The sequence below is a fragment of the Caballeronia temeraria genome (assembly GCF_001544795.2).
Lineage (GTDB): Bacteria > Pseudomonadota > Gammaproteobacteria > Burkholderiales > Burkholderiaceae > Caballeronia > Caballeronia temeraria.
In genome coordinates this window covers 396,065-453,098 of sequence record NZ_FCOI02000001.1, presented here as the reverse complement: position 1 = coordinate 453,098, position 57,034 = coordinate 396,065, and the positions used below count along the sequence as shown (strand labels likewise).

51 protein-coding genes, 1 tRNA gene and 1 riboswitch (2 of these 53 cut by a window edge) are annotated in these 57,034 nt (G+C 64.7%); of the genes, 20 read left to right on the top strand and 32 right to left on the bottom strand.

The features are described 5' to 3' along the window. The 3 genes from kdpB to kdpF form a co-directional block, all read right to left on the bottom strand. Positions 1–14, bottom strand: partial view of a potassium-transporting ATPase subunit KdpB gene (gene kdpB / locus AWB76_RS02110; protein ID WP_061158556.1) — the 5' portion only. Its footprint begins 2,044 nt before the window's first position; only the first 14 of its 2,058 coding nucleotides appear in the window; its start codon is at positions 12–14; the stop codon falls past the left edge of the window. Positions 15–100: 86 nt separating this feature from the next. Then, a complete protein-coding gene (gene kdpA / locus AWB76_RS02105) occupies positions 101–1,885 on the bottom strand; it encodes a potassium-transporting ATPase subunit KdpA (RefSeq protein ID WP_061158448.1) in 1,785 nt (594 codons plus the stop codon). Continuing rightward, complete coding sequence (kdpF, locus tag AWB76_RS02100; RefSeq protein ID WP_040049727.1) at positions 1,882–1,977, bottom strand: K(+)-transporting ATPase subunit F; 96 nt, start codon at positions 1,975–1,977, stop codon at positions 1,882–1,884. The genes kdpA and kdpF overlap by 4 nt, the downstream gene beginning before the upstream one ends. Positions 1,978–2,279: 302 nt before the next feature. On the opposite strand from kdpF, the gene xth reads away from it, so the two are divergent. Further along, positions 2,280–3,062 carry an exodeoxyribonuclease III gene (gene xth / locus AWB76_RS02095; RefSeq protein ID WP_061158447.1) on the top strand — a complete coding sequence of 261 codons (783 nt, stop codon included), beginning with the start codon at positions 2,280–2,282 and terminating at the stop codon, positions 3,060–3,062. Between the two features lie 15 nt (positions 3,063–3,077). Here xth and ntrC read toward each other — a convergent pair whose 3' ends face one another. From ntrC to glnA, 3 genes are all read right to left on the bottom strand, one after another. Further along, complete coding sequence (gene ntrC / locus AWB76_RS02090; protein ID WP_061158446.1) at positions 3,078–4,568, bottom strand: nitrogen regulation protein NR(I); 1,491 nt, start codon at positions 4,566–4,568, stop codon at positions 3,078–3,080. A gap of 100 nt (positions 4,569–4,668) precedes the next feature. Next, positions 4,669–5,811, bottom strand: a complete 1,143-nt coding sequence (gene glnL / locus AWB76_RS02085) for a nitrogen regulation protein NR(II) (RefSeq protein WP_061158445.1) — start codon at positions 5,809–5,811, stop codon at positions 4,669–4,671. A 165-nt stretch (positions 5,812–5,976) separates the two neighbouring features. Then, a complete protein-coding gene (glnA, locus tag AWB76_RS02080) occupies positions 5,977–7,392 on the bottom strand; it encodes a type I glutamate--ammonia ligase (RefSeq protein ID WP_061158444.1) in 1,416 nt (471 codons plus the stop codon). Positions 7,393–7,744: 352 nt separating this feature from the next. On the opposite strand from glnA, the gene AWB76_RS02075 reads away from it, so the two are divergent. Continuing rightward, on the top strand, positions 7,745–8,209 hold the full coding sequence (locus AWB76_RS02075; protein WP_061158443.1) for a rhodanese-like domain-containing protein: 465 nt from the start codon (positions 7,745–7,747) through the stop codon (positions 8,207–8,209). A gap of 9 nt (positions 8,210–8,218) precedes the next feature. On the opposite strand, the gene AWB76_RS02070 is transcribed toward AWB76_RS02075, so the two are convergent. The 6 genes from AWB76_RS02070 to hrpA form a co-directional block, all read right to left on the bottom strand. Continuing rightward, positions 8,219–8,914, bottom strand: a complete 696-nt coding sequence (locus AWB76_RS02070) for a copper homeostasis protein CutC (protein WP_061158442.1) — start codon at positions 8,912–8,914, stop codon at positions 8,219–8,221. Beyond that, on the bottom strand, positions 8,911–9,729 hold the full coding sequence (locus tag AWB76_RS02065; RefSeq protein ID WP_061158441.1) for a competence/damage-inducible protein A: 819 nt from the start codon (positions 9,727–9,729) through the stop codon (positions 8,911–8,913). Before AWB76_RS02065 ends, AWB76_RS02070 begins: the two co-directional genes overlap by 4 nt. 16 nt (positions 9,730–9,745) lie before the next feature. Further along, positions 9,746–10,597 (bottom strand): EI24 domain-containing protein, encoded by an 852-nt coding sequence (locus tag AWB76_RS02060; RefSeq protein ID WP_061158440.1) that lies wholly within the window; start codon positions 10,595–10,597, stop codon positions 9,746–9,748. Positions 10,598–10,676: 79 nt separating this feature from the next. After that, positions 10,677–11,696, bottom strand: a complete 1,020-nt coding sequence (locus AWB76_RS02055) for a sterol desaturase family protein (protein ID WP_061158439.1) — start codon at positions 11,694–11,696, stop codon at positions 10,677–10,679. A gap of 83 nt (positions 11,697–11,779) precedes the next feature. Beyond that, the gene (locus tag AWB76_RS02050; RefSeq protein WP_061158438.1) at positions 11,780–12,793 is read right to left on the bottom strand and encodes a YVTN family beta-propeller repeat protein; all 1,014 of its coding nucleotides are present in this window, start codon (positions 12,791–12,793) and stop codon (positions 11,780–11,782) included. Positions 12,794–12,909: 116 nt separating this feature from the next. Beyond that, positions 12,910–17,316 (bottom strand): ATP-dependent RNA helicase HrpA, encoded by a 4,407-nt coding sequence (gene hrpA, locus AWB76_RS02045; protein WP_244173196.1) that lies wholly within the window; start codon positions 17,314–17,316, stop codon positions 12,910–12,912. A 22-nt stretch (positions 17,317–17,338) separates the two neighbouring features. Between hrpA and argA the strand changes: the two genes are divergently transcribed. The 3 genes from argA to proP all read left to right on the top strand — a co-directional run bounded on the left by argA (position 17,339) and on the right by proP (position 21,195). Then, a complete protein-coding gene (argA, locus tag AWB76_RS02040) occupies positions 17,339–18,709 on the top strand; it encodes an amino-acid N-acetyltransferase (RefSeq protein WP_061158437.1) in 1,371 nt (456 codons plus the stop codon). 55 nt (positions 18,710–18,764) lie between these two features. Then, the gene (locus AWB76_RS02035; RefSeq protein ID WP_061134749.1) at positions 18,765–19,037 is read left to right on the top strand and encodes an oxidative damage protection protein; all 273 of its coding nucleotides are present in this window, start codon (positions 18,765–18,767) and stop codon (positions 19,035–19,037) included. A 682-nt stretch (positions 19,038–19,719) separates the two neighbouring features. Beyond that, the gene (gene proP / locus AWB76_RS02030) at positions 19,720–21,195 is read left to right on the top strand and encodes a glycine betaine/L-proline transporter ProP (RefSeq protein ID WP_061158436.1); all 1,476 of its coding nucleotides are present in this window, start codon (positions 19,720–19,722) and stop codon (positions 21,193–21,195) included. Positions 21,196–21,256: 61 nt separating this feature from the next. Here proP and AWB76_RS02025 read toward each other — a convergent pair whose 3' ends face one another. Next, a complete protein-coding gene (locus AWB76_RS02025; RefSeq protein ID WP_061158435.1) occupies positions 21,257–21,709 on the bottom strand; it encodes a metallophosphoesterase family protein in 453 nt (150 codons plus the stop codon). After that, complete coding sequence (locus AWB76_RS02020) at positions 21,709–22,293, bottom strand: TMEM175 family protein (RefSeq protein ID WP_061158434.1); 585 nt, start codon at positions 22,291–22,293, stop codon at positions 21,709–21,711. The genes AWB76_RS02025 and AWB76_RS02020 overlap by 1 nt, the downstream gene beginning before the upstream one ends. 128 nt (positions 22,294–22,421) lie before the next feature. On the opposite strand from AWB76_RS02020, the gene AWB76_RS02015 reads away from it, so the two are divergent. Then, a tRNA-Leu gene (locus tag AWB76_RS02015) sits at positions 22,422–22,506 on the top strand. Positions 22,507–22,568: 62 nt separating this feature from the next. Here the strand turns inward: AWB76_RS02015 and AWB76_RS02010 are convergent. Beyond that, entirely contained in the window at positions 22,569–22,781 is a 213-nt protein-coding gene (locus AWB76_RS02010) for a hypothetical protein (protein ID WP_061158433.1), read from the bottom strand. Positions 22,782–22,892: 111 nt separating this feature from the next. Next, positions 22,893–23,177, bottom strand: coding sequence for a hypothetical protein (locus tag AWB76_RS02005; protein WP_061158554.1), 285 nt, complete (start codon positions 23,175–23,177; stop codon positions 22,893–22,895). Between the two features lie 200 nt (positions 23,178–23,377). On the opposite strand from AWB76_RS02005, the gene AWB76_RS02000 reads away from it, so the two are divergent. Both AWB76_RS02000 and AWB76_RS01995 read left to right on the top strand, forming a co-directional pair. Beyond that, positions 23,378–23,734, top strand: a complete 357-nt coding sequence (locus AWB76_RS02000; protein WP_061158432.1) for a hypothetical protein — start codon at positions 23,378–23,380, stop codon at positions 23,732–23,734. 35 nt (positions 23,735–23,769) lie between these two features. Then, the gene (locus tag AWB76_RS01995; RefSeq protein WP_061158431.1) at positions 23,770–24,570 is read left to right on the top strand and encodes a phosphodiesterase; all 801 of its coding nucleotides are present in this window, start codon (positions 23,770–23,772) and stop codon (positions 24,568–24,570) included. 15 nt (positions 24,571–24,585) lie between these two features. Here the strand turns inward: AWB76_RS01995 and AWB76_RS01990 are convergent, their stop codons facing one another. The 5 genes from AWB76_RS01990 to AWB76_RS38840 all read right to left on the bottom strand — a co-directional run bounded on the left by AWB76_RS01990 (position 24,586) and on the right by AWB76_RS38840 (position 26,969). After that, positions 24,586–25,026, bottom strand: a complete 441-nt coding sequence (locus AWB76_RS01990) for a response regulator (protein WP_244173195.1) — start codon at positions 25,024–25,026, stop codon at positions 24,586–24,588. A gap of 47 nt (positions 25,027–25,073) precedes the next feature. Beyond that, complete coding sequence (locus tag AWB76_RS01985; RefSeq protein WP_061158429.1) at positions 25,074–25,706, bottom strand: response regulator; 633 nt, start codon at positions 25,704–25,706, stop codon at positions 25,074–25,076. Between the two features lie 99 nt (positions 25,707–25,805). Continuing rightward, positions 25,806–26,381, bottom strand: coding sequence for a ferritin-like domain-containing protein (locus AWB76_RS01980; protein WP_061158428.1), 576 nt, complete (start codon positions 26,379–26,381; stop codon positions 25,806–25,808). Between the two features lie 196 nt (positions 26,382–26,577). Next, positions 26,578–26,739, bottom strand: coding sequence for a DUF1328 family protein (locus tag AWB76_RS38760; RefSeq protein WP_008350559.1), 162 nt, complete (start codon positions 26,737–26,739; stop codon positions 26,578–26,580). Positions 26,740–26,792: 53 nt separating this feature from the next. Then, positions 26,793–26,969 (bottom strand): DUF1328 domain-containing protein, encoded by a 177-nt coding sequence (locus tag AWB76_RS38840; RefSeq protein ID WP_074171271.1) that lies wholly within the window; start codon positions 26,967–26,969, stop codon positions 26,793–26,795. Between the two features lie 149 nt (positions 26,970–27,118). On the opposite strand from AWB76_RS38840, the gene AWB76_RS01975 reads away from it, so the two are divergent. Beyond that, on the top strand, positions 27,119–28,624 hold the full coding sequence (locus tag AWB76_RS01975; protein ID WP_061158553.1) for a sensor histidine kinase: 1,506 nt from the start codon (positions 27,119–27,121) through the stop codon (positions 28,622–28,624). 188 nt (positions 28,625–28,812) lie between these two features. Beyond that, positions 28,813–28,947 carry an entericidin A/B family lipoprotein gene (locus tag AWB76_RS01970; RefSeq protein WP_016344885.1) on the top strand — a complete coding sequence of 45 codons (135 nt, stop codon included), beginning with the start codon at positions 28,813–28,815 and terminating at the stop codon, positions 28,945–28,947. A gap of 192 nt (positions 28,948–29,139) precedes the next feature. Here AWB76_RS01970 and AWB76_RS01965 read toward each other — a convergent pair whose 3' ends face one another. The 3 genes from AWB76_RS01965 to AWB76_RS01955 all read right to left on the bottom strand — a co-directional run bounded on the left by AWB76_RS01965 (position 29,140) and on the right by AWB76_RS01955 (position 31,880). Further along, the gene (locus tag AWB76_RS01965) at positions 29,140–29,922 is read right to left on the bottom strand and encodes a DUF4397 domain-containing protein (protein WP_061158427.1); all 783 of its coding nucleotides are present in this window, start codon (positions 29,920–29,922) and stop codon (positions 29,140–29,142) included. Positions 29,923–30,371: 449 nt separating this feature from the next. Beyond that, entirely contained in the window at positions 30,372–30,788 is a 417-nt protein-coding gene (locus AWB76_RS41980) for a glycosyltransferase family protein (RefSeq protein WP_061158426.1), read from the bottom strand. A 153-nt stretch (positions 30,789–30,941) separates the two neighbouring features. Further along, entirely contained in the window at positions 30,942–31,880 is a 939-nt protein-coding gene (locus AWB76_RS01955) for an EamA family transporter (RefSeq protein WP_061158425.1), read from the bottom strand. 220 nt (positions 31,881–32,100) lie between these two features. Next, a riboswitch (TPP riboswitch) is annotated at positions 32,101–32,242 on the top strand. A 148-nt stretch (positions 32,243–32,390) separates the two neighbouring features. Here AWB76_RS01955 and thiC point away from each other — a divergent pair. The 7 genes from thiC to AWB76_RS01925 all read left to right on the top strand — a co-directional run bounded on the left by thiC (position 32,391) and on the right by AWB76_RS01925 (position 39,409). Further along, positions 32,391–34,322: a phosphomethylpyrimidine synthase ThiC gene (gene thiC, locus AWB76_RS01950; RefSeq protein ID WP_061158424.1), complete on the top strand. Its 1,932-nt coding sequence runs from the start codon at positions 32,391–32,393 to the stop codon at positions 34,320–34,322. A 288-nt stretch (positions 34,323–34,610) separates the two neighbouring features. Then, positions 34,611–34,790, top strand: coding sequence for a YMGG-like glycine zipper-containing protein (locus AWB76_RS01945; protein WP_374729905.1), 180 nt, complete (start codon positions 34,611–34,613; stop codon positions 34,788–34,790). 341 nt (positions 34,791–35,131) lie between these two features. Then, on the top strand, positions 35,132–35,494 hold the full coding sequence (locus tag AWB76_RS01940; protein ID WP_244173194.1) for a hypothetical protein: 363 nt from the start codon (positions 35,132–35,134) through the stop codon (positions 35,492–35,494). A 250-nt stretch (positions 35,495–35,744) separates the two neighbouring features. Continuing rightward, the gene (locus AWB76_RS42630; RefSeq protein WP_279616382.1) at positions 35,745–35,873 is read left to right on the top strand and encodes a hypothetical protein; all 129 of its coding nucleotides are present in this window, start codon (positions 35,745–35,747) and stop codon (positions 35,871–35,873) included. A gap of 240 nt (positions 35,874–36,113) precedes the next feature. Beyond that, positions 36,114–37,715, top strand: a complete 1,602-nt coding sequence (locus tag AWB76_RS01935) for an L-lactate permease (protein WP_061158421.1) — start codon at positions 36,114–36,116, stop codon at positions 37,713–37,715. Between the two features lie 111 nt (positions 37,716–37,826). Next, the gene (locus AWB76_RS01930; RefSeq protein WP_061158420.1) at positions 37,827–38,765 is read left to right on the top strand and encodes a DMT family transporter; all 939 of its coding nucleotides are present in this window, start codon (positions 37,827–37,829) and stop codon (positions 38,763–38,765) included. Between the two features lie 116 nt (positions 38,766–38,881). Beyond that, positions 38,882–39,409, top strand: coding sequence for a hypothetical protein (locus AWB76_RS01925; RefSeq protein ID WP_061158419.1), 528 nt, complete (start codon positions 38,882–38,884; stop codon positions 39,407–39,409). 1 nt (position 39,410) lies between these two features. Here AWB76_RS01925 and arfB read toward each other — a convergent pair whose 3' ends face one another. The 4 genes from arfB to recC all read right to left on the bottom strand — a co-directional run bounded on the left by arfB (position 39,411) and on the right by recC (position 48,932). Next, a complete protein-coding gene (arfB, locus tag AWB76_RS01920) occupies positions 39,411–39,824 on the bottom strand; it encodes an alternative ribosome rescue aminoacyl-tRNA hydrolase ArfB (protein WP_061158552.1) in 414 nt (137 codons plus the stop codon). A 62-nt stretch (positions 39,825–39,886) separates the two neighbouring features. After that, on the bottom strand, positions 39,887–41,836 hold the full coding sequence (recD, locus tag AWB76_RS01915) for an exodeoxyribonuclease V subunit alpha (RefSeq protein ID WP_061158418.1): 1,950 nt from the start codon (positions 41,834–41,836) through the stop codon (positions 39,887–39,889). Continuing rightward, the gene (gene recB, locus AWB76_RS01910; RefSeq protein WP_061158417.1) at positions 41,833–45,537 is read right to left on the bottom strand and encodes an exodeoxyribonuclease V subunit beta; all 3,705 of its coding nucleotides are present in this window, start codon (positions 45,535–45,537) and stop codon (positions 41,833–41,835) included. The genes recD and recB overlap by 4 nt, the downstream gene beginning before the upstream one ends. Continuing rightward, the gene (recC, locus tag AWB76_RS01905; RefSeq protein WP_061158416.1) at positions 45,534–48,932 is read right to left on the bottom strand and encodes an exodeoxyribonuclease V subunit gamma; all 3,399 of its coding nucleotides are present in this window, start codon (positions 48,930–48,932) and stop codon (positions 45,534–45,536) included. Before recC ends, recB begins: the two co-directional genes overlap by 4 nt. A gap of 205 nt (positions 48,933–49,137) precedes the next feature. On the opposite strand from recC, the gene AWB76_RS01900 reads away from it, so the two are divergent. Continuing rightward, positions 49,138–51,684 carry an FUSC family protein gene (locus AWB76_RS01900; protein WP_061158415.1) on the top strand — a complete coding sequence of 849 codons (2,547 nt, stop codon included), beginning with the start codon at positions 49,138–49,140 and terminating at the stop codon, positions 51,682–51,684. 34 nt (positions 51,685–51,718) lie between these two features. Here AWB76_RS01900 and AWB76_RS01895 read toward each other — a convergent pair whose 3' ends face one another. Together AWB76_RS01895 and AWB76_RS01890 are read right to left on the bottom strand one after the other, a co-directional pair. Beyond that, complete coding sequence (locus AWB76_RS01895) at positions 51,719–51,940, bottom strand: hypothetical protein (RefSeq protein WP_061158414.1); 222 nt, start codon at positions 51,938–51,940, stop codon at positions 51,719–51,721. Between the two features lie 358 nt (positions 51,941–52,298). After that, positions 52,299–52,772 (bottom strand): Lrp/AsnC family transcriptional regulator, encoded by a 474-nt coding sequence (locus tag AWB76_RS01890; protein WP_061158413.1) that lies wholly within the window; start codon positions 52,770–52,772, stop codon positions 52,299–52,301. A 127-nt stretch (positions 52,773–52,899) separates the two neighbouring features. Here AWB76_RS01890 and AWB76_RS01885 point away from each other — a divergent pair, with 127 nt between their 5' ends. Continuing rightward, entirely contained in the window at positions 52,900–53,499 is a 600-nt protein-coding gene (locus AWB76_RS01885) for a cysteine dioxygenase family protein (RefSeq protein WP_082864339.1), read from the top strand. 19 nt (positions 53,500–53,518) lie between these two features. Here AWB76_RS01885 and AWB76_RS01880 read toward each other — a convergent pair whose 3' ends face one another. Together AWB76_RS01880 and AWB76_RS01875 are read right to left on the bottom strand one after the other, a co-directional pair. Next, positions 53,519–56,194, bottom strand: coding sequence for a mechanosensitive ion channel family protein (locus AWB76_RS01880; protein ID WP_061158412.1), 2,676 nt, complete (start codon positions 56,192–56,194; stop codon positions 53,519–53,521). Between the two features lie 126 nt (positions 56,195–56,320). Next, the gene (locus AWB76_RS01875; RefSeq protein ID WP_061158411.1) at positions 56,321–56,794 is read right to left on the bottom strand and encodes a BCAL1086 family glycoprotein; all 474 of its coding nucleotides are present in this window, start codon (positions 56,792–56,794) and stop codon (positions 56,321–56,323) included. A gap of 177 nt (positions 56,795–56,971) precedes the next feature. On the opposite strand from AWB76_RS01875, the gene AWB76_RS01870 reads away from it, so the two are divergent. Then, positions 56,972–57,034: the 5' portion of a DJ-1/PfpI family protein gene (locus AWB76_RS01870; RefSeq protein WP_061158410.1), read on the top strand. Its footprint extends 519 nt past the window's final position; only the first 63 of its 582 coding nucleotides appear in the window; the start codon lies at positions 56,972–56,974; its stop codon lies beyond the right edge, outside the window.

The window sequence follows — 57,034 nt, the reverse complement described above, 5'->3', positions numbered from 1 at the left end:
GCCGGGTCGAACATCGAGCGTACCGCCGTGCGCGCCTGCCCGAGATTCTCCGGGCGATGCAGCGGCGTTTGATTCGATTGAGTCATGCTGTCCTCGGAATTCAATGACCTGCGATCATGGTGAGATGCTCGACGATGGGACCGAGCGCGAGCGCAGGCACATACGTCAACGCGCCGACGAGCAGGAGCGTGCCGATCAGCAGCACCACGAAAAGCGGACCGTGCGTCGGCAGCGTGCCCGCCGTCACGGCGAGACGCTTTTTCGCCGCGAGCGAGCCCGCGATCGCGAGCACCGGCACGATCGAGCCGAAGCGGCCGAACCACATCGCGATGCCGAGCATCGAGTTATAGAACGGCGTGTTCACCGAAAGGCCCGCGAACGCGCTGCCATTGTTGTTGGCGGCGGAACTGAACGCGTAGAGGATTTCGGAAAAGCCGTGCGCGCCCGGATTCGCGATGCCCGCGGTGCCCGCCGTTGTGAGCACGGCGATCGAGGTGCCCGCGAGCACGATCAACGGCGTGAGCAGAATCGCGACGGACACCATCTTCATCTCGAACGACTCGATCTTCTTGCCGACATACTCCGGCGTTCGTCCGATCATCAGACCCGCGACGAACACCGCGAGCAGCGCGAAGACGAGCATCCCGTAGAGACCCGAGCCGACGCCGCCGAAGATCACTTCGCCGAGCTGGATGAGGAGCATCGGCACAAGGCCGCCGAGCGGCGTCAGCGAGTCGTGCATGCTGGTGACCGCGCCGCATGATGCCGCCGTCGTCGCGACCGTGAAGATGCCCGATTGCGCGATGCCGAAGCGCGTTTCCTTGCCTTCCATGTTGCCGCCCGCCTGAGACGCCGACGCTTGTGTGTCGACATGCAGCGACGCAAAGAGCGGATTGCCCGCCTGCTCAGCCGAAATCTCGCCGATACACGCGGCCGCGAACGCGATGGTCATCGCGGCGAGCACGGCGTAGCCCTGACGTTTGTCGCCGACCATGCGCCCGAACACCACGCACAGCGCCGCGGGGATGATCAGCATCGCGAGCATCTGCATGAAGTTCGAGAACGGCGTCGGGTTCTCGTACGGATGCGCCGAGTTGGCGTTGAAGAAACCGCCGCCGTTGGTGCCGAGCATCTTGATCGCTTCCTGCGAAGCGACCGGGCCCATCGGCAGCGTCTGCTTGTCGGCCTTGAGCGTCTGCGTGACGGACTTGCCTTGCGCATCGGTCGATTGCGTCTGATAGGTCGTGACCTGAAGCGTCGGCACATCCTGATACGCCTTGAAGTTCTGGATCGCGCCCTGGCTCACGAAGACGAGCGCGAAAACGACCGCGAGCGGCGCGAGGATATACAGCGTCGCGCGCGTCAGATCGACCCAGAAATTGCCGATGGTCTGCGCGCTATGCCGCTTGAAGCCACGAATCAGCGCGACGACGACCGCGATGCCCGTCGCCGCCGACAGGAAGTTCTGCACGGTGAGGCCGAGCATCTGCGCGAGATAGCCGAGCGTGCTTTCGCCGCCGTAGTCCTGCCAGTTCGTGTTGGTGACGAAGCTGACGGCGGTGTTGAACGCGGCATCGGGCGTCATGCCGGCCATGCCTTGCGGATTGGCGGGCAGCACGCCTTGCAGACGCAAGAGCGCGTACAGCACGAATGCGCCGAACACGTTGAAGAGCAGCACGGCGAGCGCGTAGTGCTTCCAGGACATTTCGGCATCGGGATCGACGCCGGCGATGCGGTACAGCATCGCTTCGATCGGCCGCCCGATCTTGCGCACGACGACGGACGAACCGTCGAGCACATTGGCCATGTAGCGCCCGAGCGGAATCGCGAGCGCGATCAGCACGACGATGAACGTCGCCGTCTGCATGAAGGTATTCGCGTTCATTCGAGATCCTCCGCACGCAAGAGCGCGTACACGAGGTACACGAGAAGCAGCAGCGTCGAGGCTGCCGCGAGCCACATCATCCAGGCGTTCATGAGCGGCCTCCCGGCACGCGGCGGCGCAAGATCTCGCAGCCCTTCGTGAGCGCCACGCAAAGCCCCCAGAAAAGGACGATGCCAGCGAGGTAAAGCAGGTCCATTGTCGTGTTCTCCCCTTGTGCGGTTCAGGACAGGGTGGAGATTAAGGAAATGGACGTAAAGGGCGGGATAAGAGTGGGAGGCGGGGTGTAAAAATCGTGTAAAGACGGCGAGGGGGCGCGACGCGAACCTATGCACCCCGCTCCGCTAGAATCGAGCCTTCAGCGCACGGCCGCGCTTTACGAAGAAGACAGGCATTCATGAAAATCGCCACCTGGAACGTCAACTCCCTCAAAGTCCGCCAGCAGCACGTCATCGACTGGCTCGCGCTCTCGGGCGTCGACGTGCTGTGCCTTCAGGAGCTGAAACTCCCCGACGAGAAATTCCCCCGCGCCGAGCTCGAAGCTGCCGGCTACAAAAGCTGGTTCGCGGGACAGAAGACATATAACGGCGTCGGCATCCTGGTACGTGCCGATGCGGGCTTCGACGTGGATGAAATCAGCGTCGTGCGCAACATCCCCGGTTTCGAGGATTTGCAGCAGCGCGTGATCGCCGCGACTATCGACGGTGTGCGCATCATCTCCGCGTATTTCCCGAACGGACAGGCGCCCGGCTCCGAGAAATTCGCCTACAAGATGCGCTGGCTGGATGCGCTGCGCGAATGGCTGCGCGAAGACATGGCGCGTCACCCGCAGCTCGCGCTACTGGGCGATTACAACATCGCACCGGAAGATCGCGACGTGCACGATCCGAAAGCATGGGAAGGCCAGAACCTCGTGTCGCCCGAAGAGCGCGCGCATTTCACGCAGCTCGTCGAACTCGGCCTGACTGATGCCTTCCGCAAGTTCGAGCAGCCCGAAAAACTCTTCACGTGGTGGGATTACCGGATGATGGCGTTTCGCCGCAACGCGGGGCTGCGCATCGACCATATCCTGCTGTCGGCGGAACTGGCCGCGCGCTGCACGGCATGCGAAGTCGACAAGGCGCCGCGCAAGTGGGACCAGCCGTCGGATCACGCGCCCGTAATCGCGACGTTCGGCTGATCCCGTTCGGAACGCTCACGCGTCGATATGCAGTTCCTGTATCTTGCGCGTGATCGTATTGCGGCCGATGCCCAGGCGCTCCGCCGCTTCCACCTTGCGTCCGCGCGTGAAGTCGAGCGCCTCGCGGATCACCGCGGCTTCGAAGCGGCGCGCGAGTTCGTCCATCACGTCGGCGGAATTTTCGCGCAAGAGACGCGCGACTTCGGTACGCAAGCCGTTTTCCCACACGCTCGCCGCGACGCCCACAGGCGCCGCCGCAATCTGCGCGGACGCGACGCCGTTCGCGGCGGCCGGAATCGCCGCGACCGTGCCATCCGTCGATACGGCGAGACTTTCCGCGCTGACGTCCTGACGCGGCGTGAGATCGGGAGGCAGATCCTTGCGCTCGATCACCTGCGCGGGCGCCATCACCGTGAGCCAGTTGCACAGGTTCTCCAGCTGACGCACGTTGCCCGGAAACGGCAGCGACGCGAGATACGCGAGCGCATCGTCCGATACGCGCTTGGGCTCGACGCCCAGATCGCGCGCACTCTTCTGCAGGAAGTGCCGCGTGAGCAACGGAATGTCCTCGCTGCGCTCGCGCAACGCAGGCAGACGCAGGCGAATCACGTTCAGCCGGTGATACAAGTCCTCGCGAAACAGACCTTGCCGCACGCGCGATTCGAGATTCTGATGCGTCGCCGCGATCACGCGCACGTTCGCCTTGAGCGGATTGTGCCCGCCCACGCGATAAAACTGCCCGTCCGACAGCACGCGCAACAGTCGCGTCTGCAGATCGAACGGCATGTCGCCGATTTCATCGAGAAACAGCGTGCCGTTCTCGGCCTGCTCGAAGCGGCCCTGGCGCATCGCCTGCGCGCCGGTGAACGCGCCGCGCTCGTGGCCGAACAGTTCGGACTCCAGCAGATCCTTCGGAATCGCCGCAGTATTCAACGCGATGAACGGTCCGGTCGCGCGTGGGCTATGTCGGTGCAAAGCGCGCGCGACAAGCTCCTTTCCGGTGCCTGATTCGCCCGTGATGAGCACGGTCGCCGCCGAATGCGACAGGCGGCCGATCGCGCGGAACATGTCCTGCATCGCCGGCGCCTGGCCGAGCATCTCGGGCGTCTCGGTCACGCGATCGTCGTAGGCCGCTTCGCCGCGCATGCTTTCGTCGACGGCGCGGCGGATCAGCTCGACGGCCTTGTCGACATCGAACGGCTTGGCGAGATATTCGAACGCGCCGCCCTGAAACGCGGCCACGGCGCTGTCGAGATCCGAGAACGCCGTCATGATGATGACCGGCAGGCCCGGCAAGCGGTCCCGCACGGTTTGCAGCAATTCGAGCCCGGAGCCGCCCGGCATGCGGATGTCCGAGACGAGCACTTGCGGGCTCTCTCCTTCGAGCGCGGCGAGCGCGTCGCGCACGCCGGAGAAGCTGCGCGTCGTGAAGTTTTCTCGTGCGAGCGCCTTTTCCAGCACCCAGCGGATGGATTGGTCGTCGTCTACTATCCAGATCGGCTTCATATCGTTCGGCGAGAAGTCTTCGTATGGTTCGGTGTGAGCCCGTCGAAACGGTCAGGCGTCAAAGCAGGATGCACTACGTTCCTTGGCGTGAAGTCGCTGGTCAACTCTCGAACGGCAACAGGATGGCGAATTCGGTGCAGCCGGGCCGGCTCTCCACTTCGATCAGGCCATCGTGCTGATGCACGAACGACTGCGCGAGCGTGAGGCCGAGTCCGCTGCCGTCTTCTCTGCCCGAAACGAGCGGGAAGAAGATCCGGTCGCGGATTTCGCTGGGGATGCCCGGACCGTTGTCAGTGATATGCAAGTCCAATGCCAGTTTGTGCAGCTTCTTGCCGATCGTCACCTTGCGCGCGATGCGCGTGCGCAGCTCGATCTTCGCGTCGCCTTGTGAAATGCGTTCCTTCAGCGCTTCGGCCGCGTTGCGCACGATATTCAACAACGCCTGGATCAACTGTTCCTTGTCGCCGCGCAAGTCGGGCACGCTTACGTCGTAATCTCGCTCGATGTTGAGGCCGCGCGGAAACTCCGCGAGGATCACCGCGCGCACGCGCTCGCAGACTTCGTGGATGTTCACATCGCCGACGATATGCGGATGCCGGTGCGGCTCCAGCAAACGATCGACGAGCGTCTGCAAGCGATCCGACTCCTTGATGATCACCTGCGTGTATTCGCGCAGTTCGTCGCGTTCGCGCGCGCCCAGCTCGAATTCGAGCAACTGCGCCGCGCCGCGAATGCCGCCGAGCGGATTCTTGATTTCGTGCGCGAGATTGCGGATGAGCTGCTTGTTGACCGCGGTGAGATCGTGGAGCCGCTCCTCGCGATCCGTGCGCAAGTGACGCTCGTTCTCGAAGAGCTCGAGCAGCACGTAATCGGGCGCCGCTTCGAGATAACCGACGATCGCATGCACATGCACCGGTTCGCGGTTCTGCCGCTCGAGCACGGCATCGAGCCGCGTCGCGTTGAAGCGGTTCTCCGCGATCGATGCGATCGTGGTCGCGAGCTCGTCCGCGTTGGCGAAAAGCTCCGGCCAGTTCATCTGTGTCAACTGCTTGCGCGACATCTCCAGCATGGCTTCCGCCGATGGGTTCGCGTAGGCGATCCTGAGATTGCGCATGTCCAGCACGAGGACGTTCGTGGGCAACGCTTCGAAACCCGGCAGCAGTCCGCTCGCCGCCAGTTGCGTGTCGTCGGAGAGCGCGTCGGCGTGGCCTTTGCGCGCCTTGATCAGATTCTTGAGCACCATCGAGCAGTCAATGAGGTCGTTCGTGACACCGATCTTCTTCTCGTTTCATGACACTGAGCAGCGATTAAAAAAGGGACGGCGCGCCGTCCCTTTTGTTCACTGCGTAGCACACGTCGCGCGCTTCATCGAACTGCTCATGACAAAACGCGCTTCGATCACGCTGCTTTACAGCGAGTAGTACATCTCGAACTCGATCGGATGCACCGCCTGACGATAACGCTGCAGCTCGTTCGTCTTCAGTTCGATGTAGGCGTCGAGCATCGAATCCGTGAACACGCCGCCGCGCGTCAGGAACTCGCGATCCGCGTCGAGCGCGTCGAGTGCCTCGTCGAGGCCCGCGCACACGGTCGGGATCTTCTTGTCTTCTTCCGGCGGCAGGTCGTACAGATTCTTGTCCGCGGCTTCGCCCGGATGAATCTTGTTCTGCACGCCGTCGAGACCCGCCATCATCAGCGCGGAGAAGCACAGGTACGGGTTCGCCAGCGGATCCGGGAAGCGCGTTTCGATACGGCGGCCCTTCGGATTGCTCACGTGCGGAATACGGATCGACGCCGAACGGTTGCGAGCCGAGTAAGCCAGCTTCACCGGCGCTTCGAAGTGCGGCACGAGGCGCTTGTACGAGTTCGTGCCCGGGTTCGTGATCGCGTTCAGCGCGCGCGCATGCTTGATGATGCCGCCGATGTAGAACAGCGCGAATTCCGACAGGCCCGCGTAGCCATTGCCCGCGAACAGGTTCTGACCGTCCTTCCAGATCGACTGGTGAACGTGCATGCCCGAACCGTTGTCGCCCACGATCGGCTTCGGCATGAACGTCGCCGTCTTGCCGTACGTGTGCGCCACGTTATGGATGATGTACTTCATCTGCTGCAGCCAGTCCGCGCGCTGAACCAGCGTCGAGAACTTGGTGCCGATTTCGTTCTGGCCCTGGCCCGCCACTTCGTGGTGGTGCACTTCGACCGGAATGCCGATCTGTTCGAGCAGCAGACACATTTCCGAGCGGATGTCCTGGAACGTGTCGACCGGTGCGACCGGGAAGTAGCCGCCCTTCGTGCCCGGACGGTGGCCGGTGTTGCCGCCTTCGAATTCCTTCGCCGACGACCACGGTGCTTCTTCCGAGCCGATCTTCACGAACGTGCCCGACTGGTCCGTGTTCCACTGCACCGAGTCGAAAATGAAGAATTCCGGCTCCGGACCGAAGTAGGCGGTGTCGCCCAGGCCCGAGCTCTTGAGATAGGCTTCCGCGCGTCGCGCGAGCGAACGGGGGTCGCGCTCGTAGCCCTTGCCGTCGGCGGGCTCGACCACGTCGCAGGTCAGAACGAGCGTCGACTCTTCATAGAACGGGTCGATGAACGCGGTGTCCGCATCCGGCACGAGCAGCATGTCCGACGCTTCGATGCCCTTCCAGCCGGCGATGGACGAACCGTCGAAAGCGTGGCCGCTTTCAAATTTGTCTTCGTCGAATGCCGAAACCGGCACGGAAACGTGTTGTTCTTTGCCGCGCGTGTCGGTGAAGCGGAAGTCGACGAACTTGACGTCCTCGTCCTTGACGAGTTGCATGACGTCGGCCACGGATTTACTCATTACCTATCTCCTGATTAACAAAAGTCGGCGAATCGCTTCGCCGCCCCGACCAATCCTGTACATCAATTCAATCGAGGATGGAAAAGCAGCTTCCGTGCCAAGCGCACCATCTTTGCGCTTAAGCGCTTGAAGCAGCGCGCGTTTTTGGGTGAAACCACTTCGCTTGCGATAGGCGGCGTCTGCCCTGCCGCTTGTTCAACCAGCACCATTTCGGTGCGCTCACATCGATCCAGTATGACTAAAGCACTTTTTCAGTGCGCATGTAATCTCATGCACCAAATCAGCGCACCCGATGCTCGCCTCACGCGCCACGCTAGAATGATTCTTTGCGCTTAACGGAGACCGATACGCCATGAGCACGCTCGAACAACTGTATAGCCAGGCCGGCAAACGTGCCGCCGACAACAACTTGACCTACGCCGGCGCGTTCGCGCCCGCCGAAGCATTCGAACTGCTGCAACTCGACCCGCGCGCCTGTCTCATCGATGTTCGCACGCGCGCCGAGCTGGACTGGGTCGGCCGCCCTGCCGTCGATGGCGCGCAGTACGCGCACATCGAATGGACTCGCTACCCCGGCTCAGTGCCGAACGCCGAGTTTATCGAACAATTGCGGCAGGTCGCCACCCCGGATACGCCGGTCGTGTTTTTGTGCCGCAGCGCCGCGCGCTCGAAGCTCGCGGCAGTCGCGGCGCAGAAGGAAGGATATGCGCAAGCCTACGACCTGCTCGAAGGCTTCGAAGGCGACAAGGACGGGCAAGGGCATCGGAAAACGGTGTCGGGATGGTGCTTTCGTAAGCTGCCGTGGATCGGGGCTTGAGCGTCGTGCTCAGGCCGGCGCGTCGAGCACATTGCGCGCGCGCCTGACTCTCGCTTCATCGACGGGCGCAAGTCCCTTCCCGTCGACGCGCACGCCCGAACCGAAGTGCACCGCGCGCACGCGCGTCGCGGCGACGAAGGACGCGAGCGCATCGACGGTCAGTCCGGCGCCCGCCAGCACTGTGCAATGCGTGTCCGCTGCCTTTTCGACGAGCTTTCCGATCGTCGCTTCGGCTTCCAGCACGGAAGGCTTGCCGCCCGATGTCAGCACGTTCGTGACGGCATCGAATCGCAGCAGCGTATCGAAGGCGGCGAGCAGATCGCGTGATTCGTCGAAAGCGCGGTGGAACGTCAACTGCAAGCCGTCCGCCGCTTCGATCACGCGCGCGAGTCCGTCGGTGTCGATGGCACCATCCGCGCGCAGCATCCCCACGACGATCGCATTCGCCCGCGTCTTCGCGATCGCGCGCACGTCGCGCAGCATGACGGCGTAGTCGTCGGCATCGTAGACGAAGGCGCGGCTGTGCGGCCGCACGATCACGTTGACCGGAATGCCGACCGCCTCGGTCACCGATTCGATCAGCCCGATGCTCGGCGTCAATCCGCCCTCGCCCATCGCCGTGATGAGCTCCAGCCGGTTCGCGCCGCCACGCTCCGCGGCGCGCGCGTCGGCGACGGTCGTCGCGATGACTTCCAGCAGCGTCACTTCGCGTCCTCCGGCGGCACTTCCACGACTTCGCCGCCGAGCGCGATCACGCCTTCGCGCAGCACGTCGAACGCCGCGTTCGCCTGCTCCGGATCGCCCTTCACGCCCAGATCGATGTGCGCGCGCGCATAAAGCGCCCCGCGCGCCGCATCGCCGACGCTCGGCAGGCTGAACGCGCGCACGCCTTCGAAATCGCGCTCGATCGCCACCATCAGCGGCGTGATGCGCGACTCCGGCAGACCGAACACGAGCAGCGACCGCTCGACGTGCGGCGTCGCGTGATGCAGATGCGCGTACATCGTGTCGAGCACCCATTCGATCATCGGCCAGGCCATGACGGGAAAGCCCGGCACGAAGTGATGATCGCCGAACGAAAAGCCCGGAATCTTGTTGTAGCTGTTCGGGATGATCTCCGCGCCGCGCGGAAACGTGCCCATGTTCAGCCGATGCAGGTTCTCGGGCGACTCCAGCTCGACCGGCTTGCCCGCCTGCGCCGCCGTGTCGCGGATGCGCGCGCGAATCAGTTCCGCCGCTTCGGGATGCAGTTCCAGCGGCACGCCGAGCGCCTGCGCGGCGCACTGACGCGTGTGATCGTCGGGGGTCGCGCCGATGCCGCCCGTCGAAAACACGATATCGCCCGAGGCGAACGTGCGCGCGAGCGTCGCGGTGATGCGAGCGGGATCGTCGCCGACGTATTCGGCCCAGTCGAGCGACAGGCCGCGCGCACTCAGCAATTCGATGATTTTCGGCAGATGCTTGTCGGTGCGGCGGCCGGACAAGATCTCGTCGCCGATGATGATGACGCCAATGCCCATGAATGCCCCTTTGTTCTTACAGTGAGACGTCGCGGGATTCGACCGTGATCGCCGGATAGTGCGGTTCGCTCGCGCGCAGCCGCTCCAGCGCGTGCAGGCAATAGTGCGCGAACCAGAGCGCGGAAAACACGAGGATGAACGCATACGCCCAGATCGTCACGGCGGCGACGACCGGAAAGAGCGGCAAGAGCCAGACGGACCACGCCCAGAGCATCGTCGGCACGGAACTGAGGAGGCCGCTCACGATGCCGATCGCAAGCAAGGGCCAGCGCGCGTCGCGCACGATCGCGCGGCGCTCCTCCGCGCTCGCGTGGACGGCCAGCGCGTCATAGGTCATCACGCGATACGTGAGCCAGCCCCACAGCAGCGGCGGAATCAGTGCGAAAAACGGTGGAATCAGCCACAAGGGCAGCGTCACGACGAGCAGGACGAGACAAACGACCGTGGTCACGACCGAATGCCCGAGGCTGCCGTACCACGAGCCGCCGCGCCGCTCTTCCAGCGACGAATAATGCCCTTTCGGCCGGCGCGTGAGCAGCTTGATGACGCCGGGCATCGACAACGTCGCGATGAGCAGCAACACCGTCACGACGATCAGCGGCACCGTCATGATGACGACGAGAAACGGCGCGATCACCGCATGCAGCGACGCAAAACCGACCGCATCGAAGAGACGATACATCCACGAGGTCAGCGACCACGCGTCGAGCCAACTGTTGGCGGCGCCGGTGAGCGTTTGCCAGAAGAACCAGAGCACGGCGCCCCAGACCACGGTGGCGACGCCGAAGGGCATCAACGTCAGCCAGAGCATGCGCGGATGAAAGACGTTCGCAAGCGCGCGCACGAACGAACGCAGCAAGTCACTCATGCGTGATTCGTAGAAGAAGAAAGAGGAACCGACAGGATAAACCAGCGCCGCGCGCGGGCGCTGGTTTGATGGGGAACGTTCAGACGGCCGCCGAGTTGTCCGACGCGGACGACCCCGCGCGGCGGGCGGTAAGACGCGCGGCGATGCGCTTGAACGCGAGCCAGTGCTGCTCGATGAAACCGTCGCCGTAATGCACCGGCTTGACGCCCGGCGCGCCGAGCTGGTCGCGGATGCCGGTCGGCTCGACGGTGCGGTCGAACGAAGCCGAGCGGAACAGGATGTCCCAGAACGCGAACAGCACGCCGAAGTTGCAGCCGTAGGTCGTGCCTTCGTGACCGAAGCCAATCGCGTGATGGCGGCGATGGAACGCCGGACTCACGATGATGCGATCGCCGAGCCAGCCGAAATGCAGCCGGATATTCGCGTGCTGCACGCTCTGCATGAAATTCGTGATGGCGACGAGCACGACGAACTGCGACGGCTCCACGCCGATCACGAGCGCGACGCACGCAAAAAAGCTCGCCTGCAGGATGTCGTCGAGCAGATGGTTGCGGTCGTCGGTCCAGAGCGACATCTTCTGCTGGCTGTGATGCACCGCGTGCAGTTCCCACCAGATGCCGACACGATGCTCCAGACGGTGATACCAGTAGCCCGCCAGATCGAGAATCAGCAGATAGATGACGAAAGTGACGAGCGGCTGCGTTGTCACGCCGGGCCACAGATTGTCGATCTCGAGATTCGGGACGTTGTGGATGCGCAGCCAGCTCTGCATCGAATCGAAGAGCGGCTGGAACGTGAAGAAGAAAAACAGATTGAGAATGCCGAGCTTGACGATCCACGTGTAGAGAATGTCCACACGCACGCCTTTGCGGTCCTTCCATTCTTCCGCCGGGCGAAACGCTTCGAGCGGGCGCAGGATCGCGTACATCGCGAGGACTTCCAGCACGCCGACGATGACCCAGTACAGCGCGTCGTAGGTGTCCTCGTCGTAGTCCATCATGCCGATCTTGTACAGCAGCGGCTGCACGACATCGACGTAGAGCAGCGTTTGCAGCCAGGAAACGAGACCGTCCAGCGACGAAAGAATGGAATGAAACATGGTGCTCCGTGGTGCTTGCGGCCGTCCGGTGCGCCGGCCCTTCCTCAATCGTAGTACAGGGCGCGAATGCGCGCCCTGTCTGCTTACGCCCCGTTCGGCGCCGTCACCGGCGCACGGTTGTAGAAATAAATACCGTGCGGCGACCGTCCGACCTTGATGGTTTCGATCAGCTTACGATTCGCGAGGTCGATCACGCCGACGTGCTTCGCGAAGCGGAACGTCACCCACAGATACTTCTTGTCGGCGGAAAGTTCCATGTCGTCCGGGCCGGGCAGCAGACCGGTGATGTCGCCGACGTTCGTGAGCGTGTCCTCGTCGATGATGCTGATGGTGTTCGCGACGCGATTCGACACCAGCACGTGCTTGCCGTCGACCATCGAGCGGAAGTTGTGCGCGCCCTTGCCGGTCGTGATGGTCTTGACGACCTTCTGGTTGCGCCAGTCGACCACGGCTACATAATCCGCGCCCGTCATGCCGACGAGCAGATACTTGTCGCCCGGCGTAAGCCAGACGCCCGCCGGCACCTTGCCGACTTTCATCTTCCATTTCACGGTCTGCGTCGGCAGGTCGATCGCGGCGATTTCGCCGGACACCTGCAGCGAGATGAACGCCGTCGAGCTGTCGTTGGTGAATGCAATATGGCTCGGCATCGTCGCGAGCGGCAGACGCTTCGCGATGGAAACGTTCTTGCCGTCGAAATGATAGATATCGAGGCGATCGAGCCGCAGGCCCGTGGACACGAACCATTTCTTGTCCGGCGAGAAACCGAGCTGATACGGATCTTCGATGTCCTGCACCCAGCGCTGGAACGCGCCGGTTTTCGGATCGACGAACATCAGGTTGTTCGACACCGAATTCGCAACGATCAGCGACGAATTGTCAGGCAGCGGCATCAGGTGATGCGGCTCTTTACCCGTCGGCACGGTGCCGACGACCTGATGCGTGTTCTCGTCGATGAGGCTCAGCGTGGCTTCCGCCGAGTTGAGCACGATGACATTGTTGGCGAGGGCTGCGGTGGCGACGAAAGCGGCGCCGGTGGCGATGGCTGCGCGTGCGGCGATCGCACGCAAACGGCCGGAACGGAAAATAGTGCGCATGAATTTTAGGCTTCGGAGAGCAGGCGTCATTGTAGAACGTTTGCCTCGCGCGGCGCGTTGACGGGGTGCGGCTTTTTGCGCAATACGCTGATTCAGCGCACGGTTTCGGCAAAAACCTACCGCTGCATCGATTCCCAGACTTTGTGGAGGCGTTTCACGGAGACCGGCATCGGCGTGCGCAATTCCTGCGCGAAGAGCGACACGCGCAATTCCTCCAGCAGCCACCGATACTCCGAAAGCCGCGCATCCGCGACGCCGCCGCGCTGCGACATCGCGCGCTGATAGTGCTGCGCGAGCGGCAGCAGATCGGCGGCGAGACGTGCATCGCGGGCGGGATCGGCCTTGAGCTTGTCGGCGCGCTGCGCGATTCCTTTCAGATAGCGCGGGAAATGCGCGAGCTGCGCATACGGCGTGTCGATGACGAAACGCTTGCCGATGAGCGCGCTCAACTGCGCCTGCATATCCGCATACGCCGACGTGAACGATTTCACCTGCGCCAATTTTTTGGCGAGCGCCGCGTATTCGGCCAGGATCGTGCCGGCGAGACGCGCGATTTCGTTCGCGAGCAGCGTGAGACGCCCTTTCGCGGCGTCGCGGCGGGCATGGAAGCTGGCGTCGTCGTCGGGCAGCGGGTCTTGCAGGCACGCGCGATCGAGCGCCGTTTCGACGATCTGATCGCGCAGTTCGTCGGCGGTGCCGAGCGCCATGTATTGCATCGACATTTCGCGCAGTCCCGGCAGGTTCTTCTCCAGATAGCGGATCGGCTCGCGCAGTTGCAGCGCGAAAAGGCGCCGCAGCCCCGCACGATGGATGCGCACCGCTTCCTCGGGCGAATCGAACACTTCGACGTCGCAATGCGTGCCGCGATCGACGAGCGCCGGATAACCGAAAAGCGTCTGCCCGCGCCGGCGGATTTCCAGCAGCTCGGGCAGCTTGCCGAAATTCCACGTCGTCAGGTTTTCGTAGAGCGCCGTGCCTTCGCTCGCCGATTGCGTCGGCGGTGCGCTGGCGTCGCCGGTCAGCGCGTCGAGCGCGGCGACCGACGTCAGCTTCTGGAACTGCTGCTGCGCCTGCCCGCCGAGCTCCGCGCGCAATTGCGCGAGATTGCGGCCCATCGCGAGCTGGCGGCCGTGCTCGTCGATCACCTTGAAGTTCATGAACAGGTGCGCGGGCAGCGTTTCGAGCTTGAAATCCGCGCTTTTCACGGCGATTTGCGTTTGCTCGCGAATATCGGCGATGAGCGCATCGACGAGCGTGCCCGCGCCGAACTTCGGCCCGGCGTGACGCCCGGCAAAAGCCGCCGCGTATTCCGGCAACGGCACGACGTGACGGCGCAGCTTCTGCGGCAGCGATTTCAGCAGCAGTTGCGTCTTCTCCTTGATCATCCCCGGCACGAGCCATTCGACGCGGCGCGCATCGACCTGATTCAGCCCGTAGAGCGGCACTTGCAGCGTCACGCCGTCGCGCGGCGAGCCCGGCTCGAAGTGATACGTCAGCGTCATTTCGATGCCCGACATCGTCATGCGCTTCGGGAACAGATCCGTCGTGACGCCGGCGGCCTCGTGGCGCATCAGGTCGTCGCGCGACAGGAATAGCAGCTTGTCGTTGCCCTCTTTCTTCTGTTCGTCGCGATACCAGCGCTCGAACGCCGCGCCCGTCCACATGCCTTCGGGAATCAGCGAATCGTAGTAGCCGTAGATGAGTTCATCGTCGACGAGCACGTCCTGACGGCGCGACTTGTGCTCCAGTTGCTCGATGTCCGCGACGAGCTTGCGGTTGTGCGCGAAGAACGGCAGGCGCGTGTCGAATTCGCCTTCGACGAGCGCGCCGCGAATGAACAGCTCGCGCGCATATTTCGCGTCCTGCCTGCCGAAGCTCACGCGCCGCCGCGCGTAGACCGTCAGACCGTACAGCGTCGCGCGCTCGTAAGCGACGACCTGCGCGGCCTTTTTCTCCCAATGCGCATCCGACAGCGATTTCTTCAGCAAATGCGCGCCGACCGTTTCGAGCCATTCCGGCTCGATCTTCGCGATCGTGCGCGCATACAAACGGCTCGTTTCGACGAGTTCGCCCGCCATCACCCAGCGCCCCGCTTTCTTTAGCAGCGCCGAGCCCGGCCACAGATGGAACTTGATGCCGCGCGCGCCGAGATAGTGCGGCTCGTCGTCGGCTTTCAGCCCGACGTTGCCGAGCAAGCCCGTCAAAAGCGAAAGATGCACCTGTTCGAAAGTCGCATCGGATTCGTTCAGACGCCAGCCGTGTTCGCGCACGACCGTCAGCAGCTGCGAATGCACGTCGCGCCACTCGCGCAGCCGCATGTGCGACAGGAAATTCGCGCGGCACGCATCGGCGAGCTGCTTGTTCGATTTCTTGTGCGCGACCGCTTCCTCGAACCACTTCCAGATGCGCGTCCATTGCAGGAATTCGGAGCGCTCGTCGACGAACTGCCGATGCGCCTGATCCGCCTGCTCCTGCGCCTCGATCGGCCGGTCGCGCGGATCCTGCACCGACACCGCCGAGGCGATGATCAGCACCTCTTTGAGCGCGTGATGATCGCGCGCGGCGAGAATCATGCGGCCGACGCGCGGATCGAGCGGCAGGCGCGCGAGTTCGCGGCCGAGCGGCGTGAGCGCGTTGTCGTCATCGACGGCGCCGAGCTCGTTGAGCAACTGATAGCCGTCCGCGACCGCGCGGCCCGGCGGCGGCTCGATGAACGGGAACGTTTCGATCGCCGTCAGATGCAGCGACTTCATCCGCAGAATCACGGCCGCGAGCGAAGAACGCAGGATTTCCGGATCGGTGAAACGCGGCCGCGCCTGAAAATCCGCTTCGTCGTAAAGACGGATGCACACGCCGTCCGCGACGCGCCCGCACCGGCCCGCGCGCTGGTTCGCCGCCGCCTGCGACACCGGCTCGATCTGCAACTGCTCGACCTTGTTGCGATACGAATAGCGCTTCACGCGCGCCATGCCGGTATCGACGACATAACGAATGCCCGGCACCGTCAGCGATGTTTCCGCGACGTTCGTGGCCAGCACGATGCGCCGCGCATTCGACGGCCGGAACACGCGCTCCTGCTCCTGCGCGGACAGACGCGCGAAGAGCGGCAGAATCTCCGTATGCGGCGGATGATGCTTGCGCAGCGCTTCCGCCGCGTCGCGGATTTCGCGCTCGCCGGGCAGGAACACGAGCACATCGCCGGGACCGACGCGGCACAGCTCGTCGACGGCATCGACGATGGCTTCCATCAGATCGCGATCGGCCTTGCGATCGTTGCGCTTCGGCGGCGTGCCTTGCGCGTTGCGGATCGCCTCGCTTGCCTCTTCGATCGGCCGATAGCGCACTTCCACCGGATACAGCCGCCCGCTCACCTCGATCACCGGCGCGGGCTTTTCGTCGCTGCCGAAATGGCGCGCGAAGCGCTCGGCGTCGATGGTCGCGGACGTGACGATCAGCTTCAGGTCGGGGCGCTTCGGCAGGATTTCCTTCAGATAGCCGAGCAGAAAGTCGATGTTGAGGCTGCGTTCGTGCGCCTCGTCGATGATGATCGTGTCGTAGGCCGTCAGCAGCGGATCGGTTTGCGTTTCCGCGAGCAGAATGCCGTCGGTCATCAGCTTGACGGACGCGCCGGGCGCGAGGTTGTCGGTGAAACGCACCTTGTAGCCGACGACTTCGCCGAACGGCGTGCCGAGTTCTTCCGCGATGCGCCGGCCCGTCGCCGAAGCGGCGATGCGGCGCGGCTGCGTATGCCCGATCAGGCCGCTGCCGCCCGCGCCGAGACCGCGACCGAGCGCGAGACAGATTTTCGGCAATTGCGTCGTCTTGCCCGAGCCGGTTTCGCCGCTCACGATAACGACCTGATTCGCCGCGATCGCGCGTGCGATTTCCTCGCGCCGGCCGGAAACGGGCAGCGCTTCGGGGAACGTGACCGGCGGAATCGGATTCGGCGTGACGACGCGCGGCGCGCGCGGCGCACGTGGTTCGCGAGGCGCGCGCGCTTCGGCCGACCGTTCGACGCGTGGCGCGGTTTGCGCTTCAGGCTTGCGCGCCTCGACGGGTTTCGCCTGCTGAACGCGCTCGGCCCGCTCGGCCCGCTCGGCCCGCTCGGGTCGCTGCGGACGAGCGGCTTGCTCGCGCCGGTCGTCGTTGCGCTTCGGGCGCGGTTGTGCAGCCGGTTGCGCCGCATCGCGCGGTTTCTGCGCACGCGGCGGCGACGGCGGCTGCGCTTTCGCAGCCCGCTCGGGCGGTTGTCGTTGTTGCACCGGTTTCGGGGGCGCGTCGGCCTTTTTTGGTTGCGGCGGTGCTGCGGAAGCTGCTTTTCCGCCTGCAAAACGCCGCGCGGCGAGTTCCTTCTTGCTCAAGCCCGGCGCTTCGCCAGAATCGGACGCATCCGTCCCCTCCCGCGCTTCGCGCAGCAGATTTTCACGCAGTTGTCGCAACTGCTCCTGAGTATCGAGGGATTTGTCGGCGGACTGGGACTTGGCCGCCTGATCGGGGCGTGATGGACGAGAAACATTCGGCATAGCGTCGCATTATAATCCCGGGATGAATTCCCAAACCGACCTCACGATGACCGCGACGCAGCCGGCAGCCGAGCCCGAAGCGCCGAATCCGCACGCCCAGTTCGTCGACTGGATGCGCTCCGTTGCGCCCTATATTCACGCGTTTCGAAACAAGACGTTCGTCGTCGCGTTCGGCGGGGAGCTCGTGCAGGAAGGACGCCTGAACGCGCTCGTGCAGGACGTCGGCCTGTTGCACGCCATGGGCATCCACGTCGTGCTCGTGCACGGCTCGCGCCCGCAGCTCGACGAGCAACTGAGCCTGCACGGCGTCGAATCGTCGTTTTCGCACGGCTTGCGCATCACCGACGCCCGCGCGCTCGAATCCGCGAAGGAAGCCGCCGGCGAAGTGCGTCTCGACATCGAGGCCGCGATCAGCCAGGGCCTGCCGAACACGCCGATGGCGCACGCGCACATCAGCGTCGTGTCGGGCAACTTCGTGACGGCGCGGCCGGTCGGCATTCTGGACGGCGTCGATTTCCAGCACACGGGCGTCGTGCGCAAAATCGACGGCGACTCCATCCGCCAGTCGCTCGCATCGAACAAGCTCGTTCTGTTGTCGTCGCTGGGTTTTTCGCCGACGGGCGAAGCCTTCAATCTGTCGATGGAAGACGTCGCGTCCGCCGCCGCCATCGCGCTGCGCGCCGACAAGATCATTTTCGTGACCGAAATCGACGGTCTGGTCGATGCAGAAGGCGAACTGATCCGCGAAATGTCGCTCGACGACGCGTATCGCCTGCAGGAAAGCGGCGAGTTGCAAGGCGATACCGCGTTCTATCTGAAGCACACGGTGCGCGCGTGCCGCGGCGGCGTCGCGCGCGGCCACATCATTCCTTACGCGCTCGACGGCAGCGTGCTGCTCGAACTGTTCCTGCACGACGGCGTCGGCACGATGATCTCGTACGAGAACCTCGAAAGCCTGCGCGAAGCCACGCCGGACGATGTCGGCGGCATTCTCACGCTGATCGAGCCGCTCGAATCGGACGGCACGCTCGTGCGGCGCGGACGTCACCAGATCGAGCGCGATATCGACCATTTCTCGGTCATCGAGCACGATGGCGTGCTGTTCGGCTGCGCGGCGCTCTATCCGTACACGCAGGAGCGCATCGGCGAAATGGCGTGCCTGACCGTCGCGCCGGAAGCGCAAGGTTCAGGCGACGGCGAGCGTCTTCTGAAACGCATCGAGCAACGTGCCCGCGCGCGCGGCCTCACGCGCATCTTCGTGCTGACGACGCGCACCGAGCACTGGTTCCTGAAACGCGGCTTCGTGAAGGTGACCGTGGACGATCTGCCCGAGGATCGCCGGCGTCTCTACAACTGGCAGCGCAAGTCGCTCGTCCTGATGAAACAGCTTTGAACACGATTTGAGAAGCGCGAACGGCGCTTCGTCCCCGATACAGGAGAAACTCACAATGGCTCGAATGGTTCAATGCGCGAAACTCGGCAAGGAAGCCGAAGGACTCGATTTCCCGCCGCTGCCGGGCGAACTCGGCAAGCGCATCTACGAAACGGTCTCGAAGGAAGCGTGGCAAGGCTGGCTCAAACAGCAGACGATGCTCATCAACGAGAATCGCCTGAACATGGCCGATCCGCGCGCGCGTCAGTATCTGATCAAGCAGACCGAAAAGTATTTCTTCGGCGAAGGCGCGGATACGGCGTCCGGCTACGTGCCGCCGCAAAGCTGAGATCGCGCGGTTATCGCACTGAAAAACCGGCCCCCCGTGGCCGGTTTTTTGTTGTCCGCGTGCCGGAAAATTGTTCCGCTTAGTACATCGGTTCGTGCTGTGCAAACTCGGCGCAATCCTAAGCCGGGCAAGGCTCAGCGCCGGTTCCGCGCACTTGCCTAGACGAGCCGGTTTGCACATCGTCTGTCATCGTGTTATCATCTTGGTCGTTATCAACAGCAATTCACCATCATTCACGCGTGAATGTTTCCGGAGCACGCTTCGGGCCATAGCGCGGAAGTGACAGTTTTCATACAAAGAGGCGCGTCGGTTTCCTAGCTGGTTTTGCCAGACTCACGCCGGCCTTTTTCGTCTCACGTTGTTTTATCGCCGACGTCGCGGCCCATCCGCGGCAACTCAGCCATTCAGCGCTGCGTTCGCCGTCCGCACGTCAAACTCGTTTGCTTCATCCCCGAGTGCAATTTCGCGACTACACCCGCGCGAGGCACCGGCACCGCGTTTCTTTTCGCTCATCGACTTCGAGCCGCTCGGCCGAGGTCGCGCAAAGCCTTTGCTTTCGTCTTCAAGCGTTCGCGTTGCCGTCTCGAAACTGCACTGTCCCGGCAATTTGCGTCCGTCCTCCGCGGCGACGCACCCGAGGTTCTTCTGAGCTTTCGGGATCGAATACGGAGTCTTTCGAACTATGTCTTCCCTTCACGAGGGCCTTTGGCGCACACACGATTCATCCAGTCAGAAGTCCGGTCTCACCCTCGACGACATCACGATCGTCGATCAGTCCCTGTTGAAGCGCGCTGTCGGCGCCATGGCCATCGGTAACGCGATGGAGTGGTTCGACTTCGGCGTGTACAGCTACATCGCCGTGACGCTCGGCAAGGTGTTTTTCCCGTCGAGCAGCCCGGCCGCGCAATTGCTCGCGACCTTCGGCACGTTCGCGGCCGCGTTCCTCGTGCGCCCGATCGGCGGCATGGTGTTCGGCCCGCTCGGCGACCGCATCGGCCGCAAGCGCGTGCTCGCGATGACCATGATCATGATGGCCGTCGGCACGTTCTGTATCGGCATCATTCCGAGCTATGAATCGATCGGCGTGATGGCGCCGGTGCTGCTGCTCGTCGCGCGTCTCGTGCAGGGCTTCTCCACCGGCGGCGAGTACGGCGGCGCGGCGACCTTCATCGCCGAATTCTCGCCGGACAAGAAGCGCGGCTTCATGTCGAGCTTCCTCGAGTTCGGCACGCTCGTCGGCTACGTGCTCGGCGCGGGCGTGGTCGCGGTGCTGACGGCGGTGATGTCGGAGAAAGACCTGCTGTCGTGGGGCTGGCGCATTCCGTTCATGATCGCGGGCCCGCTCGGCCTGATCGGTCTCTACATCCGGATGAAGCTCGAAGAAACGCCGGCGTTCCAGCGCGAAGCCGAGAAGGCCGAGGCCGTGTCGCACGAAACGACCAAGCAGCAGTTCCGCGAGACGCTGATCCAGCAATGGAAGCCGCTGCTGCAATGCGTGGGCCTCGTGCTGATCTTCAACGTGACCGACTACATGGCGCTGTCGTATCTGCCGAGCTATCTGTCGGCGACGCTCAAGTTCAACGAGACGCACGGCCTGTTCATCGTGCTCGTCGTGATGGTGCTGATGATGCCGCTCACGCTCTTCGCCGGCCGACTGTCGGATACGATCGGCCGCAAGCCGGTGATGCTCGCGGGCTGTATCGGCTTGCTGGTGCTGTCGATTCCCGCGCTCACGCTGATCCGCATGGGCACGGTCCCGTCGATTTTCGCGGGCATGATGATTCTCGGCGCGCTGCTCTCGACGTTCACGGGCGTGATGCCGTCGTCGCTGCCGGCGCTCTTCCCGACGAAGATCCGCTACGGCGCGCTCGCGATCGGTTTCAACGTGTCGGTGTCGCTCTTCGGCGGTACCACGCCGCTCGTCACGGCATGGCTCGTCGACAAGACCGGCAACTTGATGATGCCCGCGTACTATCTGATGGGCGCGTCGATCATCGGCATCGTGTCGGTGCTCGCGCTGCACGAGACGGCGAAGAAGCCGCTGAAGGGCTCGCCGCCGGCGGTGGCGTCGAATGCGGAAGCGCATGCGATCCTGCGGGGTCATCGTGAAGCCGCCGAGATGGACGATGCGTTCCCGGAAGGCACGGTGCGCGCGTAAGCGTTCAGCTCGTTCAGCTTCGATCGAATGGAAAAGGCCAGTGCGTTGCGCTGGCCTTTTTTTATGTCACGAGCGACACGATGCGCGCTTCGGCCTTGCCGTCATCGATATCGAGCAGCGCGAGCGTGATCGGCAATCTGAAGCGGCGCGGCCCCGCGCTGCCGGGATTCACGAAGAGCACGCCGCCGCGTCGTTCGATGAGCGGCTTGTGCGAATGACCGGTCACGACGACATCGATGCCGTCGAGCTGCTTCGGCACATCGGCGATATCGTGGACGACGTGGATCGTCGCGCCGCCGCGTTCGATGCGCGCATGCTCGGGCAAGTGCGCGAGGTCGTCGGCGAGATCGTTGTTGCCGCGCACGACGGTGAGCGGCGCGAGGGGCGCGAGCGTATCGAGCACGTCGCGCCTGCAGATATCGCCCGCATGGATGATGTGCGTGCAATCGCGCAAGGCGTCGAGCGCTTCGGGGCGCACGAGGTTGTGGGTATCGGAGATGAGCCCGATGCGCATCACGCTTCTTCGTTCGTGAGAATGCGTTCGATGCGCCGGTCCGGCACGAGCCACACGGCGGCGACGAGCGCGTAAATGGTCGCTGCGATCCACGGCTGCCAGAACGACGCGGCGATCGCGACGAGATAAAGCACGACGGAGAGCTTGCCCTTGCGGTCCGCGCCGACCGCGCGTTCGAGCGCGGAGTTTTCGCCGTGCATCGCGACGAGCGTGCGCGTGAGGATGTACCACGCGACGGCCGTCATGAAGAGCACGAAGCCATAGCAGGCGGTCGGCACCGGGCTCAGATGGTTCTCGCCCATCCAGTTGGTCGCGAACGGAAAGAGCGACAGCCAGAAAAGCACATGCAGGTTCGCCCACAGCACGCGGCCGTTCACGCGCCGGATCGCGTGACAGAGGTGATGGTGATTGCTCCAGTAGATGCCGACGTAGATGAAGCTCAGCACGTACGCGCAGAAAACGGGCAAAAGCGGCCCGAGCGCGGCGAAGTCCTCGCCGTGGGGCACTTTCAACTCCAGCACCATGATCGTGATGATGATGGCGATCACGCCATCGCTGAATGCTTCGAGCCGGGTTTTGCCCATCGTGTCCTCGCGCTGGATCGGTGCCGCCGATTATGCGTGAGGGTCGAAATCTTGTCGAACGGCTTGCAGTTCGATGACTGGCGCGGCTTTGGCGCGATGGCGCGCAATGGTAGAATCGCGTCCGCCCTGCCGGGGTGATGAAATTGGTAAACATAGCGGACTTAAAATCCGCCGCCTCACGGCTTGCCGGTTCGAGTCCGGTCCCCGGCACCAGGAAGTATCAACGCGCATGCAGGGCGCGCACCAACCGCGTCGGACTTCGAAGAATGCGTCTCTCACACCGCGTTCAACAACCGCTCCGCGTCCCTCACCGCATCGATCAGCGCCTCGATCGCCGTATCGCGTTCGAGCAGGCACACGTGCTCGATGTCGAACGGCAGCGCGTCAACGCCGACGAAACGCACCGTCCCGCCAAAGCTGTCGCGCGCCTTGCCGCCACGCACCGAAGCGATGTAATGCGGGGTGATGTAGAGCGCTACGGGCGTCATGACGGCCTCCGCGATGGTCCGGTCGATAAAACCCGAGTCTAGCGACGCGCGCCCGCTCGCTGCACCCGCCCGACGCGGGGAACCGATCCCCTCTTTCGCGGGCGAAACCGTCTACACCGCATGCCCCAGCACGCGCGCGACGTAATGCCGTCCCCACGCCTCGCCGTGCGCGATCGCCTCCGCGACCGTCTCGAACGGGCCACGGTCGCCGGTCATCTCGCCGGAATCGTCGGCGAGTTTGGAACCGTGCACCGGCTTCCGGTCGATCCGTGTCACGCGCACGCGGATCGCGTAACCCTCCGACGGGGCCGCGTCGGCGTCGCCTTCGGCCTCGAGCAGCCTGGGCACGGTCTGCATGGCGAGCAGGTAATCGCCTACTTCGATGTCCTTCTGCATGGCGGTCGTCTCCATCGATGAGGAACGCGCGGGTCGAATGACAGTGCCGATTGTGCTACCGCATCGCTGCACAAAACAAGCGGTCACGCGCCGCAATGCACTACAGTGATGCACTGCGGCACGCATGTTATAAAGCTCCGCCTGACCTCTCATTACGCCCCGCCGCGCCTCGCCGCAGCGGGCACCCACCGAATTCATCGATGAACCATCGCACCCGCCACCTGCTGCCCGTCCTGCTTGCGTTTTCGTTTGCCGGTCTCACCGGCTGCACGTCCTATTACAAGAACGTCGATGCCTGCAAGGACAAGGTGCGCGCCGAGTATCCCGACGCCGCGAGCGCGCCCCTCAAGATCACCGGTTCCGGCGCGAGTTATCATGGCTCGCGGGTGATCGTGCACGGCACGATCCAGAATCCGCCGAAGCCGCCGGCCACCAAACCGTCGCCCGTGCCCGCGGCTGCGGAATGCACGTTCAGCGAAACGTCGATGACCGGCTTCCAGTGGCTCGTCCCCGCGAAGCTCGCGCCGAAGCCGCCGGCCGCCGCATCCGACGAATAAGCCCGGCACCGTCCGCGACGAGGAGAGTCAAGCGCATGCTGCTCGCCCAGATCAGCGATCTGCACATCACGCCGCCGGGCACGCTCGCCTACGGCCGCGTCGATACCGCCGCGTATCTCGCCCGCGCGATCGACGTCCTCAATAGCCTCGATCCACGCCCCGATACCGTGCTCGTCACGGGCGATCTCGTCGATGCGGGCGGCATCGAGGAATACCGGCATCTGCGCACGCTGCTCGGGCGCCTCGCCATACCGTGGCGCCTGATGGCCGGCAATCACGACGATCGCGCGAATCTGCGCGCAGTGTTCGATGATCGCCCCGAACTCGCGGGCCATGACGGCTACCTGCACTACACGTTCGCCGCCGGCGAAGTCCGCGTGATCGCGCTCGATACGCTCGATCCCGGCTCCGGCGGCGGCCGCCTCTGCGCGACGCGCCTCGCCTGGCTCGAAGCGCAACTGGACGCCTGCCGCGACCGCCCGGTGCTGATCGGCATGCATCATCCGCCGATCGAATGCGGCATCGGCTTCATGGACGAAATCCGCCTCGCCCCCGACGACAGCCGCGCCCTCGACGCGCTCGTGCGGCGTCATCCGAATGTCGAGCGGATCGTGTGCGGGCATGTGCATCGCGCGATCACCACGCGCTTCGGCGGCACGATCGTGTGGTGCGCGCCGTCGACGGCGCATCAGGTCGCGCTGCAACTGAAGCCCGGCGGCCCCGACGCCTTCGTCATGGAGCCGCCCGCCTTCGGGCTGCATCTGTGGCGCGCGGGTGTCGGTCTCGTCACGCATTGCATGAGCGTCGAACAGGGCGGCGGGCCGCAGCCGTTCTGACGGCGGCCTAGCGCGTCAGGACCGCTCGCGCGCGTAGTCGTGGAGCGCGTCGAGGACGCGATCGAATTCGAGGGATTTATCGAAGAAGTGGCGCACGCCGAATTGCAGGCAACGCTCGCGGTACGTCGGCAGCGCATGGTTGGTCAGAACCGCGACGAAGGCGCGCGGCGAACGCGGCGCGCCGGACTCCTTGAGCCACGCGAGCACGTCAATGCCCGAGCCGCGTTTCAGTTGCAGATCGACGATCACCGCATCGAACGCCTGCGACGACAGAAGCGCGATGGCATCGTCGGGCGCATCGGCGAACGCGGTCACGCGCCACGGCCCGAGCGCTTCGATCGCCTCGGTCAGGCTGCGGCGGATGAGCGGCGAATCCTCGATCAGCAACACGGCGAGCGGCGCCCGCCGCGCGTCCGGCTGCTCCATTCGGTCGTCAGTGCTGATGTGATTGCCCACGGCGGGCGCCTCCGGCAGTGCTCTCGCGGATGTCGAACGATGCGGCGCTACTCGATCAGACCGTTCTTGATCGCGTAATACGTGAGGTCGGCGTTGTTGGCGAGCCGCATTTTTTCGAGCACGCGCGCGCGGTACGTGCTGATTGTCTTCACCGACAGATGCAGTTCCTGCGCGATTTCCGTCGGCAGACGGCCGCCCGCGAGCTTGCAGAAAATCTGGAATTCGCGCTCGGACAGCAGCTCGTGCGGCCGCTCGGCGGCGGGCTTGTCGAGCTTGTCGGCGAGCGCATCCGCGATGAACTCCGACAGATACCGATGTCCCCGCGCCACCGTGCGGATCGCGCGCACGATTTCATCGGGCGCGGCGTCCTTGTTCAGATAGCCGTTCGCGCCCGCTTTCAGCAGGTTGATCGCGTACTGGCTCTCCGGAAAGCCCGAGAGCATCAGCACGCCCTGCTCCGGGCGGATCTGCTTGATGACGCGCAAAGTGTCGACGCCGTTCTTGTCCGGCATCGCGATGTCGAGCAGCACGACGTCGAACGCCTGCGCGCGCACGAGCGCGATGGCTTCATCGCCCGTCGCGGCTTCGGCGGCGACTTCCATGTCGGGCTCGTCCACGACGAACTGCCTGAACCCGCTGCGCACGATGGCGTGGTCGTCGGCGATCAAGACTCGAATCATTCGCGTGGTCCGTACGGCAGGACGTTCTTCCAGGAGGGGATCGGCCATGTCATGCGTGCGCCGGGCACGCGCGGCGCGTGTCCGGCGGCATCGTCCTCATCATCCGTTGCGCCCTTCGAGCAGGTCCGCCATGTCGTCGGCGTGCTCTTCCTCGACGGCCAGAATGTCTTCGAAGATGCGCCGCGTCGTGACATCCTTGTCGCCGAGATAGCGGATGATCTCGCGGTACGTATCGATCGCAATGCGCTCCGCGATCAGATTTTCGCGGATCATGTCGATCAGATCCTTGCCTTCGCTGTACTCGGAGTGCGAGCGCGACGAGAGGCCGTCCGGCGCGAAGTTCGGCGCGCCGCCCAGTTGCACGATGCGTTCCGCGAGCGTGTCGGCATGCTCCTGTTCCTCGTTCGCGTGCTCGAGAAACTCCTGTGCGACGGCTTCCGAATGGATGCCCTTCGCCATGAAATAGTGGCGCTTGTAGCGCAGCGTGCAGACGATTTCCGTGGCAAGGGAGTCGTTCAGCAACTTCAGCACGGTCTCGCGGTCGGCGCCATAGCCGGTCGTCACGGCGCCTTCGTCCATGTGCTGCCGCGCGTCGGCGCGAATTTTCTCGACATCGAGAACGAAGGCATCCGTGGATTGATTCGGCGCGGCTTTAACAGCAGACGATTTGGACATTTGGGTTCGCTCCTCTGTATTGGGTGAGATGACGTTTCGCTGGCGCAGGCTCTTTGTGCATCGGGCTGACATAGAGTCCTGCTATCCAATCAGAAACGCCGATGCATGCACCATGCCTGATCCGTCGAAAAAGCCGCGCGACGGTCGTGCAACCCGCGCGCGGCTTGATGCTGCTTGGCTTTCGCCCGGGCGTGCGTCACGTTCGGAACACGCCGAGCAGCAAGGTGACGACGAAGACGACGAGAAAAATGAAGAAAAGAATCTTCGCGATTTCCGCCGCGCCGGCCGCGATGCCCGTGAATCCGAACACGGCCGCGATAAGGGCGATGACGAAGAAGACGGCAGCGTAGTGAAGCATGTGACCTCCTTCAGCGTTGTTGAATACGTTTTGTCGATGCGATCAGACCGGCGCTAATCGATGGCTTTTTTCGTGATGACGAAGCCGAGCACGAGAAACACGACGCACAGGATCAGGAACAGCACGAACAGGAATTTGGCGATGGCAGCCGCGCCGGCGGCGACGCCGGTGAAGCCCAGCACGCCCGCGATCACGGCCACGATCGCAAAAAACAATGCCCACTTCAGCATGATCGTTCCCCGTAAAAATGGATGACGCAACCATCGTAGCGATGCGTTTCGCCGCGCGCATTCGGGCAGGCTCCTTTTTTGCTGTGGGAATCCACCGACAACCGCTTTCAAAACGGCTGCCCGCTGTGAAACGCCGAACGATCGACGCCATGAGCCACGTACCGCCCACCGCGATACCGATGATCCCGCAAGACGAAACCCCGCTCTTCGCGGCCGACGAACCCGCCGTGCCGCCCGCGCCGGAAGGCATCGCGCGCCGCGCCACGCGCTTCAACGAATGGATGCGCCGCTATAGCTGGGCGGTCGCGATGACGGTCGCGATCGTCATCACGGTGGGCGGTCTGATCATCCTGGAATCGGGCCGCATGCGGATCGCGTCGGAATACGAGACCGCGCTCGAAGCGAAAGGCGCGACCGCTCAACTTTCGATGCTCGCCGCCGATATCGCCGCGCTCACCGCCGACGAGCGCGGCTTCGCGCTGAAAGCCGACGGCGCGTATCAGACGCATTTCCGGGAAGCCGCCGGGCGCGTGCGGCGCACGCTGGCATCGCTCGATGCGTATTACCGGCGTATCGGCGACGACACCGCGCTCGCGAGCTTCGCGCAGATCCGCGCCGCCGCCGACGATGAAATCGCGCAAGGCACGGTGCGTCTCGCCGGTCCGCCCAGCGAAGCCGCCGCGCGCGACAACACGCTCGCCCTGCCGCCGCCCGACTCGAGCGCGACGCTCGATGCGGCGCTGTCGCTGCTGCGCCTGAACGAAGAACAGCGCGCGCAACATGCGCTCGACGCGAGCCGCGCGGATCAGCGCATCTCGACGCTCTGCGTCGGCGCGTTGTGCGCGCTCAACATCGTGTTGTTCATCCTGCTGTTTCGCAATCTTGGCATTCAACTCGATAAACAGGCGCGCGTGCAGAAGGCGCTCATCACGCAGCAGGAAGAACTCGATCAACTGGTGTTCGCGCGCACGCGCCAGCTCGAAGCGCTCGCGTGGCACTTGCAGTCGGTCAGCGAAAACGAAAAGACCGAGCTTGCGCGCGAACTGCACGACGAACTCGGCTCGATCCTCACCGCGAGCAAGATGGATGTCGCGTGGGTGCGCGGCAAGCTGAAGGACAGCGAGCCCGCGATGGCCGAAAAACTCGCGCGCGCGCTCGGCAATCTGGATCAGGGCATTGCGTTGAAGCGCCGCATCATCGAGGACATGCGCCCGACGGTGCTCGCCAACTTCGGTCTGGTTACGGCGCTGCGCTCGCTCGCCGATGAAGCCGCGCAACGCAACGGCTGGAACATCGAATTCGATCTGCCGGGCGAGGACGTGAAGCTCGGCGAAGCGATCGAGATCGCGCTTTTTCGCGTCGCGCAGGAGACGCTCACGAACGCGGCGAAATATGCGCGCGCGAGCCGCATACGTGTGGCGCTTTCCGTCGATGACACCAACGTGTCGCTCTCGATCACCGACGACGGCATCGGCATCCGGCCGCAGGATCTCAAGCGTACGCAGACGCATGGGCTCGTCGGCATGCGGCAACGGGTGTCGGCGCGCGGCGGGCGCTTCGAGATCGAGCGCACGTCGCCGCACGGCACGGCGATCAGCGTGTCGATGCCACGCGAACGCAGCGGCGGTGTGACGATCGAAACGCCGTCGGCGTAGGACGATGCCGACGCGAAATGCGGACCCCGCCGACACGAAAATCGCATGCCTGCCTACATCGTCGGAATGGCTGCTTTTTTATGATTGATCACACCGGTAAGGCAGGACGTCCGGCAAGCGTCCGCCAACCACACACGATGCGCGAACCTCATTCCTGTCACGCATTTCAACTCCAAGGGGAATACAACATGACTCGACTCATCGCTCTGCTCCTCATCGCCGGCACGGCGGCTCTGGCGGGCTGCAACACCGTTTCGGGCGCCGGCCAGGACATCTCGAAGGGTGGCCAGGCCATCTCGAATTCGGCGGAGGAGCATAAGTAATACGCGAAGGCGCTGCGTCGTCGCGGCGTCTTCTCTCAGGCGTTCCATAGCGTTGATGTAGTTCCCTGTCTTCCCGCCACCTTTGCGGTGGCGGGATTTTTTTTGCGTCGTCGCCGGCTGCGGGAGACGCAAAAAGGCCCGGCCAATGTTGTTTCGTTCGGCCGGGCTCGGTTTCTTCTAACGTGCTTCAGTTCACTGCGTGTCGGGCAATTCCAGCGCCGGCTGCTGCGTGTTGCCGCCCTGCGCGACCAGCACGCGAATCTTCTCCGGCACCAGTTGCGATGCCGCATTGCCCGAAGGCAGCGTCGTCACGAGCCAGTCCGCGTTGTTGACGAGATCGAACGACGCCGATTTGTACACCGGCGTCTTCGAACCCGGCAGCGTCGCGATGAGCTGATACGTGCCGCCCGAGACGTAGATCGAATCCTGCGTGGTCGCGGGCACGGCGTTCTTGTAGGCGACGCCTGCCATCGTCGGGCTGACGCCCGAGATGTTCGTGCCCGGCGCGACGAGATAGATGTCGAGGTTCGGCGCATTGGTCGATGCGTTGAACGCACGCACCCGCGCGCTGGCCGACAGCAGACCCTTGTCGAACGGATCGTCGATCACCGCGATCGACGGCACGAAGCCCGCGTCCGGCAGCGCGATCACCGTGTACTCATGCCCTTTCGCCGCGTTCGAGATGCTCGTGTCGGTGGCGAGTTGCGTCGTCGTGTTGACGGCCGCATAGGAGAAGTTGTGCTGGCCGGTGTCGATGTTCGCGAAGTTGGTCACTGCCTTGTAGGCGAGATTCGGCTGCAGGATCTTGCCGTTGTCGTAGAAGTCGACGTTCGGACCGCTCGGAATCGCGTGTACAAAATGAACCTGCGGCTGAGCGACGCCGATTTCCTTGCCGACGTCGTCGGAGCTTCCGCCGCAGGCGGACAGCAAAGAGGCGACGGCGGCAAGCGCGGCAGCAGTGCGGATGAGCTTCATGGTTCCACCTATTCTCTTGGTTCTATTCGTTCTTTGAGTCCGCGGCGTTGACGACTTGCGTGATGCCGGTGACGCGCATCGGCACGAGGCCGGGACTCTCCCTTGTTGACCGACCTTGACCGTCAGCGGTGTTATTCGATTTCGATGACTCCGCCGTGACGGCGACCGAATCGAGCAATCGACGTGCCCTTGATCGGTGCGTGGGCGAGCGGGGACGCCGCAAAGCCTTGTCACATAAGGCTTTTCATTCGTTAGAGGATTACTTCGGGAGACCGGAAAGAAGGACGCGTGTGCGGCGGAGGAAGGAGCGGTTGGTGGCGAAATCTTACAAATGACGAAACCGGGCACGTCGCGCGATGTCGGCACACCGCGTCATGACTTCCCAGGTCGCGTCGGCGAATCAGCAGCCGCTCGAGTCCAGCTCTCGACTGATCTGCTCACCGTGCCGACTAATTCGTTTTCAGCGGTTTTGCCAAGCCGCTGAATGGCGTTAATAAAAACCTCCTGGTCGCCGCCGTTCGCATAGACAAACGACTTGTCCGGGAATTCGCTGACCGTCTGCTCGACTCGTTGTTCAGTGCCGCAATCCAGTCCGATTTCCGGTTCTCCATCAATGTTTCACATCGGATATCGCCCTTCAGCAAGCAGTCCTGCGTCAGGAGCAGGACAAGATCGCCTTCGGCGCAAGCACGTAGCGCTCGCCGCAGCACTTGCAATTTCATGAGAATTCGCAATTGCGGCCAGCCAATCGCGCTCGCGTCGACATACTCGTGCGTATATCCCTGCCGCTCGCAGTAGCGGCGATGATTCAGCAACGATGCGCGCGCGCTATCGTCCGCAAAAAAACTGATGACGCGGGTGGCCATGATTTTATTTCCTTTGGATTCCTACGCGTTTTTGTGACATCGATGCAAGCTCGGCCGCGCAAGTTTTCCCGGCATTCTCTTTGGATGGCGGCCCATTCGCAACGATAGGCGCAATCTTTTACTTCTGGCGCCATCAGAGGGCTTTGCCGCGTCCTACAGCCCGCGCCGCTGTTGATCGAACCAGAAGGACAACCCGACCGACATGAGAATCACGACCGTCGCGATGACGGTCCACTGCGTGACGATCTCACCGAGCAGCACCGCCCCGAGCATCACCGCCACGACCGGATTCACATAGAGACAACTCGTCGCGACGATCGCGCTCGTATTCCGAATCAGAAAGTTATAAGCGACATACGCCGCCATCGAACCGATCACGACGAGATACACGAACGACGCGCCCGCGCCGACGCCGACGTGCGAAAGCCGCTCCCCCGACGCAAACGCGATAGCCGTCGCGATCAGTCCGCCCAGCCCGATCTGCAGGGCTGTCGACATCAGCAGATCGGACGGCTGCGGCAGACGCGTCGCCAGATGCGCGCCGCCCGCCCAGAAGATCGCGGCGCACAGGATCGCCAGCGTGCCGGCCGTCGAACTGGGCGAAGGATCGCCATGATTCAGCAACACGATGCCGACGAGCCCCAGCGCCACCGCGAACCACTCCCCTTTCGCGACGCCGCGCCCGCTACACGCGGTGAAGATGGTCGCGAAAAGCGGCACCGTGGCGACCATCACCGCGGCCGTGCCGGTGCCCACCGTGCGCATGCCGTAGGCCATCATCCCGCTCGAAAGCCCCTCCAGCAACGTGCCGACGATCGCCGCATTGCGCACTTCCCGCACGCTCGGCCACATCGCCTTGCGATGCACCGCAATCGCGAAAAGCCCGATGCCCGCGAACAGATTGCGCAGCCCGCCGAGCATCAGTGGCGGAAAGGATTCGAGCGCGAGATGAATCCCGAGATACGTCGATCCCCACACGAGATAGACGACCGTCAGCGCGAGCGCGACTTGCCCTTTGAAAGAGCGCGGCGCACGAAACGGGAAACGGTCGGGGAAACTGAACGGCAGACGCGGCGGCGGAAGAGCGGACATGCATTACTCCGCGACGGCGCTGCGCCGGACGACTGCGGGAAAAACCAGACTGGACGACATGACGAAACGGAAGAAGTGCGATTGCGCGAGGACGGGCCGCGCGATGTCCGGGAAAACCCCGAAGATCCGCAGCGCCCGACATTATGCAGTAAGCACGCAACGCGTTTGCACATCTTTACGAATGGTTGCCAAGACGCCACGCCACGGTGTAACGTGTCGGCTGCTAACGCGGGGGTCCTGCGTTGCACATCGCGACTTCGCCGGGTTTCATCGACGCAATCGCTTCGTGTGGCGTGGGTGAGAAATACCCTTTGAACCTGATCTGGATAATGCCAGCGCAGGGAAGCGTTCGGGTTCCAAGGTCCGCAGCATCCGCACCACTTCAACCGAACCCGTACCTTTCCATCTCGTTCCTCCCTGTTTAGCTCCTGAATCAGCCGAGCTCGACGGCGTTCGTTCGTGCGTCGTTGTGCATCGGCAAATAAACCATCCCTACAGGAGAGACAGCACATGAATGCCAACCCGAAATTCCTGTCCGAGAACGCCGTCGTCGATGCCGCCGCCATCGCGCCGCTGCCGAACTCGCGCAAGGTCTACATCGAAGGCTCGACGCCCGACATCCGCGTGCCGATGCGCGAAATCAGCCAGTCCGACACGCCCGATGGCTTCGGCGGCGAGAAGAATCCGCCCGTCTACGTGTACGACACGTCCGGCCCGTACAGCGACCCCGACGCGACGATCGACATCCGCTCCGGCCTGCCCGCGCTGCGCGGCGCGTGGATCGAAAAGCGCGGCGACACGGAAGAACTCGCCGGCCTGTCGAGCGATTTCGGCCGCGAGCGCGCCGCCGACCCGAAAACCGCCGAGCTGCGCTTTCCGGGTTTGCATCGCCATCCGCGCCGCGCCATTGACGGCAAGAACGTCTCGCAGATGCACTACGCGCGCCAGGGCATCATCACGCCGGAGATGGAGTACATCGCGATTCGCGAGAACCAGCGTCGCGCGGAGTATCTCGAAAGCCTGAAGAAAAGCGGTCCGAACGGCGAAAAGCTCGCCGCGATGATGGGCCGACAGCATCCGGGGCAAGCCTTCGGCGCGGCCGCGTTCGGCAAGGACGCACTCAAGGAAATCACGCCCGAGTTCGTGCGCGAGGAAGTGGCGCGCGGCCGCGCGATCATCCCCGCGAACATCAATCATCCGGAAAGCGAGCCGATGATCATCGGCCGCAACTTCCTTGTGAAGATCAACGCGAATATCGGCAATTCGGCGGTTACTTCTTCCATCGGCGAGGAAGTCGACAAGATGACCTGGGCGATCCGCTGGGGCGGCGACACGGTGATGGACCTCTCCACCGGCAAGCACATCCACGAAACGCGCGAGTGGATCATCCGCAATTCGCCGGTGCCGATCGGCACGGTGCCGATTTATCAGGCGCTCGAAAAGGTCAACGGCAAGGCAGAAGACCTGACGTGGGAAATTTTCCGCGACACGCTCATCGAACAAGCGGAACAAGGCGTCGATTACTTCACGATCCACGCGGGCGTGCGTCTGCAATACGTGCCGCTGACGGCGAACCGCATGACGGGCATCGTGTCGCGCGGCGGCTCGATCATGGCGAAATGGTGCCTCGCGCATCACAAGGAAAGCTTCATCTACGAGCACTTCGAAGACATCTGCGAAATCATGAAGCAATACGATGTCTCGTTCTCGCTCGGCGACGGCCTGCGCCCCGGCTCGATCTACGACGCCAACGACGAAGCGCAGCTCGGCGAACTGAAGACGCTCGGCGAACTGACGCAGATCGCGTGGAAGCATGACGTGCAGGTGATGATCGAAGGCCCCGGCCACGTGCCGATGCAGCTCATCAAGGAAAACATGGACCTGCAACTGGAATGGTGCGACGAAGCGCCGTTCTACACGCTCGGGCCGCTCACCACCGATATCGCGCCGGGTTACGACCATATCACGTCGGGCATTGGAGCTGCGATGATCGGCTGGTTCGGCACCGCGATGCTCTGCTACGTCACGCCGAAGGAGCACCTCGGCCTGCCGAACAAGGACGACGTGAAGGAAGGCATCATCACGTACAAGCTCGCGGCGCACGCGGCCGATCTCGCGAAGGGTCATCCGGGCGCGCAGGTGCGGGACAACGCGTTGTCGAAGGCGCGCTTCGAATTCCGTTGGGAGGACCAGTTCAACCTCGGCCTCGATCCGGACAAGGCGCGCGAATTCCACGACGAGACGCTGCCGAAGGACTCGGCCAAGGTCGCGCATTTCTGCTCGATGTGCGGCCCGCACTTCTGCTCGATGAAGATCACGCAGGACGTGCGCGATTTCGCGGCGAAGCAAGGCGTCAGCGAAAACGAAGCGCTCGCGAAGGGCATGGAGACGAAGGCGATCGAGTTCGTGAAGAAGGGTTCGGAAATCTATCAGCCGACTTGATCCTTCTAACTTGCTGACAACGGCCTGTCGCAGCGCGTCTGCGGCAGGCCGTTTTTTTATGCGCATGCGCCGCAAAGCCTTGCCTGGCTTGAAAGAGCGGTTCATACGACGATTCGGGCACCTTTTCTGCTGATCGACTGGGCGAACCGGCAATAAAACGTTTTCGGATCAACGCCGAAACGGCCGCGCCGCGAGTGGTCGTCGCCGCGGCCGAACCGAAGCCGATTCATCTCATCATCGAATTGGAGAGTCGACATGAAAAACATCAAACAGATCGGCGCCGCCGCAATGGTCGTTGCGTTTCTGGGAGGACTGACCGCTTGCGGCGACATGAGCACACGTCAACGGGATACCGCCATCGGCGCCGGCGTGGGCGCGGCGGGCGGGGCAGTGATCGGTGGCAGCGCACTTTCGACCTTGGGCGGCGCGGCAGTCGGCGGGATCATCGGCAATCAGGTCGGCAAATAAAGAGACACGAACGGAGCCTTGTTTCATTTCTGTTACAGAAAGGCGCGCCCGTAATGCTTTGTGACATGAAGCCGCGCGCCTCTCTCGCTGCCTTCGACTAAGCTGCTTCTTAACGGCCCATCTCTTCCGATTCCAAAAGGTCCGCGAGCCGTAACGCAAGGAGTAGCGTCATGATTTCCGCCCGCAGTATCTCCGGACCCAGAACGGCCGTCGCAGCGCTCGCCGTTGGGCTTCTTCTCAGCGGGTGCTACTACCCTTACGGTTATCCGGCTTATTCGGCCTATCCGGCTTACCCGCCGGCTCCCGTCGTCGGCGCTGCGTATACCCAGCGGGAATTCACGGTGCCCGCTTCCGGCACGGTGGCGACGCCCACTTCTTCCGCCACGCTGCCGCCGCAGTACGAGTACGCCGTCGGCTCGCCCTATTCCGACTACTACCAGACATCTCCGTATCCCTATCCGTATTACCCGCCGTATGCCGCTTACCCGTATTACGGCTATCCGGCCTATTACGGCTACGGGTATGGATACGGCTATCCCGCGGTGTCGTTCAGCTTCGGCTACTGGGGCGGCGGCGGTTGCTGCTGGGGCCACGGCTGGCATGGCGGCGGTTGGCACGGTGGCGGCTGGCATGGCGGTGGCGGCGGCTGGCACGGTGGCGGTACGAGCTGGCATGGCGGCGGAGGCGGCGGTCACGGACACTGAGCGTCTACGTTACGCACGGCGCGATCAACAAAACGTTTGCGCACAGCCGGCGTAACACTGCTGCAACATTTTCTAATCGACGCACGCCGTTGAGCGCAAGTCGCCCGATCGTGCGCCAGCGCACTTTCCTTATCCGACAAGGCTTCGGCACTATTCGCCAGATGATTGGCACGGTTTTGGCTATATAGCTCCTCCATATCGCGCTGCAACGGCGATAAACCGCGCATTTTTCCGTATCGGGGGATCGGACATGATGGCCTTTATGTTTTTCCTGTTGTGGATGCTTGCCTCGCTCGGCCTGTTGACCGTGTGGGTGTTCCGCCAGACGCCATCCGCCGGTCGCGATGATCGCGCGCCGAGCGCCATCGCCGAGGGCTGAGTCACGCTCCTTGCACATCCCGCATTCGCGACGCGCCCGCCAGCGGCGCGTCGATGTAATGCGCGCGACCGCAATCAACCGGCATTCACGCCTTGACGCAGGCCGTTCGCGCCCTATTCTTAGTGTGCGCGTTATGCGGTTGCTTAAGCCGGCTGCCGTCCGCTGTCGAACATCGAACTCCACGCGCATCGCGGCGTCGCATGTCGCCGTCTCGGCTCATGACAGAACGAAGGAGACCCGATGTTCCACCAGCTACTCACCCCGATCGCCCATTCCCTCTTCGCGTCCTTCATCGTCGCCGCGCTGCCGATCATCCTCGTGCTCGTGCTGCTCGGCTGGGCGCGGCGCCCTGCGTGGCAGGCGTCGCTCGCGGGGCTGATCCTCGCGCTCGTCATCGCGATCGCGGGCTGGCATTTCCCGGTCAGCCTCGCGCTCGATTCGGTCGCGGCCGGCGCCGTGTTCGCGCTGTGGCCGGTGATGTGGATCGTCTTCGCCGCGATCCTGCTCTATAACGTCGCGCAGCGCTCGGGGCGCTTCGAGGCGTTTCGCGTCTGGATGATCGATAACCTGCCGAACGACCGGCGCGTCGTGCTCGTCGTGATCGGCTTCTCGTTCGGCGCGCTGCTCGAAGGCATTTCGGGCTTCGGCACGCCGATCGCGATCACGAGTTCGCTGCTGATCCTGCTCGGCTTCCCGACGCTCGAAGCGCTCACGTTCACGCTGATCTTCAACACGGCGCCGGTCGCATTCGGCGCGCTCGGCGTGCCGATCACCGTGCTCGGCGCGGTCACGCATCTGCCGACCGATGCGCTCGCGAAAATGGTCGGCCGCCAGTTGCCGCTCTTCGCGCTGTTCCTGCCCTTCTATGTGATCGGTATCTACGCGGGCTTTCGCAACATGATGCGCATCTGGCCCGTGCTGCTCGTCTCGGGCGGCGCCTTCGCGCTGACGCAGTTCGTGACGTCGAACTACATCAGCTATGCGCTGACCGACGTGCTCTCCTCGCTCGTCTCGCTGATTCTGACGATCGCGTTCCTGCGCGTGTGGAAGCCTGTCGCGGACGAACGCTTCGCGGTGAACGTCGAGCGCCTGGGCACGACACGTTCGGCGATTCCGGGCGGCCAGGGCTGGGTGCCGTGGATCGTCGTGTCGGTGGTCGTGATCGTGTGGACGGTGCTCAAGATCTTCATGATCGGCGATGTGAAAGTCCCGTGGCCGGGCCTCGACAAGGCCGTCTACATCACGCTCTACAACCAGCCCTACGGCGCGATCTGGGACTTCCAGCCGCTCGCGACGGGCACGGCGATCCTGGTCGCGTCGATCATCACGGCGCTCATGGTGAAGCTGCCCGCGCGCGAATACGGCGCGGCGATCGTCGATACGTGGGTCCAGACGCGCATCGCCATTCTGACGGTCGCGACGATCGTCGGCCTCGCGTATCTGATGAACTACTCGGGCATGAACTACACGCTGGGTCTCGGCGTGGCGTCGGTCGGACCGTTCTTCCCGCTCGTGTCGGCGTTCCTCGGCTGGGTGGCGGTGTTCCTGTCCGGCAGCGACACGTCGGGCAACGCGCTCTTCGGCAATCTGCAGGTGGTCGCGGCGAATCAGCTCAACCTGAATCCGGTGCTGATGGCGGCGACCAACTCGTCGGGCGGCGTGATGGGCAAGATGATCTCGCCGCAGAACATCTCGACCGGCGTCGCGACGACCGAGCTCAAGGGCAAGGAGGGCCTCGTCTTCGTGCGCACGTTCAAGCATTCGATCCTGCTCACGATCCTGCTCGGCGTGCTCGTGTGGCTGCAGCAGAACGTGCTGACGTGGATGATCCCGCCGCATTGACCGGCGCGATTTATCCCGCTTCTTGCGCTTTCGTTCGCCGGACGTTTTTTGATACAGGCGCGGTGCTACCATGCGCGGACTTTCGATGAACCTCCCGAAGTCCGCCTCGCCATGTCACCCGCCAATCTGCTGCAACTGATCGTGCTCGCCGCCCTGTGGGGCGCGTCGTTTCTCTTTATCCGCGTCGGCGTCGCCGAGTTCGGCGTGGCGCCTTTGATGGCCTTGCGCGTCGGCATCGGCGCGCTGTTTCTCGTCGCGATGCTGCTCTCCCGCCGTCCGCTCGCCGCCACCATCGCGACGCTCAAAAAGCGCTGGCCGCAGCTGCTCGCCGTCGGCATTCTCAATTCGGCCGCGCCCTTCTGCCTCTTCGCGTATGCCGAGCTGACGCTATCGGCCGGCGCCACGTCCGTCATCAACGCGACGACGCCGCTTTTCGGCGCGCTCGTCGCCTATCTCTGGCTCAAGGACCGTCTGACGACCGTGCGCACGATCGGCATGGCGATCGGCTTCGCGGGCGTGCTCGTGCTGGTCTGGAACCAGATCGCGCCGGACCACGCGGGCCACGACGCCGCGCTGCCCGTGCAGGGTCTGCTCGCGGCGGCCGCGGCGCTGGCGGCATCGGCGCTTTACGGCGTCGCGGGCAACTTCGCGAAAAAGTACCTGATGGACGTCGACGCGATGACCAACGCGGCCGGCAGCATGATCGGCGCAACCCTGACGCTCGCGCCGATCGCCTTCCTCACATGGCCCGCCGCGCCGGTTTCGGCGCACGCGTGGGGCGCGGTGCTGGCGCTCGGCATCGGCTGCACGGGCATCGCATATTTCATCTATTTCCATCTGGTCGCGGTCGCCGGCCCCGCGCGCGCGATGACGGTCACCTTCGTGATCCCGCTTTTCGGCATTCTGTGGGGCGCGCTCTTTCTCGGCGAGCACGTCTCGCTCGCCATGATCGCCGGCTGTGCGATCGTGCTCGCGGGCACCGCGCTCGCGACGGGCTTCGTGAAACGCGTGCCGTTCACTGCACGCAGCAAAGCGCGCGCGGTGAACTAGACTTCTTCCGGGGACGCCGGCCGCTCGCGGCCGGTTCAGTCGCCAGGGTGAAATTGTCCGGATGGCCGTTGCGCGCCGCGCCGCGCCGTCCTGCGCGTCGTTTGCCGGGAGCCGCCATGGGAAACTTCTTCGCCAAGATCAAGCACGAGATGATGAAGATGGTCCCGCCGACGCTCTTCTTCTTCGTCCTCCTGCATGCCGTCGCCATCATTCGTGCGCTGATGGTGAAAGGCACCGGCATTTCGCTGCCCTCGTCGATGTCGGTGCTCGTCGCTTCGCTGATTCTCGGCAAGGCCGTGCTGATCGCCAACATGCTGCCGTTCATCAACCGCTATCCGGATCGTCCGCTGATCTGGAACGCCGCCTGGAAGACGCTGATCTACACGGTGATTGCAGGCTTCCTTCACTATCTCGAGCGCCTGTTCGACTTCTGGAAGGAGACGCACAGTCTTGCCGCGGCGAACCACGCGCTCATTACGCATATGAACTGGCCGCAGTTCTGGGCCGTCCAGATTCTGCTCGTGCTGATGATCAGCAACTACTGCGCGTTCGCCGAGCTGGCGCGCATCATCGGACGAGACACGCTCAGGTCGTGGTTCTTCGGGCCGCGTCTCGATATGCCGCCGAAGTGGCAGCAAGGCTGACTCAGTCTCCGCGCACCGGCCCGCGCCCCGCCTTGATCGCGCCGCGCTTCACCTTGCCTTCGACGCGGCGCAACTGCGATGCGCGCGTTGGCTTCGTCGCGATGCGCTTGCGACGCGTCACCGACACGCTGCGAATCAGCTCGTCGAGCCGCGCGAGCGCCGCCGCGCGATTCATGTCCTGCGTGCGATGCTCCTGCGCCTTGATGACGATCACGCCTTCGCGCGTGACCCGGCTGTCGGAGAGCGCGAGCAGACGCGCCTTGATGTGCTCCGGCAACGACGACGCGCGGATGTCGAAGCGCAGATGGATCGCGCTCGACACCTTGTTGACGTTCTGACCGCCCGCGCCTTGCGCGCGCACGGCCGTCAGCTCGATTTCATTGGGCGGCACGAAGAGGCTGTCGGTTATCGTCATCGGTCGGCTCCTTTCATTCCGTATATCGGCCTCTTCGTCAGCGTCCTTGATATGCGTCGCTTTCATGTCAGACGGCGCATTCTCGCAGCCAGCCCGGAATCGCGCCGCGTCGGTTCCCTGACGGCCTGCGCAAAGATCGCCGCCGAGCCGATCACTTCGATGCGACGCTTCGCCCGCGTGATCGCCGTATAAACCAGCTCGCGCGACAGCACGCGCACGAACGCGCCCGGCAACACGAGCGCCGCGTGCTCGAACTCGGAACCCTGCGACTTGTGCACGGTGAGCGCAAACGCAGTGTCGTGCGGCGGCAGCGCGGCGGGCGATACATAGCGCAGCGCGCCATCGGCCATGCGGAACGCGACACGCAACAGCCCGTCCGCGCCCGGCAGCGCGATGCCGATATCGCCATTGAAGAGCCCGAGCGCGTAGTCGTTGCGCGTGACGATCACCGGCCGACCGGCGAACCACTGCGCACCGAGTGCAAGCGCGATGCCCGCCTGCTCGCGCACCTTCGCGGCGATGCGCGCGTTCACTTCATCGACGCCGCGCGGCCCCTTGCGCGTCGCGCACAGCACGCGGAAGCGATTGAGCGCGTCGAAAAGCTGGGCGTGATCGGCTTGCGTGCCGTCGAGCACGGCGGCAAGCGCTTCGGCGTACGGCGCGAAGCCTTTCGCGAGACGCGCGAGCGTGCGCTCGGACAGCGCCGCGTCGCCGTCGTCGAAGAGCACGGCTGCGCGCGCGCCGGACGGATCGAGCGCATCGAGCGCGGCCGCTTCGTCGCCATCGCGGATCGCGATCGACAGACGGCCGATGTCCGAATCGAGCCCGAAACGATAGTTCTTCTGCAACCACACGACGCAATCAGTCAGCGCAGACTCGGCTTTTTCGCTCATAGGGCTGCCGAAGAGATCGCCGTAGCCTTCGGAATCGTCGACGGACGCGGCGTTCGGCAATGCCGCTTCGAGCCGCTTCGCATCGACGGACAGCGCCACCGCGATGCGCGCCACGCCCGTCTCGCTGAACGACGGCTCCGCGCTCAGTTCCGCGAACACCGCGCCCGCCTCCACCGCCGACAACTGATCCTTGTCGCCGAGCATCACGAGACGGCTCGACGGCGCGATGGCTTCGAGCAGATGCGCCGCGAGTGCGACGTCGATCATCGAGGCTTCGTCGACGACGATCACGTCATACGGCAACGGATTGTCGCGATGATGCCGGAAGCGCCCGTCCGACTGCACGCCCAAGAGCCGCTGCAACGTGAACGACGTGCGCGGCAGGCGCTCCGCGAGTTCCGGCGGCAGCTTGTCCGCGCGTTCGATGAGCGCCTCCTGCATGCGTTGCGCGGCCTTGCCGGTCGGCGCGGCGAGCGCGATGCGCAACTCCGGGTCGGCATCGAGCAGACACGCGAGCACGCCGACGACGGTCGTCGTCTTGCCGGTGCCCGGCCCGCCGCTCACGATCGTCAGCCGCCCCGCCAGCGCGACGAGTGCGGCGACGCGCTGCCAGTCGATGTCTGCATCGGCGGGCGGGCCGAAATAGCGCGCGATGCGCTCCGCCTGCCGCGCAATGTCCTCGCGCGACACCGGCATGCGGGCATCGCGCGAACGTTCGACGAGCGCCCGCGCGAGCCGCCGCTCGTAATCGAAATAGCGCGCGAGATAGAGCCGCCCGTCCTCGTCGATGACGAGCGGCAGCAGATCGGCGGCGTCCGCGCGCACGTCGCCGCGCACGAAACACGCGACGCCGCTCGCGAGCAGCGCATCGCGCGCTTCGCCGAAACGCACGTCGTGACGGCGGGCAAGCGCGGCGAGCGGCAGGCACACGTGGCCTTGCGCGGTCGCGCGGCTCATCGCGAGTGCGGCGCGCTCGGCCCACAGCACGCTTGTCTCATCGGCGCCGAGCCGTGCGGCCAGCGCGCTCATGCGCCGCGCGAAGCCTTCGGCGAGCGCCGCGCTTTCGTCGGCGGGCGCGGGCACGGGACGCGCCGGCTGGATCGTGTCGAGCGTGCTCATGCCGCGCCTCCCGACATCAACCGGTCGAGTGCTTCGACCAGCTCCAGCGACGGCCGTCCGGCATGCACGCCGCTCGCCCGCTCGCCGTCGCGCCAGTCCGGGCGCACGCCGCGCACGAACAGATACAGATAGCCGCCGATATGCGTGTCGTACGCATAGCTCGCCAGCCGCGCGCGCAAATAGCGATGCAGCGCGACGACGTAGATCAGCGCCTGCACGTGATACGCGTGTTCCGCCATCGCGACGGCGAGCGGCGCGGCGGCATAGTCGGACGCGGCATCGCCCAGATGATTCGACTTCCAGTCGACGATCCAGAAGCGCCCTTCATGCTCGACGATCATGTCGATGAAACCCTTGATGAATCCGCGCAACGCGCCCGACTCCAGCGCGACGTCGGGAAAACCGTGCGCGGCGAGCAGACGCCGCAACGCGGTGAAATCGAGCGAATCGGCGGGGAACAGGAACTCGAGCTCGTTCATGCGGCGCGTCGTCGGGATGGTCCGAAGCCGCATGCCGGGCGCGATTTCGCTCGTCACCGTATCGGCGAGCAGACGCAGCATCATCGGACGAAGGCGCGGCGCGAGCGCTTCCGGTGCGGGCGTCGGATGTTCGTGCAATGCGCGCTCGACGGCAGCCGGCCAACCGGACGGGTCGGTGAAATCCGCCAGTTCGTACATGCGATGCAGACACTCGCCCGCCGCCGCGCCGCGCGGAAACGCGAGGATGTCGTCAGGATCGAGCGGCGCTTCGTCGCGCGCCGCGGTATCCGTGCGCGTGAGGTCGGCAAGCGCGGCGAGTTCGTCGTGATCCGGGCGCGCTTCGACCGGCTGCGCCTGATTCGCCTCGTCGCGCGCGCCCGCCGCGATCAGCGAACTGAAGCTCGCCATGCGCCAGCGGTCGCGCAAAATGCGCTGATTCGTGCGCGCGGTGATCTCGTGATCGTGCGATGCATCGGCTGCGAGCGGCTCGCGCATGTCGATCACCGGCAGCGGCTCGACGCCGATCGCGCCGTCCGAACGCGCCGCGACCGCACGCCATGCCGCGACGATCTCGGCTTCCTCGGGCGGCGCATCGCAGAACGCGTCGAAGTCCTTCCCCGCGCCCGCGACGAGCCAATTCAGCACGCTGCGGCGCGACTCCTTCGTCGACCGGTTCGACAGATAAAACCCCGCGACCACATAGCAGCGAAACACCGCGCGCGTCAGCGCAACGTAGACGAGACGCGCGCGCTCGGCCGCCTGCTCGCGCGCGATGGCCGCGCTCACCTGATCGTCTTCATCGCCTTCTATGCCGTAGTGCAGCACCGCCACGCCCGCGTCGTCGTGATACTCGCGCGCGTCGGGCAGGCCCGATTTCGACGCATCGCGTGCGGCGCCGTCGTTCAGGAACGGACAGAACACGACCGCGTATTCGAGTCCCTTCGATTTGTGCACGGTCACGATCTGCACGAGATTGCGATCCGATTCGAGACGCAGTTGCGCCTCTTCGCCGCCGCCCTGCTGCTCGCGTTGCGCCGCGAGCCAGCGCAGCGTCGGCGCGATGCCGGGCTGCTCGGCCGAACGCGCCTGCAACAACTCCGCCAGATGATTCACGTTCGTGAGCCGGCGCTCGCCATCGGGGCGCGCGACGAGACGCGTCGCAATCGACAGCTCGCGCGCGAGCGTGCGCCACATCACCGCGAAGCCGCGCTCGTGCCAGATCGTGCGATAGCGCGAGAAGCGCTCGACCCAGCTCGTCGAATCGATCGGCTCGCCGTGCGGATCGACGGCGTCCGCGTGTTCCAGCCGCCAGAGCGCGGCGGCGTCGAGGCCGAACCAGTCGGTGGCGAGTGCTGCGCGCAGACGGCGCAGATCGCCCGGCGTGTCGATGGCGGCGAGCACGCGCTCGATCTGCTCGGCGTCGAGCGAACCGAACACCGATGCCTGCGCAAGCTCCACGCTGCCGATGCCCCACGCGGCCAGCACGCGCTTCACGAGACTGCCTTGCCGATGCGTCTGCACGAGCACGGCGATATCGCCCGCCGAGAGCGGCGTCTTGCCGATGGTCACGTCGCCGCGCTGCGCGCCGCGCAGGAGCCGCGCGATTTCGGCGGCGCACGCTTCGGCGGCATCGCGCTGCGCATTGGTTTTGGAGAGCGCCGATTCGCCGTGCGGCAGCATCCACACGCAGAAATCCGCGCTATCGGAATACGCTGCGGCCGGCGTGTTGTCGACGAACGGCCCGCGCTTGCGCGTGCCCGCGCGCACCGGCTGATAGTCGAGCCCGTCGAGAATGAACGCCGACGGATTCGCCTCGAACACGCGATTGCATGCCTCGATGATCGGCGGCGTCGAGCGCTGGTTGACCGCAAGCGTATAGCGCGCGCTCGCGCCGTCGCGCGCGGCGAGATACGTGTGCAGATCGGCGGCGCGGAAACTGTAGATGGCCTGCTTCGGATCGCCAACGAGGAAGAGCGGCCCGTGCGGCGCGAACACACGATTGAAGATCGCGAACTGCAGCGGATCGGTGTCCTGGAATTCGTCGATGAGCGCGGCCGGATAACGCGCGCGCAACGCCTCGGCCAGCCACGCGTGCTTCACGAGCGCGTGATGCAGGTTCGAGAGCAGATCGTCGAACGACACGACGCGGCGCGCGCGCTTTCTCGCGGCAAGTTCCGAAGGCGCGTGATCGAGCCATTCGCGCACGATGTCGAGCCACGTCGCGCGCTGCGATGCTTCGGCTGCGGCGGCGGACGCGGCAAGAGAGTCGGCCTGATCGAAGAAGGCATGCGCGGGCGGCGTGTTCTTGAGCTTCGTGCCCTTCGCAAGCGCGGTGGCCGTGAGCTTGAGCGCTCGTTCGGGCGGCGACGCGTGGCAGTCGCCTTCGGCGAAATACGCCGTCCAGGCGTCGATGGCCTCGCCCACGATTTTCGCGCTGTAGCTGTTGCCCTTGAGCGCGCCCTGCGCGTCGGCGAGCAGCTTGACGATGCTGTCGCGCTCGGCGTTCCACAGCGCGCAGGCTTCTTCGAACAGCGCCTGCATGTCGGCGGCAGCGGCGGCCTCCATGCCGCCGAAACGCAATGCGGCGAGCGGCTTCTTCAGACGCCGCGCGAGTTGCGCATCGAGCGACGCCGGTCCCGCGCCCTTCGCGACGAGCCACGACGCGAACGACGGCGTGCGCGCCGCCACCGGCTCCACGCGCTCGCGCCAGAAGTCCGCCGCGAGTTCGAAGCGCAGCGCGCTGTCGTCGGCTTCCATGTCGAACGCGAACGGCATCGCGGCGGCGAACGGCGCTTCCTGCAGCGCGCGCTGGCAGAACGCGTGAATCGTGTGGATCGCGGCCTGATCGAAGGTCGATACCGCGATGCGCAGACGCTTTGCGGCTTCCTCGGCGTCGATATCGGCGAGCGTCGTGTCGAACAATTGCTCGATGAACGGATCGCCCGCCGGATCGCCGTTCTCGATCGCATGCGCGACGCCCGCGAGCCGCGAGCGGATGCGCTCGTGCAGTTCGGCGGTCGCCGCCTTCGTGAACGTCACGACGAGAATCTGCTCGACGGACAGGCGCTTTTCCACCAAAAGACGCACGTAGAGCGCGCAGATGTTCCAGGTCTTGCCGGTTCCGGCGGACGCCTCGATCTGGTTCACGCCGTCGAGCGCGCAAGAGAAGACGTCGAGTTCCTGCACGTCGTTGTGATCCACGGATGATGTGAGATTCGTCATGCGCCACTCCGCAGATGTTGCACGAGCGGCTCGAACACGATGCGCGCGAGCGCGGCGAAGGTATCGTCGAGCGCGAGTTCCGCGCCGCGAAATGCGATGCGAAACACGGGATCGTCGGATTCGGCGTGTGTGCGTTCGGACTCCCACGCGGCCTGCGCTTTCGAATCGCCCTCCTTCACTTTGAGCCACGCGCTCTTCGGAAAAAAGCGCAACGGCATGCGGCGTCCCGCCCGATAGAGCGACGCGAGCGCGGCGAGTTGCGCGTGCGGATTGGCGACCGGCGTCAGTTCGAAATCCGCCGCTTGCGAGCCGCGGCCATGCCAGATCGTGCGGCGCGGGCCATCGGGCAGCGCCGCGCAATAGGCGAGATGCGCGAGCCACGCGGACAAATAATCCCGTGCGCGCGGCGCGTCGTAGCGATAGATCACCTGACCTTGCGGCGTGAGTGCGTTGAGCGTGCCGACGAGCGTCATCGGACGAACGTCGACGAGCGCATCGTCGTGCGCGCCGAACAGCGCGATGCCTTCCGTGCCGGGCCAGCGCGGCGTCAGATCGAGCGCGAACGGCAGACGTTCGACGCCCGCCGACGTCGATGCACGCACGCGCTCGGCGAGTTGCCCGAGCGCATGCAGCTCGCGCGCCTGCCACACGCCGCCCGTGGCGCCGCCCGGCATTTCCGGACTCGCGCGCGCGACACGTCTCGCCCGTTCGCGCGCGGCGCGATCGGATTCGTCGGCGGCATCGAGAAGCGCGGGCAGCACGCGCGCGGCAAGCGCATCGCGGCCCGCGAAGCCGAGTTCGAACGGCTCGGTGTCGTCGAGTTCGGCTTCGGCGTCGACGAGCGCAATGCCCAGGCGGTCGCGCAAGAGCGCGCGCGCCGGATGACGCCAGAAGCGCACGAAATCGTCGAATGGGACGGTCTGCACGTCGTCTTCCTGCGGCAAGGGCGCGGAGAAGAATCGCGCGACGGGCTGCGACTTGCCCGACTCCAGCGCGCGGGCGAGTTCGGCGCGCTCGGGTTCGTAGGTGAAGAGCCGGCCGTCCTCGCCGAAATACTCGGGCGCATACGGTTGCAGCGGATGCTCGAACACGAAACGCGCGCGCGCTTTGGCCAGTTCGTCGGGCGCGGCATGCTTGCCCGCGACGGACTGCGCGAGATAGTCGAGCAATTCGTCGATGAGCGCGGCAGGCGGCAGCACGGCGTTGTCGCGAATGCTGCGGCCCGTGTACGCGATCATCAGCCGGTCGCGCGCCGCGAGCGCAAGATCGAGGAACAGATTGCGCTCGTCGTCGCGGCGCTGACGGTCGCCGAGCTTGCCGAAACGCGCCATCAGATCGAACTCGTCGGCGCGCGCGAGGCTCGGCAGCATGCCGTCGTCCATGCCGAGCAGGCACACGACGCGATACGGCAGGCCGCGCAAGCTCGTCAGCGACGAGAACGTGACGCCGCCCCAGGGCACGCCGCCGCGTGCGGGATCGTCGAGCGTATCGGTGAGCGCGGTGCGGATCACGGCAGCCGATACCTCGGTCGCGCCCGCGCCTTCGTCCATCGCGACGATCAGCGAATCGATCGCGCGGCGCACGTCGCCGACGGCATCGGTGAACGCGACGCCCGCGTCGAAGAAACGCTCGAGCGCATCCAGCAGCAGATCGCCCCAGGCGCGCGCGGTGCGGGCCGTCGCGATGCGTTCGGCGAACGCGTCGATGTCGTCGACGAAGCGCGTGAGACGGCCGAGCAATTCGGCGTCTGACCCGTTCGCGCCTTCGATCGGCAGCCATTCCGCGACCGGCGCCCCGCCGCCCGGCAACGCGTAGCCGAGATAGAGACGCGTGAGTGCATCGGCGAACGTGTGGCGCGCGGCGGGCACATCGTCCGCCGTGACTTCATCGGGACGCAGGCCGCGCCGCGCGCCCGCCGCCGAAAGCCACGCCTGCGCCGTTTCGAGCGCGCTGGCGTCGATGCCGTAGCGCGCCGCGATTGCATCGACACGCAGCCACTCGACGAGCTCGGGCGCGCCGACGCTGCGTTCGGTGAGCGCGAGCCAGTCGATGAGCGCCCGCGCGACGGGATTCGCCTGCGAAGGCGGCAGACCCGTGATCCGATATGGAATGCGCCGGCGCTCGTTGCTCGCGCCTGCGGGCGCGGTGCCGAAAATGCCGTCGATGAGCGGCCCCGCCACCGCGAGATCCGGAAACGCGACGAGCACGTCCGATGGCTCCAGCCCTTCGATATCGTCGAACCAGTCGAGCAGCCGGTCGTGGAGCACTTCAAGCTGGCGCGACAGGCTGTGGCACACATGCACTTCGATGCCGTTCTCCGTGATCGCTTCGGGCTGCGGCTCCGCGCTCTCTTCATCGAGCGCCAGAATGCCGTTTTGCAGGCGCGCGAGCCACGTGGGCGCGGGATTGTCCTCGAAGAGCTGCCGTTCGCTCGACGCCGCGCTCTCGGTCAGCTCGTGCAGCATGTGCAGTTGCGCCTGCGTCTGCCGGCCCCACTCCGCGAGCAGCGGATGACCGACTTCCTGATAGTCCGCTTCGCCCTTCAGTTCGAGCTGTTCGACGCGCGCCTCGCTCACGATGTCGAACCAGAACTCGCGGCAAGGATTCTGCGCATAGACGCGCACGTCGATCCAGCGCGAGAGTTCGCGCAAGAGCGCGATATGCAGCGGCGGCATCGTCGGCAAGGCGAACACGCTGATGCGGCTCGGCCATTGCGCGCGCATCACGACGTCGAGATCGAAGCCGGGCGAATCGGCGAGAAAGCGGTAAGCGGGCGGCGTCGGGTCTTTCTCGTTGCCGCTCGCATCGCGCGCGAGGTCCGCGAGCAACGCGCGCCACAGCGCCCTTTGCCAGCGCTCGTCCTCGCGCTGGATGTCGTTCGCGCCGGAAAGACGCGGGCCGCGCGCATCGATTTCGGCGCCGCTTCCCTCCAGAATCGAGCCGCCCGACTGCCAGTGCGCGAGCCACTCGGGCCGGTACGTCAGATAGTGATCGAAGACCGTTGCGATACGGCGCGCGAGTTCGTAGCGCATCGAATCGTCGGCGGCGTGCAGATACGTGGATAGCCGCGCCGAGTCGCCGAACGACGGATCTTCGAAGAGCCGGTAGCAGCGCCACGCGAGCCGGTCCGGCGCGAACGGCGAATGCGCGGGCACCGGCAGCACGCGCCCGATCTGCGCCCAGAGCCATTGCGCGAGATAACAGAAGTCGACGTTCGCGCAGATGCCGAAGCGTTCGGCCATGTCGAGTTCGAGCCGGCGGCGCAGTGCCGCGCTCGGCACGATGACGGACTCGCGCGCGAAGGGATCGCCCTCGCGCATCGCGAATGCGTCGAGGTCCTCGAAGAGCGCGGCGGCGAGCGTCTCGTGACGATTCGAATAGAAGAGTTCGAGCATGGAAAGCGGCTTGCTATACGGCCTGAGAAGGTTTCGGCGGGGGCGCGAATTGAAAAGCTTTGTCAGCTAATGCGCCAGCATAGCAAAGCGGGCGCGCTGCCGAGAACCTGGCCGAATGGCCGAGGTCCGAAGCCTGTGTGAGTTGCGTTAGACTCGATTCTCGCCTCGTCCCCATCACATCAAAGAGCGTAAAAACAGGAAGTCGATGCGCTATTCGTTCGAAATCAGGAAGTTCATTTACAGCCAGTATTTCTTCGGCGGGTTGCGCATTGCGCTCGGCGTTTCGCTGCCGGCCGTCCTGATGCTCATCGTCTTTCACAATCGCGAGCTCGGTTTCACGATCGCAACCGGCGCGCTCGGCGCGTGCGTCGTCGACATGCCCGGCCCGCTTCGGCACAAGCACAACGAGATGCTCGCGTGCACGGTGATCGGCTTCTTTGCGGCGCTCGCAACGGGCATCGCGACGGCGCATCCGCTGACGTTGTGGCTCACCATCGTGCCGCTGACCTTCGTGTTGTCGCTGATCGTCGTGTACGGCAACCGCTGGCCGCAGATCAGCTTCGCGACGCTCTTCATGATGGTCGTCACGCTCGAAGAGCATTTCACGCCGATGCAGGCGCTCGTCAACGCGTCGTGGATTCTGCTGGGCGGCCTCTGGTACACGTACTGGGCAACGCTCGTCCTGCGGCTGCTCGTCTATCGCATCGAACAGCAGGCGCTGGCCGAGAGCATCTTCAGTTGCGCGGAGTATCTGCTCGCGCGCGCCGAGTTCTATGACGGCGACGCCGATCTCGACGAGTGTTATCGCCTGCTCATCGAAAAGCAGATCGCGGCGGTGGAGCGGCAGGAGGCGGCGCGCGACATCGTGCTGCGCAATCTGCCGAAGGTGAAGAGCGGCAAGCTCGATCCGCGCCGCGCCCGGCTCTTCAATCTTTTCATCAACGTGGTCGATCTGCACGAGTTTTTTGTCGGCGCGCACACGGATTACCCGCTCGTGAGAAAGACCTTCGCGGGCTCGGACGTGCTGATCTTTTATCGCGACCTGATGCGAAAGGCGGCCGCCGATCTCGAGGAAATCGGCCTCGCGGTGCTGCAGAACAACGCTGCCGGCCGGCAGATCAGCATGAAGGCCGAGCTGCGCGCGATCGAATACGAGCTGGAGCTGATGCGCAAGCACGGGCTGCCGGAGAAGAATCCCGAAGCGTACGCGGCGGCGGCGGCCGTATTCAGGCGTTTGTGGAGCGCGACGCGCCTCATCGACAAGATGCGCCGCCGCACCCGCGACGACGCCAGCGCAACCGAAACCGAAGTGCAGATCGACCACGCGCTGTCGCGCTTCATATCGAGCCGGCGCGTGCCGTTCAACCAGATCTTCTCGAATCTCACGATGGCCTCGCCGAGCTTCCGGCACGCGCTGCGCGTGACCATCGCGGTGGGCATCGGGTTCTGGCTCGGGCGTCTGTTGCCGCTCACGAACGCCTACTGGATCGTGATGACGACCGTCATCATTCTGAAGCCCGGCTATTCGCTCACCAAGCAGCGCAACACGCAGCGGATCATCGGCACGGCGATCGGCTGCGCGGTGACCATCGCGCTGATCCTGTTCTTCAAGGACCCGCATATCCTGCTCGTCGTGATGTTCGCGTCGATGGTGATGAGCTACAGCCTCCTGCTCTTCAACTACGCGGCGAGCGTCGTGTTCACGTCGTCGTATGTGCTGCTGATGTTCCATCTGCTCGCGCCGGGCAACATGCGGATCATCGGCGAGCGCGCCATCGATACCGTCGTCGGTTGCGCGATCGCCATCGCGGCGAGCCATCTGTTTCCGTACTGGGAATATCGGCTGATGGGCAAGCTCGTGAAGGATCTGCTCGCCGCGACGCGCAATTATCTCGAAGCAAGCTGGTGGTGGCGCGCGACGCAGACCGACAAGACGCGCGCCGCCGCGGCTTCGGCGCCCACGGTCGAAACGCCGGTCGACAGCGCCGTCTTCGCCGATGCGAACGCGGGCGCCGTGGCGGCGTCGTCGGCCGTCGAGGCGCCCGCGCAAGCAGTGCCGATCACGGCGGAAGCGGCCAACGAGCCGATCGCCGCCACGCCGGCGCTCGAACCCGCGCTCGCCGCCGATTCGGCGATGAAGGCCGCGAGCGCGACGGCGCAGCGATTGTCGTCGGTGAGCATCGGCGAAAGCACGGCGGCCACGGCGAGCAAGGGCGCCTCCGCCGCCGCGACGATGGCCGCCACGGCGCTCGACCGCGACTTTCGCTACCGGCTCGCGCGCAAGAACGTGCATATCGCGTTTGCCAATCTCGCGCAGGCGTTCCAGCGCATGATGCTGGAGCCGAAGGCGCAGCAAAGGTACGTCGCCGAATTGAACGATCTGCTCGTACAGAGCCATGTGCTCGCGTCGCAGATCACGGCCGCCGCGCCGCTCCTGCAATCGCTCAACGAGGCAGGCGGCCAGCCGTTCGAACCGGTGCAGCGCACGCTGGGCATCGTTCGCGACAATCTCGCCGGCGCCGAGAGCGAACTGCCCGCCGCGCCGAAGCCCGATGCGCCGCCCGCGCAGGCGGACGCGCTCAAGGAGTTGCGGCGCGATCTGGACAAGATGGTCGTCGATGCGGAGCGCGCACAGTCGCTGCCCGCCGATGCGCTCCACGACCTGAAACTGCTCGCGCATCAGTGCAAGCAGATGCTGACGGCGGCATCGCTCATCGGCAAGGATGCTGCGCAGATACGCCTGCCGGTGTGACTGCCGCTGTCTTGACTGCGAATTTGCTGCGAATTTACTGTGAAGCGCCGACGGCGGGCATCGCGGGCCGCACGTCGCTCGCGGCGGATGGCTGGGCGTTTTGCTCGTCGAACTCGCGCTTTTCGCGGATCGCGTTGAAGAGAATCGTGCCGATCACGATCAGCACCACGACGACGATAAACACACTGACGGCGCGGGTCGGATTCTTCTTCGGCATACCGGGCGGGCGGCGCGGGTCGCGAGGGTCGTGGGTCATGAAATGATTCGTGGCAACGTTTCGGGAAGGACCCGCTATGGTACCCGGCTTGGGTTTCAGTTGGATTGCGAGCGGTGGCGAGCGCGGGGCACGTTGGTTCGCGTCGTTTCGAAACCCGCGCGCCGGTCGCGAAATTCTCTGCTGCACGCGCGCGCTTGAACGCCGCTCGTCCGATTGACGATACTAATGACGATTCCATGCGCGTCCGATCCCGGGAAGGGCTTCAAGGGGCAATCCCGGGATACCTTGTGACCGGACGTGTTGAGCCGCCCGCCCGGGCGGCTTCTCTTTTATGCGTGCCGCTTTTATGCGTGCCACGCACCACGCATCGCGCGGCAAGCGAGCGCCGCGCGGTCGTTCAAGGCTCGAGCGTCGGCCTGACCGGCAGCGCCGTCGAATATTTGATCTGCTCCATCGCGAAACTGGAACTCACGTCATAGAGCGGCACGGCGCGAATGAGCTGCTTGTACACGCGGTCGTAATCGTTGATATCCGACACCACGACGCGCAGCAGATAGTCGGTCTCGCCGCTCATCCGGTACACCTCGACCACTTCCGGAATGTCGCGGACCGCGCGCGTGAAATCGTCTGCCCACGTCTGCGTGTGCTGGTTGGTGCGCACCGCGACGAAGACGGTCGTGCCGACGCCCAGCTTCTTCGGATCGCACAACGCCACCTGCGCGCGGATCACACCCGTCTCTTTCAGACGCTGCACGCGTTTCCAGCACGGCGTCTGAGACAGATTCACACGTTGCGCGAGTTCCGCGATGGGCATCGTCACGTCCTGCTGCAGCAATTCGAGCAGTTTTCGGTCGATGAGGTCCATTCCCATGCTGCACCCCTAATAGGAAATTATTCTATTTCTCGATGTTCGAGCGGAATTATATGGAAACTAATTCTGGAGGCAAGCCGGTATAAATAGATCAAACGGACCACCACGACGAGACGGTTCCTCCACTATGCGACTCGAACATGTCAGCCGCCCCGCGCGGCCCTTTTCGCCGGAATTTCCGGCTTCGGATTCCTGCGCGCAGCGAAGCGCGGCGCTCGAACAACTGTGCGTCGAAATCGATGCCGCGTTCGCAGCCGCAGAAGCCGATCGGCGCGCCTCGTTCGGTGAGCGCGTGCGCCTCGCGCTGCAACGCGCGATCGCCGATCCAGGGGTGCTGCGGCCCGACCAGCGCGTGAGCAATCCGCAGAAGTATTGCCGCCATCTGCTCGCCGCCGACCCGCTCAATCGTTATGCGATCGCCGCGCTCGTGTGGGAGCCGGGGCAGGCAAGCCCGGTGCACGGTCATCGGACGTGGTGCGGCTATGCGGTGATCGAAGGCACGCTCGACGAGACGCTTTATCGCTGGGACGCGGCCGAGCATCGCGCGGTTCAGACGCGGCGTCATCCGCGTGCGACGGGCGCGGTGTCGTATGTGGATGCGGGGCGCGGCGCGATTCATCAGCTCGGCAATCCCGCCGATGCCACCGCGCGCGCCGTCTCGCTGCATATTTATGGCGTCGCGGGCGAACAGATCGCCACGCACGTCAACGATCTGCTCGCGGCCTGAAGCGAGGCCCGAAAGTCGTTCAGCCCTTCCCCGGCTCCGGCGCAGTCGGAATCTGCGGCGGTATCTGCACGGACTGATCGGTCGGCGGCGGCGCGGCTTGCGGTTCGTGCGACAGGTCGCGCGCCGCGGCTGCCGCGATCTTCGTCTCGCGCGCAGCCGATGCGGGACCGGCGGCCAGCTCTTCTTCCTCTTCCACCGGCGACGGCGCCTCGCCCGTCCAGATGCGTCGCGCGCGCTCGCGCCCTTCGGCGTCCGCGCCGGACATCGTGTCGCGTGTCATCTGCACGTGCATCTGCGGCACCGGAATCTCCATGCCGGCTTCGTCCATCTTGCGCTTGATGCGCAGATTGAACGCCCGCGCGACGCTCCATTGCTGCAAAGGCCGCGTCTTGATCTGCCCTTTCACGACCATCCAGTTCGGATCGAAGCGGTCCAGTCCCCAGACCTCGACCGGACCGAGCATCTCCATCCGGTAGCGGAAATCGTCCAATAGCTCCGAGCCGACTTCGCGGATCATCTGCGTGACTTCGTCGACGTCCGCCGTGAACGGCACGCGCACTTCGAACACCGCGTACGCGAAATCGCGCGACAGGTTCTTCACCGTCTTGATCTGCGAGAACGGAATCGCGTGGATCGCGCCCTGGCCGTCGCGCAGGCGCACGGTGCGTATCGTCAGACTCTCGACGATGCCCGCATGGCCGCCTTCGACCTCGATCGAATCGCCCACCGAAATCGTGTCCTCGATGATGATGAAGAGCCCCGTGATCAGATCCGCGACGAGCGACTGCGCGCCGAAGCCGACCGCGAGGCCGATCACGCCCGCGCCCGCGAGCAGCGGCGTCACGTTCAGGCCGAGATTCGCCGCCGTGACGATCGCCGCGACGGTCAGCAGAAACACGAACACGACGTTGCGCACGAGCGGCAGCATCGTGCGGGCGCGCATGCTCGGGCCGCGTCCGCCGCGCCGCGCATCGGGGCGCAGCGCTTCCTGAATGCCCGTATCGATGAGAATCCAGATCAGCCAGACGATGAAGAACGTCAGCACGATCATCGCGACCGCGTGCGTGATGCCGCGCGCGGCGACACTCTCCTCGGCCATATGCGCGAGCGAGAAACCCCAGAAACGCGACGACAATTCGAGGAACGCGAGCCACACGCCGACCACGATCATCGTGCCGACGAACTTGACGAGTCTGCGCACATACGCCGATTGCCGGCGCGGCTTTTTCGACCGCGGCCGCGTGATGCGCACGACGATCGCCGACAGAAAGAACCCGACGACGAGCAGGCCCGCGGTCGCGATCGCCATTTGCAGCACGTTTTCCGAGGTGCCGATGCCCATCAGCGTCGCCACCACCGACGCCGACGCGAGCAGCAACAGCGGCAACTGCCACAGCGACGCGACCACTTCGAAGGTTTCGGTCGCGGCCTTGCGCGTGTTGCGCTGCTCGTAGCTGCGGCTGCGGATCAGATGCGCGACCGGCCGCTGGAACGCGAGCGCGAAATACGCGGTCAGGGCCGCCGCGCCCATGTTCGCGCACGTCGAGATCAGCGCGGAAAGGTTGGTGCCGAGCTGCTGCGCGACGTCGTAATTGGCGGCGGCATCGCCGAGCGCGCCGAGCGTGCCGATCAGAAACAGCAGCCGCCGCGCGCGGATGATCAGCAAATTCACCGCGACGCGCCGGTGCGCCGAGCCGAACAGCGAGAACATGATGAGACAGATCGCGGAGAACACCGCGCCCGCGACGATCGCGTAAGCGGTGACCATCGCGAGCGTGCGGCCGAGCGACAACGGCATGTAGTGCGTGAACGTCAGCGCCGCGAGGAACGCGAAGAGATACGGCGCCACGCGGCGCAGCGTGAAGAGCAGCAGCTCGCGCGTCGTCGGATTCGAATGCAGACCGATCTCGACGCCATAGCGCGCCCGCACGCGCCGCTGCAGATAGACCAGCACCATCGCGCAGGCGCCCCAGCCCACGAGCGTCGCGAAGTAATTGAAGAGCGTGCGGCCGAACGGCTCGCGGCTCTGGCTCGTGACGAGCGTGAAGAGCTCGTTGCCGGCGGCGTTGAAGCGCCCGCCCCAGTAGGCGATCGGCGTTTTGCCGCGCTTCACGTCGGCTTCGATGTTGGTGAGGCCGGACGCGATCGCGCCGAGCAAGCCGGCGTTCTGCGCCATCGTCGCCACGACCGAGGACGTCGTCGCGCCCGAAGTCGGCTGCGCGCTCGCGGCCGCCGTGCCGCTCGACGTGGCGTCCGTCGTCGCGGATGCCGCGGCGGCGGCGGATGCGGGAACCGTGGTATCGGCGGCGCGCTTCGCATCGCGCAGATGCTTGAGTTGCGCGACGAGCGCGGCGCGCTGCTTGTCGCTGTCGAGCGTCGCGATGATGGTGTCGAGCGAGCGCAGCATCTCGGCATCGGACATGGCGGGCGCCGATGCGGCATCCGGCGCGGACGCGGGCGCGGGCGGCGTGATCAGTTCCTGGAACGTGGGCAGCGTGAGTGCCGGCGCGGCCTGGACGGCAGGCGAAGCGAATGCGATCGACGCAATCAGCGCGGCGAGCATCGATGGCATTGCAAGCGAAAACGCGCGCGATGCATGGCGCGCGAGCGCGGCGCGGAACGGCACGAGCGCCGCCATCCAGGAGATCGCGACAGACGCCGCCGCGCGCAAAGGCGCGAGCTTGCGTGACTTCATGACAGTCTCGATTTCTGAAAGACCGCCAGTTTAGCGGCTGTGACAAAGACGCCGCCCAACGCGGACGTAACCGAATGTTAAGTCTTTCCGCGTTGATTTTTCAGACGATTGACGCCGATGCCGGCACTATTTGTCCATCTCGGTGCGCGTGCCGCTGGATTCGGATGTGGGCCCGGCGACCGAACCCTGCGCGCTCGCCTGCGGATTCGACGCGCCGCCCGGCTGCGCGGACCATTCCTGCAACTTGCGCCCCGCCGACTGCAGGCCGGCGCCCGTTGCGCTCGCGGCGTTGGTGATCGCGGCGTTCGTGGCGCTCGCCGCGCTGTCGAAGTTCGCTCGCGCCGTCGCGGCGACGCTGCTCGCGGATACATCCGGCATCGAGCCGGCGTTGTCGATGTTCTGCTGCGCCGATTGCTTCGCGGCATCGACCTTCTGGCCGACGTAGCTCGCGGCCTGATCCAACTTCTGGCTCGTCTGGCTCGCGAGGTTGTTGAACGAGCTCGCGGCCTGTCCCGCGCTTGCGTCGTGCTTCTCGCACGCGGCCAGCACGCCGAGCGCCGCCAGCGCCATCGCGATGCGGGTGATGGGAGTCATCTGCATAGTGTTACCTTCCTTCATCTCGAAACTGGCGCACATCATACGCTGTCGGTGCGACGCCGCTTCGCGCTGTCACATGCGAGGCGTCGCGCGGATAGTAGACTGATCCGCGCGGCGCAACCGGCGAAACCGGCGCGCGGCATCGAGCATCCGCCCCCCATTCCCTGACGAGGTTTAGCGATGGCTGCCAAGAAGATTCTCTTTCTCACCGGCGATTTCGCCGAGGACTATGAAACGATGGTC

Bases quoted from the DNA above. Each gene is read 5' to 3' on its own strand.
- kdpA (WP_061158448.1), bottom strand. From the start codon at position 1,885: ATGAACGCGAATACCTTCATGCAGACGGCGACGTTCATCGTCGTGCTG.
- kdpF (WP_040049727.1), bottom strand. From the start codon at position 1,977: ATGAACGCCTGGATGATGTGGCTCGCGGCAGCCTCGACGCTGCTGCTT.
- xth (WP_061158447.1), top strand. From the start codon at position 2,280: ATGAAAATCGCCACCTGGAACGTCAACTCCCTCAAAGTCCGCCAGCAG.
- ntrC (WP_061158446.1), bottom strand. From the start codon at position 4,568: ATGAAGCCGATCTGGATAGTAGACGACGACCAATCCATCCGCTGGGTG.
- glnL (WP_061158445.1), bottom strand. From the start codon at position 5,811: ATGGTGCTCAAGAATCTGATCAAGGCGCGCAAAGGCCACGCCGACGCG.
- glnA (WP_061158444.1), bottom strand. From the start codon at position 7,392: ATGAGTAAATCCGTGGCCGACGTCATGCAACTCGTCAAGGACGAGGAC.
- AWB76_RS02075 (WP_061158443.1), top strand. From the start codon at position 7,745: ATGAGCACGCTCGAACAACTGTATAGCCAGGCCGGCAAACGTGCCGCC.
- AWB76_RS02065 (WP_061158441.1), bottom strand. From the start codon at position 9,729: ATGGGCATTGGCGTCATCATCATCGGCGACGAGATCTTGTCCGGCCGC.
- AWB76_RS02060 (WP_061158440.1), bottom strand. From the start codon at position 10,597: ATGAGTGACTTGCTGCGTTCGTTCGTGCGCGCGCTTGCGAACGTCTTT.
- AWB76_RS02055 (WP_061158439.1), bottom strand. From the start codon at position 11,696: ATGTTTCATTCCATTCTTTCGTCGCTGGACGGTCTCGTTTCCTGGCTG.
- AWB76_RS02050 (WP_061158438.1), bottom strand. From the start codon at position 12,793: ATGCGCACTATTTTCCGTTCCGGCCGTTTGCGTGCGATCGCCGCACGC.
- hrpA (WP_244173196.1), bottom strand. From the start codon at position 17,316: ATGCCGAATGTTTCTCGTCCATCACGCCCCGATCAGGCGGCCAAGTCC.
- argA (WP_061158437.1), top strand. From the start codon at position 17,339: ATGAATTCCCAAACCGACCTCACGATGACCGCGACGCAGCCGGCAGCC.
- AWB76_RS02035 (WP_061134749.1), top strand. From the start codon at position 18,765: ATGGCTCGAATGGTTCAATGCGCGAAACTCGGCAAGGAAGCCGAAGGA.
- proP (WP_061158436.1), top strand. From the start codon at position 19,720: ATGTCTTCCCTTCACGAGGGCCTTTGGCGCACACACGATTCATCCAGT.
- AWB76_RS02025 (WP_061158435.1), bottom strand. From the start codon at position 21,709: ATGCGCATCGGGCTCATCTCCGATACCCACAACCTCGTGCGCCCCGAA.
- AWB76_RS02020 (WP_061158434.1), bottom strand. From the start codon at position 22,293: ATGGGCAAAACCCGGCTCGAAGCATTCAGCGATGGCGTGATCGCCATC.
- AWB76_RS02010 (WP_061158433.1), bottom strand. From the start codon at position 22,781: ATGACGCCCGTAGCGCTCTACATCACCCCGCATTACATCGCTTCGGTG.
- AWB76_RS02005 (WP_061158554.1), bottom strand. From the start codon at position 23,177: ATGCAGAAGGACATCGAAGTAGGCGATTACCTGCTCGCCATGCAGACC.
- AWB76_RS02000 (WP_061158432.1), top strand. From the start codon at position 23,378: ATGAACCATCGCACCCGCCACCTGCTGCCCGTCCTGCTTGCGTTTTCG.
- AWB76_RS01995 (WP_061158431.1), top strand. From the start codon at position 23,770: ATGCTGCTCGCCCAGATCAGCGATCTGCACATCACGCCGCCGGGCACG.
- AWB76_RS01985 (WP_061158429.1), bottom strand. From the start codon at position 25,706: ATGATTCGAGTCTTGATCGCCGACGACCACGCCATCGTGCGCAGCGGG.
- AWB76_RS01980 (WP_061158428.1), bottom strand. From the start codon at position 26,381: ATGTCCAAATCGTCTGCTGTTAAAGCCGCGCCGAATCAATCCACGGAT.
- AWB76_RS38760 (WP_008350559.1), bottom strand. From the start codon at position 26,739: ATGCTTCACTACGCTGCCGTCTTCTTCGTCATCGCCCTTATCGCGGCC.
- AWB76_RS38840 (WP_074171271.1), bottom strand. From the start codon at position 26,969: ATGCTGAAGTGGGCATTGTTTTTTGCGATCGTGGCCGTGATCGCGGGC.
- AWB76_RS01975 (WP_061158553.1), top strand. From the start codon at position 27,119: ATGAGCCACGTACCGCCCACCGCGATACCGATGATCCCGCAAGACGAA.
- AWB76_RS01970 (WP_016344885.1), top strand. From the start codon at position 28,813: ATGACTCGACTCATCGCTCTGCTCCTCATCGCCGGCACGGCGGCTCTG.
- AWB76_RS01965 (WP_061158427.1), bottom strand. From the start codon at position 29,922: ATGAAGCTCATCCGCACTGCTGCCGCGCTTGCCGCCGTCGCCTCTTTG.
- AWB76_RS41980 (WP_061158426.1), bottom strand. From the start codon at position 30,788: ATGGCCACCCGCGTCATCAGTTTTTTTGCGGACGATAGCGCGCGCGCA.
- AWB76_RS01955 (WP_061158425.1), bottom strand. From the start codon at position 31,880: ATGTCCGCTCTTCCGCCGCCGCGTCTGCCGTTCAGTTTCCCCGACCGT.
- thiC (WP_061158424.1), top strand. From the start codon at position 32,391: ATGAATGCCAACCCGAAATTCCTGTCCGAGAACGCCGTCGTCGATGCC.
- AWB76_RS01945 (WP_374729905.1), top strand. From the start codon at position 34,611: ATGGTCGTTGCGTTTCTGGGAGGACTGACCGCTTGCGGCGACATGAGC.
- AWB76_RS42630 (WP_279616382.1), top strand. From the start codon at position 35,745: ATGATGGCCTTTATGTTTTTCCTGTTGTGGATGCTTGCCTCGCTCGGC.
- AWB76_RS01935 (WP_061158421.1), top strand. From the start codon at position 36,114: ATGTTCCACCAGCTACTCACCCCGATCGCCCATTCCCTCTTCGCGTCC.
- AWB76_RS01930 (WP_061158420.1), top strand. From the start codon at position 37,827: ATGTCACCCGCCAATCTGCTGCAACTGATCGTGCTCGCCGCCCTGTGG.
- AWB76_RS01925 (WP_061158419.1), top strand. From the start codon at position 38,882: ATGGGAAACTTCTTCGCCAAGATCAAGCACGAGATGATGAAGATGGTC.
- arfB (WP_061158552.1), bottom strand. From the start codon at position 39,824: ATGACGATAACCGACAGCCTCTTCGTGCCGCCCAATGAAATCGAGCTG.
- recD (WP_061158418.1), bottom strand. From the start codon at position 41,836: ATGAGCACGCTCGACACGATCCAGCCGGCGCGTCCCGTGCCCGCGCCC.
- recB (WP_061158417.1), bottom strand. From the start codon at position 45,537: ATGACGAATCTCACATCATCCGTGGATCACAACGACGTGCAGGAACTC.
- recC (WP_061158416.1), bottom strand. From the start codon at position 48,932: ATGCTCGAACTCTTCTATTCGAATCGTCACGAGACGCTCGCCGCCGCG.
- AWB76_RS01900 (WP_061158415.1), top strand. From the start codon at position 49,138: ATGCGCTATTCGTTCGAAATCAGGAAGTTCATTTACAGCCAGTATTTC.
- AWB76_RS01895 (WP_061158414.1), bottom strand. From the start codon at position 51,940: ATGACCCACGACCCTCGCGACCCGCGCCGCCCGCCCGGTATGCCGAAG.
- AWB76_RS01890 (WP_061158413.1), bottom strand. From the start codon at position 52,772: ATGGGAATGGACCTCATCGACCGAAAACTGCTCGAATTGCTGCAGCAG.
- AWB76_RS01885 (WP_082864339.1), top strand. From the start codon at position 52,900: ATGCGACTCGAACATGTCAGCCGCCCCGCGCGGCCCTTTTCGCCGGAA.
- AWB76_RS01880 (WP_061158412.1), bottom strand. From the start codon at position 56,194: ATGAAGTCACGCAAGCTCGCGCCTTTGCGCGCGGCGGCGTCTGTCGCG.
- AWB76_RS01875 (WP_061158411.1), bottom strand. From the start codon at position 56,794: ATGCAGATGACTCCCATCACCCGCATCGCGATGGCGCTGGCGGCGCTC.